Below are 57,671 nucleotides of genomic sequence, written 5' to 3'. Positions count from 1 at the left end.
CTCAGCGCCTACGGGGCATACAGCCAGTATCGCCAGCAGTTTAACGGCAACTGGTCGACGATGGACTATAAGAGCAAGAATCGCTACTACAGCGCCACGCTGAGTCGTCTGCTCTCCCACACCCGACAGCAAAAAACCACCGCCGACCTGCGGATCGCCAAAAGTACCTCGCATTATTACTTTGGCGGCAGTGAGCTACAGGTGATGCGCAAGCAGACACCCGCCTGGGAGTTCACCCTCAACCACCAGCACTACTTTAACAAAAAGATTGTTGATGCCAGCATCGGCATCCAGCGCAGCCTGCCGTGGCTCAGCTCAACGCCAACGCCGGAGGAAAAGGCCGGGTTATACAGCCCGCTGTCGCGGATCGTGCATGGTAATCTGCAGGCGCTAATGAAATTTGACGCCACCGGCAACAAATTTACCTGGGCTCCCCGCTTGAGCGCCCAGTTCAGCCCGGACAAACTCGCTTCCGATAATAAATTCAATATTGGCAGTCGCTGGAGCGTGCGCGGTTTTGACGGTGAAAACAGCCTGTCCGGCAATCAGGGATGGTACTGGCGCAACGATTTTATCTGGGATCTCCCTACCTCTGAGCGGCAATTCTATCTGGGCGCGGATGTGGGTCGCCTTATTGGCGCCGATATGTATCAAAAAGGCAAAGTCCTTTCCGGCGCCGTCAGCGGCCTGCGCGGCGAGCTATGGTCAACACAATACGATCTGTTTATTAGCACCCCGCTCAGTAAACCGGATACGTTTCATAGCGACGCCCTGAATATGGGCTTTTCATTACAGTGGAGGTATTAATTCAATCATTATTGACCCTTTCAGCTACGTTGTTTATTAATCTTAATTTAAAGGAATAAATGAAATGTTTAAGTTTAAAGCTTCTTATGTCGCGCTGGCGGCAGTATTAACCTCGTCGGTGGTTTATGCCGACCCGACCAGCTATACGCATTCGTCCGGCGCCACGGTTATTGATATTGAAAAGCCGAACGCCGCAGGTGTCTCCCATAACCTGTACCGCGACTTCAACGTTGGCACCAATGGCACCATCCTCAATAACAGCGGCGATGATGTCAGCCACAGCACCTTTGGCAATATCGCCCGTAACAATAATCTGACCGCCGGCAGCGCCTCGGTGATTTTGAACGAGGTCACCTCCAAAAACGCCAGTAGCCTGAAGGGCTTTATCGAAGTTAACGGTCAGAAAGCGGACGTGGTGATCGCCAACCCGAACGGCATTACCTGCTCCGGCTGTAGCTTTGTCAATACCAACAAGGCCATCCTGACCACCGGTAAAGTCAACATGACCAGTGACGGCGCCATCGGCAGCTATACCGTAACGGGCGGCACCCTCACCATCGGCGAAAATGGCATGAACGCCGCTAACGGCTACGCGGTTCTGCTCGCCGATGCGATTAAGATTAACGGTAAAGTACAGGCCAATAATGCCCTGGTCAGCGCAGGTCGCTTCACCATGGATAACAGCTCTGGCGCGATAACCTCTGCAGGTAAACAAGCGACGCTTATCGAAATGACGATCAACCCGCAGTACAGCATCGACGTCAGCAGCCTTGGCGGCATCACCGCCAACAGCATCAGCATGGTCGGCAATAACATCGGCTTTGGCGTACGTAACCAGGGCTCCATTGTCGCTAACAGCACGCTGCAGCTCACCAGCAACGGTAACCTGCTAAACAAAGGGACAATAACGGGCAAAGGTTTGCTGAGCCAGGTTTCCACCGCCACGGGTATCACCAATAACGGCAGCATCGCTGGCGCCTATTATTTAATGCTTTCCAGCGGCGACTATATCGTTAACACCGGCTCTCTTTCCGGCGGCCAGCTGATTGCCTCCGCCAACGGCAATATCACCAACGGCGACTCAGGCACGATGACCGGCACCAGCGGGTTAAGCCTGACCAGCGGCGGGAAAATCCGCAATGAGGCCAAAGCGTCCCTGCTGTCGAATAACCAGATTACCGCCACGGCAATCGGTGATTTCCTCAATGAAGGCAAAATCAGCGCCAAAAACACCAACCTCACCTTTGTCGGCGACAGCTTTAAAAACACCGGCAACATTAACTCTACTGGCCAAACCACCGTTCAGTCCCTTAAGCAGGACGGCAGCGCCAATACGGGCGAAATCTATAACCTCGGCAATATCACCGGCGAAAATATCAATCTGCAGACCAACGGTACGCTGGCGCAAAGCACCAGCGGTCGCATGGAAGCCACCAATGCCATTACCGCCCACAGCTACTGGCTGAATCAAAATGGTTATATGAAGGCGGCCGATATCACCACCGATCATGGCGTGGTAAGCAACAATGGCACTATCAATGCAAAGAATATTTCAATCACGACCTACTCAGATATCACCAACGAAGGGCAGATCAGCAGCACCGGCGACCTGACCTTAAATACCAAAAATAAAGGCGCGATCTACAACTATTCCACCCTCAGCGCGGGCGGCAATATGACGTTAACCGCCACCAAAGTGGTCAATGGTGGTAAAAGTTGCGGCATACTGGGCCTGGCGAAATGCGGCGTCGGGACCTTAACCGCCGATAAACTGGTACTCAACTCATCGCAGAAATATGTTAGCGACATGGGTGGGAAACAGTATTTCAAGAGCACCGAAGTCAACACCGTGAAATAAGACAAACCACGATGCGCGCAGCCTCGCGCATCGTTTTTCGCACCGCTTAGGGTTCGAAGGGCCGACGCTGGAACTGATCGTGGCCACACTTCGGACAGCGCGGCAGCACGTCCGGGGTATACACTGCCAGGTGATAGTGGCACTTCTCGCAGACCAGATTGCCCAGGCCGACCACCTCACCGCTGTGGTACACGCCGTGGTGATTCAGATCCTGAAAGACTTCGCGCCACTCGAGCTGCGTTTTGTCGGTGATATCAGCCAGTTCCTGCCACAGGCTCTCTTTGATCACCCGCATAAACACGCTGTCGCTCTCGTCTTCATGACTCTCTTCGTAGCTGCGGGCAAACTCCTCGAGATCGCGTTTTACTGCCGCAATCACCGACTCGATCTCGCTCTGCGTGAGATCGCCGGCGCGGGCGATTTTTTCCCGCGCCTGTGTCACCAGCGCGTCGATATCGCGCTCTCCATGGCGGAGCCGTTCGCTGAGCGAGGAGACCAGTTCACGGTAATATTGAGCAACCTTGTTCATCATTTCGCCTCCGGTGTGGTTAACGTCTTCTGATAATAGACCTTATTCCTCTCCCGCTGTGTCTGACAAGCCACAGAGTCGCGAAATAATCAGCGCGGCTTTTGCCGATGTTAATGTGCGAAAGGCTGTTTTGACGGGGGCGTTTGGGCTATGCTATGCCGATCTGAAATAACACATCCATTGGCTACATTTTGTAGCTGTATTGAAAACAGGACCACTGGCTGCCATGCAAGAGCAATACCGCCCGGAAGAGATAGAATCGAAAGTCCAGCTTCACTGGGACGAAAATCGTACATTTGAAGTAACTGAAGACGAGAGCAAAGAGAAGTATTACTGCCTGTCGATGCTTCCTTATCCTTCTGGTCGACTACACATGGGTCACGTGCGTAACTACACCATCGGCGACGTGATTGCCCGCTACCAGCGTATGCTGGGCAAAAACGTCCTGCAGCCGATTGGCTGGGATGCGTTTGGTCTGCCGGCGGAAGGCGCGGCAGTGAAAAACAACACCGCGCCAGCGCCGTGGACCTACGACAACATCGCCTACATGAAAAACCAGCTCAAAATGCTGGGTTTTGGCTATGACTGGAGCCGCGAGCTGGCGACCTGCACCCCGGAATACTACCGCTGGGAGCAGAAATTCTTCACCGAGCTGTACAAAAAAGGGCTGGTATACAAGAAAACCTCCGCGGTGAACTGGTGTCCGAACGACCAGACCGTACTGGCCAACGAACAGGTTATCGACGGCTGCTGCTGGCGCTGCGATACCAAAGTCGAGCGTAAAGAGATCCCGCAGTGGTTTATTAAAATCACCGCCTACGCCGATGAACTGCTGAACGATCTGGATAAACTGGATCACTGGCCAGACACCGTGAAGACCATGCAGCGCAACTGGATCGGCCGTTCCGAAGGGGTGGAAATCTCCTTTGACGTCAACAACTACGCCGATAAGCTGACCGTCTACACCACCCGTCCGGACACCTTCATGGGCTGCACCTACCTGGCCGTCGCGGCGGGTCACCCGCTGGCGCAGCAGGCTGCAGCGAACAATCCGGCGCTGGCTGCCTTTATCGACGAATGCCGTAATACCAAAGTGGCCGAAGCCGACATGGCGACGATGGAGAAAAAAGGCGTCGATACCGGCTTTAAAGCCATTCACCCGCTGACCGGCGAAGAAATTCCCGTCTGGGCGGCAAACTTCGTGCTGATGGAATACGGCACCGGCGCGGTCATGGCCGTTCCGGGTCACGACCAGCGTGACTATGAGTTCGCCAGCAAGTACGGTCTGAACATCAAGCCGGTTATCCTCGCCGCTGACGGCAGCGAGCCGGATCTCTCCGCGCAGGCGCTGACCGAGAAAGGCGTCCTGTTTAACTCCGGCGAGTTCAGCGGCCTCGATTATGAAGCCGGCTTCAACGCCATTGCCGACAAACTGGCAGCCATGGGCGTAGGCGAGCGTAAAATTAACTACCGTCTGCGTGACTGGGGTGTGTCCCGTCAACGCTACTGGGGTGCGCCGATCCCTATGGTGACCCTGGAAGATGGCACCGTGCTGCCGACCCCGGAAGATCAACTGCCGGTGATCCTGCCGGAAGATGTGGTCATGGACGGCATCACCAGCCCGATCAAAGCCGATCCTGAATGGGCGAAGACCACCGTTAACGGTCAGCCGGCGCTGCGTGAAACCGACACCTTTGACACCTTTATGGAATCCTCCTGGTACTATGCGCGCTACACCTGCCCGCAGTATCAGGAAGGGATGCTGGATTCGAAAGCGGCCAACTACTGGCTGCCGGTAGATATCTACATCGGCGGTATCGAACACGCCATCATGCACCTGCTCTACTTCCGCTTCTTCCACAAGCTGATGCGCGACGCGGGCATGGTCAACTCCGATGAGCCGGCGAAGCAGCTGCTGTGCCAGGGTATGGTGCTGGCTGACGCCTTCTACTATGTAGGCGAAAACGGCGAACGTAACTGGGTTTCCCCGGTTGACGCCATCGTTGAGCGCGACGAAAAAGGCCGCATCGTGAAAGCGAAAGACGCGGCAGGCCATGAGCTGGTGTACACCGGCATGAGCAAGATGTCCAAGTCGAAAAACAACGGCATCGACCCGCAGGTGATGGTTGAGCGTTATGGCGCGGATACCGTGCGTCTGTTCATGATGTTTGCGTCCCCGGCGGATATGACCCTCGAGTGGCAGGAATCTGGCGTTGAAGGGGCTAACCGCTTCCTGAAACGCGTCTGGAAACTGGTCTACGAGCACACCACCAAAGGGGACGTTGCGGCACTGAACGTGGCGGCGCTGAGTGAAGATCAGAAAGCGCTGCGTCGCGATATTCACAAAACGATCGCCAAAGTGACCGATGACATCGGCCGTCGTCAGACCTTCAACACCGCCATCGCGGCGATCATGGAGCTGATGAACAAGCTGGCGAAAGCGCCGCAGGAAGACGAACAGGATCGTGCCCTGATGCAGGAAGCGCTGCTGGCGGTGGTGCGTATGCTGAACCCGTTCACCCCGCACGCCAGCTTCACCCTGTGGCGCGAGCTGAACGGCGAAGGCGATATCGACAACGCGCCGTGGCCGGTGGCGGATGAAAGCGCGATGGTGGAAGACAGCACCCTCGTCGTCGTCCAGGTCAATGGCAAAGTTCGTGGTAAAATTACCGTTGCGGTAGATGCAACTGAAGAGCAGGTCCGCGAGCGCGCCGGCCAGGAGCATCTGGTCGCGAAATATCTCGACGGTAAAACCGTGCGTAAAGTGATTTACGTTCCGGGTAAACTGCTCAATCTGGTCGTTGGCTAAGCGCGGGAGGAAGCGTGCGATATCTGGTAACAATGTTGTTATCCCTGGCGGTGCTTGTCACCGCCGGCTGTGGCTGGCATCTGCGTAGCACTACGAAGGTGCCCACCACCATGAAAACCATGATTCTTCAGTCGAGCGATCCGAACGGACCGTTAAGTCGCGCGGTACGTAATCAGCTGCGTCTTAATGGCGTGGACCTGATCGACGCCAGCACGCTGCGTAAAGATGTTCCTTCTCTGCGCCTCGATGGTTCGTCGATTCAGAAAGATACCGCCTCGGTGTTCCAGGATGGTCGTACCGCGGAATATCAGATGGTCATGACCGTTCATGCCAGCGTCCTGATCCCGGGTCACGATATCTATCCGATTACCACCAAGGTCTATCGTTCGTTCTTCGATAACCCGCAGGCGGCGTTAGCGAAAGACGCCGAGCAGGATATGATTATCCAGGAAATGTACGACAAAGCGGCGGAACAGCTGATTCGTAAGCTGCCGAGCGTGCAGGTTGCAGATGTTGAAGCAACCCAGCAGGAAGAGAAACCGGTCGCCGGCAGCACGGCACCGGCTTCCTCGGGTAACCGCGTCTCCACCACTCTGGGTCAATGATGATTCGGTTGTACCCGGAACAGCTCCGCGCGCAGCTCACTGAAGGGCTGCGCGCGGCCTATCTGCTGCTTGGCAACGATCCACTGCTGTTGCAGGAAAGCCAGGACGCCATTCGCGAAGCCGCTGCCGCCCAGGGCTTTACCGAGCACCACACCTTCACCATCGATAACAGTACCGACTGGCAGACGATTTTCGCGTTAAGCCAGGCGTTGAGTCTGTTCTCCAGCCGGCAAACGCTGCTGCTAATCCTGCCGGAAAACGGCCCTAACGCGGCGATCAACGAACAGCTGGCGACCCTGATCGGCCTGCTGCACGACGACCTGCTGCTGATAGTTCGCGGGAATAAGCTGACCAAAGCCCAGGAGAATGCCGCGTGGCTTACCGCCCTGGCGCAGCGGGCCGTCCAGGTCAGTTGCCAGACGCCGGAATACGCGCAGCTGCCGCGCTGGCTGGCCGCCCGGGCCAAACAGCATCAGCTGCAGCTCGACGACGCGGCCAGTCAGCTGCTGTGCTACTGTTACGAAGGTAATCTGCTGGCGCTGGCGCAGGCGCTGGAGCGTCTGGCGCTGCTCTGGCCGGACGGTAAGCTGACCCTGCCCCGGGTTGAGCAGGCGGTAAACGATGCCGCCCACTTTACCCCTTACCATTGGGTCGATGCGCTACTGGCAGGCAAAAGCAAGCGCGTGCTACATGTTCTGCAACAGCTCCGCCTTGAAGGCTGCGAGCCGGCGATCCTGCTGCGTACGCTACAGCGGGAGCTGCTGCTGCTGGTCACGCTCAAACGCCAGTCGACGCACACGACGCTGCGCTCGCTGTTTGATAAACATCGGGTCTGGCAAAACCGCCGTCAGTTGCTCAGCGATGCCCTCGCCCGACTGAGCGGGGAACAGCTGCGCCAGGCGGTGACCCTCCTGACCCGCGCGGAACTGACCTTTAAACAGGATTACGGGCACGACGTCTGGCCCGAACTGGAAAGTCTTTCGTTGTTGCTCTGCCACAAAGCCCTGGCGGACGTTTTTATTGATGGTTGATATGACTCAGTTACAGGCAATCTATGGCGGCACCTTCGATCCGGTGCATTATGGTCACCTCAAGCCGGTCGAGATCCTGGCGAATCAGATTGGCCTGAGCAAGGTCATCATCATGCCTAACAACGTCCCGCCGCACCGTCCCCAGCCGGAAGCCACCAGCGCCCAGCGCGTGCATATGCTTAAGCTGGCGATTGCCGATAAACCGCTGTTCACGCTCGACGAACGCGAGTTGCAGCGTGACGCCCCCTCCTGGACAGCAGACACGCTGCAGGCATGGCGGCAGGAGCAGGGGGCAGAAAAACCGCTGGCGTTTATCATCGGCCAGGATTCGTTGCTCACCTTCCCCACCTGGCACCGCTATGAAACCATCCTTGATAACGTTCATCTGATCGTCTGCCGCCGTCCGGGTTACCCGCTGACCATGGCGCACGACGCGGATCAGCAGTGGCTGGACCGTCACTTAACCCACGACGTAGAGCGCCTGCATAACCGCCCCGCCGGGGCCATCTACCTGGCGGAAACGCCGTGGTTCGATATCTCGGCGACGATTATCCGCCAGCGCCTCGAGCGCGGGGAATCCTGCGCCGAGATGCTGCCGGCCACCGTGCTGGACTACATCCGCGAGCAGGGACTCTATTGCTGACCCCGGACTGGGCCTGATGCTAAAAAAGCGCTATCGTAGCGCCACGTCTCCACCGCCTGTCTGAGCATCATCATGAAATTATGGTTAGTTCGCCACGGCGAAACCGAAGCCAACGTTGCCGGGTTATACAGCGGCCACGCCCCCACTCCTCTGACGCCGCGCGGCGTCGCCCAGGCGCGAGCGCTCGGCGAACGGCTGCGGGCAGTACCTTTCGACAAAGTCATCTGTAGCGAGCTGGCGAGAACCGCGAGGACGGCCGATCTGCTGCTTGGCGATCGCCATATCCCGCGTGAGTGCCATGCCGCGCTCAATGAAATGTTTTTCGGCGACTGGGAGATGCGTCATCATCGCGACCTTCAGCGAGAGGATGCGGAAAACTATGCCGCGTGGTGTGCTGACTGGCAGCACGCGGCCCCCACCAATGGCGAAAGCTTTCAGAATTTTGCCCGCCGCGTCAGCGAATTCACCACAACGCTGGCCGACTGCCGCCATCTTGACCACCTGCTGATTGTCGGCCATCAGGGCGTCCTGAGCCTGCTGACGGCCCTGCTGTTGCAGATGCCCGCGGCGGCGATGTGGCATTTCCCGATTGCCCATGGCGCCTGGAGCCTCCTCGATATGCGCGACGATTTCACCACCCTGCGCGTATTAAATAGCCAGGCCGTCTGGCAGCCGCAAGAAGAATTCCCGCCAGACCATTGACAGGCCAGAGCAGGCTGCTATTCTCCGCTGCCGGGCAGCATCCGCCACAGCATGTTTGCAGAAATTGTTTTACAAAAATGGCGATGCAATCCGCGGCGAGGGATGGGATGATACCCCGCCACGAACGCCTGCCGACAGACATTTCACCCGACTTTTTCATCAGTTCAGGTATACTGTCAGGCTCTTTATCATTATCAATCTTCATGCACCCAGGGGGAACACTTGCAGGGTAAAGCACTCCAGGATTTTGTTATCGACAAAATTGATGACCTGAAAGGTCAGGACATCGTCGCCATTGATGTACATGGCAAATCCAGCATCACCGATTGCATGATTATCTGCACCGGCACCTCTACCCGTCACGTGATGTCCATCGCCGACCACGTGGTTCAGGAATCCCGCGCCGCCGGCATGCTGCCGCTGGGCGTTGAAGGGGAAGCCGCCGCCGACTGGATCGTCGTCGACCTCGGCGACGTGATGGTTCACGTCATGCAGGAAGAGAGCCGTCGTCTGTACGAGCTGGAAAAACTCTGGAGTTAATGCGTGAAGTTGCAGCTGGTGGCCGTTGGCACCAAAATGCCGGACTGGGTACAGACCGGCTTTAGCGAGTATCTGCGCCGTTTTCCCAAAGATATGCCGTTTGAACTGGTGGAGATCCCCGCCGGTAAACGCGGCAAGAACGCCGATATCAAGCGCATCCTCGAAAAAGAGGGCGAGATGATGTTGGCCGCTGCCGGTAAGAACCGTATCGTGACCCTGGATATTCCGGGAAAACCATGGGATACGCCGCAGCTGGCGCGCGAACTGGAACGCTGGAAACAGGACGGGCGCGACGTCAGTTTGCTGGTAGGCGGCCCGGAAGGCCTCTCTCCAGCCTGTAAAGCAGCGGCGGAACAGAGTTGGTCGCTCTCCACCCTCACCTTACCTCACCCGCTGGTGCGCGTACTGGTGGCCGAGAGTCTGTATCGGGCGTGGAGCATTACCACCAACCACCCGTACCACCGTGAGTAATGATGATCAGGGTAGACTAAGCAGCGAATGAAATTACAGAATTCTTTCCGCGACTATACGGCTGAATCCTCGCTGTTCGTGCGCCGGGCGCTGGTCGCTTTTTTGGGGATTTTGCTGCTTACCGGCGTTCTGGTCGCCAACCTGTACAATGTGCAAATCGTTCGCTTCAATGACTATCAGACGCGTTCGAACGAAAACCGCATCAAGCTGGTACCGATCCCGCCGAGCCGCGGCATTATTTACGATCGCAACGGCACCCCGCTGGCGCTTAACCGCACCATTTATCAGCTGGAGATGATGCCGGAGAAAGTCGATAACGTGCAGCAGACGCTGGATGCGCTGCGTGACGTCGTCGATTTAACCGACGATGATATCGCCGGCTTCAAAAAGGAGCGCGCACGCTCCCATCGCTTTACCTCGATTCCGGTAAAGGTCAACCTCAGTGAAGTGCAGGTTGCCCGCTTTGCCGTCAACCAGTACCGCTTTCCCGGCGTGGAAGTCAAAGGCTACAAGCGTCGTTATTATCCCTATAACTCGGCGCTGACGCACGTCATTGGCTACGTCTCAAAAATTAACGATAAAGACGTCGACCGCCTCGACAAAGAAGGCAAGCTGGCTAACTACGCCTCGACCCACGACATCGGTAAGCTGGGTATTGAGCGTTATTATGAGGATGTCCTGCACGGTCAGACCGGCTACGAAGAGGTTGAAGTGAACAACCGCGGCCGCGTCATTCGACAACTGAAAGAGGTGCCGCCGCAGGCCGGACGCGATATCTACCTCACTCTCGATCTCAAGCTGCAGCAGTATATCGAAACCCTGCTGGCCGGTAGCCGTGCCGCCGTGGTGGTCACCGATCCGCGTACCGGCGCCGTTCTGGCGCTGGTATCTACGCCAAGCTATGACCCGAACCTGTTCGTCGACGGCATCTCCAGTAAAGATTACTCCGGCCTGCTCAACGATCCGAACACGCCGCTGGTCAACCGCGCGACGCAGGGGGTCTACCCGCCGGCGTCAACGGTAAAACCGTACGTCGCCGTCTCGGCGCTGAGCGCCGGGGTGATCACCCGCAATACCAGCCTGTTCGACCCAGGCTGGTGGCAGCTGCCTGGCTCCGATAAACGCTATCGTGACTGGAAAAAATGGGGCCACGGCCACCTGAACGTCACCAAAGCGCTGGAGGAGTCTGCGGATACCTATTTCTATCAGGTCGCCTATGACATGGGCATCGATCGCCTCTCTGAGTGGATGAGCAAGTTTGGCTACGGCCACTACACCGGTATCGACCTTTCTGAAGAGCGCTCGGGCAACATGCCAACCCGCGAATGGAAGCTCAAGCGCTTCAAGAAACCCTGGTACCAGGGGGACACCATTCCGGTGGGCATCGGTCAGGGGTACTGGACTGCCACCCCCATCCAGATGAACAAGGCGCTGATGATCCTGATTAACGACGGGGTGGTGAAAGTGCCGCACCTGCTGCAAAGCACCGTGGAAGACGGCAAGCCCGTTCCGTGGGTTCAGCCGCATGAGCCGCCGGTGGGCGACATCCATTCCGGCTACTGGGAAATCGCCAAAGACGGCATGTTCGGCGTGGCCAACCGCGGCAACGGCACCGCGCACAAATATTTCGCCAGCGCGCCGTATAAGATCGCGGCCAAGTCCGGTACCGCCCAGGTGTTCGGCCTGAAGGCCAACGAAACCTATAACGCGCACCGCATCTCTGAACGTCTGCGCGACCATAAACTGATGACGGCGTTTGCGCCTTATAACAACCCTCAGGTTGCCGTGGCGATGATCCTGGAAAACGGCGGCGCCGGCCCGGCGGTCGGCACCATTATGCGACAAATCCTTGATCACATTATGCTGGGCGATAACAACACCACGCTGCCAAGCGAAAACCCGGCGGTCACCGCAGGGGAGGATCAATAATGACGGACAATCCGAACAAAAAATCGCTGTGGGATAAAATCCATCTTGACCCCACCATGCTGCTGATCCTGCTGGCGCTACTGACCTACAGCGCGCTGGTTATCTGGAGCGCCAGCGGTCAGGACGTCGGCATGATGGAACGTAAAATCGGCCAGATCGCCATGGGCGTGGTGATCATGATCGTCATGGCGCAGATCCCACCGCGGGTCTATGAAGGCTGGGCGCCCTATCTTTATATTTTCTGTATTATTCTGCTGGTGGCCGTTGATGCTTTCGGCGCTATCTCCAAAGGGGCGCAGCGCTGGCTGGATCTCGGTATCGTCCGCTTTCAGCCGTCGGAGATAGCGAAAATCGCCGTGCCGCTGATGGTCGCGCGCTTTATTAACCGCGACGTCTGTCCGCCGTCGCTGAAGAACACCGCGATTGCGCTGGTGCTGATCTTCCTGCCGACCCTGCTGGTGGCAGCGCAGCCCGACCTCGGCACCTCGATTCTGATCGCTCTCTCCGGGCTGTTTGTGCTGTTCCTTTCCGGTCTAAGCTGGCGTCTTATCGGGATCGCCGTGGTGCTGGTCGCCGCCTTTATACCGATCCTGTGGTTCTTCCTGATGCATGACTATCAGCGCCAGCGCGTGATGATGCTCCTCGACCCGGAAACCGACCCGCTGGGCGCCGGCTATCACATTATTCAGTCTAAAATTGCCATTGGCTCCGGCGGTCTGCGCGGCAAAGGCTGGCTGCACGGCACGCAGTCGCAGCTCGAGTTCCTGCCGGAACGCCACACCGACTTTATCTTCGCCGTGCTGGCCGAAGAGCTGGGGCTGATTGGTGTGCTGATCCTGCTGGCGCTCTATATTCTGCTGATCATGCGCGGGCTGTGGATCGCCGCCCAGGCGCAAACCACCTTTGGCCGGGTCATGGCCGGTGGTTTAATGTTGATTTTATTCGTTTATGTCTTCGTAAATATTGGTATGGTGAGTGGTATTTTACCGGTGGTGGGCGTACCGTTGCCGCTGGTGAGCTACGGGGGCTCCGCCCTGATCGTATTGATGGCCGGGTTTGGTATCGTGATGTCGATCCATACCCACAGAAAAATGTTGTCGAAAAGCGTTTAAAGGGGTTTGCAATGCGTAAGCAATGGCTGGGGATCTGCATAGCAGCGGGGCTGCTGGCGGCATGTTCGAGTGATGACGTGCAACAAAAAACGGTCAGTACTCCACAGCCGGCCGTCTGTAATGGCCCGACGGTTGAGATCAGCGGCGCCGATCCGCAGTATGAAACGCCGAACGCCACGGCGAATCAGGATTATGAGCGCGACGGTAAAAGCTATAAAATCGTTCAGGATCCGGCCAACTTTACGCAGGCTGGTTTTGCGGCGATCTATGACGCGGAACCTAACAGTAACCTGACCGCCAGCGGCGAAACCTTCGATCCGACCCAGTTGACCGCGGCGCACCCCACGCTGCCAATCCCGAGCTATGCGCGGATCACCAACCTCGCTAACGGCCGCATGATCGTCGTGCGGATTAACGATCGCGGCCCGTATGGTAACGATCGCGTTATCTCGCTCTCCCGTGCGTCTGCTGACCGTCTGAACACCTCGAACAACACCAAGGTGCGTATCGACCCCATCATCGTTGCGCCTGACGGTTCGCTTTCCGGTCCGGGAATGGCCTGCACCACCGTCGCCAAACAGACGTACGCCCTGCCCGCCCGACCGAATCTGGACGGCGGTGACGCCACAGGTATGAACCAGCCTGCGCCTGCCGACGTTCGCCCGATCAGCAACAGCACGCTGAAGCCGGAAGACAGCGTCGGCGCGCCGGTGAACAGCGGCGGTTTCCTCGGCGCCCCGACGCCGCTGAACAGCGGCGTGCTGGAGAGTAGCGAGCCGGCAGCCACGACCGCCGCCACTGCGGCCCCTGCTGCTGCCGTCGCGACGCAAACGGCTCCCGTCACCGCGCCAGGCTCCATCCAGGGTAGCGTAGCGGCGACAGCGGCCACTGCCGCGACCGCCAGCGCCGTTGCCGCCTCCTCTACCGCCACCTCCAGCGCCAGCGGTAATTTTGTCGTCCAGGTTGGCGCAGTGAGCGACCAGGCGCGGGCGCAGCAGTATCAGCAGCGCCTGAGCCAGCAGTTCTCGGTGCCAGGCCGGGTCACGCAAAACGGCGCGGTATGGCGTATTCAGCTGGGCCCGTTTGCTGATAAGGCGCAGGCCAGCGCCGTTCAGCAGCGCCTGCAAAGCGAAGCGCAGCTGCAGTCCTTTATTACTCGCGCCAACTAAACGCCGCGGGCAGCCCGTTCACCTTGCGCATGTAAAAGTCATTAACAAACTCATGCGCAATGTCGGATGCTGGCCCGCAGAGCATTTGCTATAGTAAGGCACTTTTTTTAACTCCATCACGGATGCCGTTGTTCTGACCATGAAGACCTCTTTCACCGCTCGTTTACTCATCACGGCGCTCTCCGTTGCAGCGCTCTCCTCCGCTGCCCGCGCCGATGACCTGAATATCAAAACGATGATCCCAGGCGCCCCGCAGATTGACGCCGAATCCTGGGTGCTTATTGATTACAACTCCGGCAAAGTGCTGGCGGAAAATAACGCCGACTCCCGTCGCGACCCGGCCAGTCTGACCAAAATGATGACCAGCTATGTCATCGGTCAGGCGATGAAAGCGGGTAAATTCAAAGAGTCCGATCTGGTCACTGTCGGCAACGATGCCTGGGCCACCGGCAACCCGGTTTTCAAAGGCTCTTCTCTGATGTTCCTCAAGCCGGGGATGCAGGTTCCGGTTTCGCAGCTGATCCGGGGTATCAACCTGCAGTCGGGTAACGATGCCTGCGTGGCCATGGCCGACTATGTTGCCGGTAGCCAGGACGCCTTCGTCAGCCTGATGAACAACTATGTTAACGCCCTGGGCCTGAAAAACACCCATTTCCAGACCGTTCACGGCCTCGATGCTGACGGACAGTACAGTTCCGCGCGCGACATGGCGCTGATTGGCCAGGCGCTGATCCGCGATGTGCCGAACGAGTACTCTATCTATCGTGAGAAAGAGTTCACTTTCAACGGCATCCGCCAGCTGAACCGTAACGGCCTGCTGTGGGATAACAGCCTGAACGTCGACGGCATCAAAACGGGTCATACCGACAAAGCGGGCTACAACCTCGTCGCCTCTGCCACCGAAGGCCAGATGCGTCTTATCTCGGCGGTGATGGGCGGACGTACTTTCAAAGGTCGTGAGTCGGAAAGCAAAAAACTGCTGACCTGGGGCTTCCGCTTCTTTGAAACCGTCAACCCGATCAAAGCCGGCAAAGAGTTTGCTTCCGAACCGGCCTGGTTCGGTGACAGCGATCGCGCCTCGCTGGGGGTGGATAAAGATGTCTACCTGACCATCCCGCGTGGCCGGATGAAAGATCTGAAAGCCAGCTATGTGCTGAATAACACTGAACTGCACGCCCCGCTGCAGAAAAACCAGGTGGTCGGCACCATCAACTTCCAGTTGGATGGTAAAACTATCGATCAGCGCCCGCTGGTGGTGCTGCAGGAAATCCCGGAAGGGAATTTCTTTGGCAAAATTATTGATTACATTAAGTTAATGTTCCACCACTGGTTTGGTTAAAAATCGAACACTTGAAAGTGTGATTTCCATCCCCATATACTATTTATCCAAGTAACCTGATAACTCCCGCCCTTGGTGGGAGTTATTATTTTGTCGTAACACCGGAGCTGACATGAAAACCAAACTTAACGAACTGCTGGAATTCCCTACCCCCTTTACTTACAAAGTAATGGGACAGGCGTTGCCGGAGCTGGTTGATCAGGTGGTGGAAGTGGTACAGCGCCATGCGCCTGGTGATTACTCGCCGTCAGTAAAACCGAGCAGCAAAGGTAACTACCACTCGGTTTCCATCACCATCAACGCCACCCACATTGAGCAAGTGGAAACGCTGTACGAAGAGTTAGGCAATATCGATATCGTACGGATGGTGCTGTAACCTTTTCCCCAACCCGGCCGCCGTGCCGGGTCCTTTCATCCCCTTCCGCCCTGCTGTGATATACTCCCCGCCCTGAGTCCTCTCTTCCCGGCGGAGATGTTGTTTTGCAGCACAATAAAATTCTTATCCGGCAGCTTGGCCTGCAACCATACGAACCCATCTCGCAGGCGATGCATGAATTCACCGACGCCCGCGATGAAGACACCCTCGACGAGATCTGGCTGGTGGAACATCACCCGGTCTTCACTCAGGGCCAGGCAGGCAAAGCGGAACACGTGCTGGTGCCCGGCGATATTCCGGTGATCCAGAGCGATCGCGGCGGCCAGGTGACCTATCACGGTCCAGGACAGCAGGTAATGTATGTTCTGTTGAACCTTAAACGCCGCAAGCTGGGTGTGCGCGAGCTGGTGACGCTGCTGGAGCAAACGGTCGTTAATACCCTGGCCGAGTATGGCATCGAATCGCATCCCCGCGCCGATGCCCCAGGGGTCTACGTCGGCGATCGCAAAATCTGCTCACTGGGACTGCGGATCCGCAAAGGGTGCTCTTTCCACGGTCTGGCGCTCAATATCGCGATGGATCTCGCGCCATTTCTGCGCATCAATCCCTGCGGCTATGCCGGCATGGAGATGACGCAAATGCGCCAGTGGCAGCCAGAGGTGACGCCAGAGACGGTCGCCCCGCGGCTGGTCGCCAATCTGCTGGCGCTGCTGAACCATCCCCCGCACGAATATCTCCCCCAGCAGTAAACGGTAGATCAGCGCCCCGCAGGCAGCGGGGCGCTAAACGATTAACACATTATTTTTGCAATCAATTGTCACGTACGGGAGGCGGTGGGCCGCTATACTTGCCCTATCATTCCCAACCGGACTCATCGCGTGCCAGAGAATACGTCTCCGTCAGAATCCCCTGAACGACAGGATGAACGTTATGACCGCCAGATGTTTCGCATCCTGCGCAATATTGACCTCAACCTGTTAACCATCTTCGAAGCCGTTTACGTCCATAAAGGCATCGTCAACGCCGCTAAGATACTGAATATCACGCCATCGGCTATTAGCCAGTCGATTAACAAACTGCGGGCGCTTTTTCCTGACCCGCTGTTTATCCGCAAGGGGCAAGGTGTGATGCCCACCGCGTATGCTACCCATCTTCATCAGTACATCAGCCGGGGTATGGAGGCTTTCCTCAGTGCGCTGGATATCGCTGGTAGCCCCCACCAGCAGCGGGTGATCACTATCGCCACCACGCCAGGCATGGGGGCGCTACTGATACCCATCGTGGCCAGTGCGCTAAAACCGGCCTTTCCGCAGATCCTGTTGCACAACATCGCCATCACCGACGCCGCGCGGCAGCTCGACCAGCGCCAGGTGGATCTGTTAATTGACACTCATCTGCACAGCGGCCAGGCGATAAGCCATCATGTGCTGTACCAGGATCGGGTACGGATGTACTGCCGTGCTGAGCACCCTGCGCTGCACGGCCCACAGGATGAAGCCCATCTCGCTCAGTATGAATTTGCGCTGCTGCTTCCGGAAGGCCAGCGCTACCCCACCCTTCACCGCCGCCTGCAGGAAGAGATGGGCGAACGACGCTGCGGATTCAGCACCTTTAACCTGCTGACCCAGGCAGCCATGATCGCCGAGAGCGACATGCTGGGGCTGACCACCGAGCGCCTGTTCGCCATGGTATCCCGGCTCTGGCCACTGCAAACCCTGGATTTTCACTCCCTGCAGGACGAAAAAATTAATGTTGCGCTGCACTACAATAAGCAAAGCGGGAAGGAGCCATTGCTGAAAGAAATTATCGAGACGGTAATCCAGGCGTTTAAGGCGTAGCGCACGGAAAGGAAAAGGATAAAACAACAACTATTTTACAATTTGCGAGGCAGGCAGGCTGCTTTCTGCCCCTTTTCAATGGTATACTGCCTGCTCTTGATTCAAAAATAGTTGATAATTGCAACATTTCATTGAATTAATTCGCTTTCCTTCGTGACTCGCAACTGGAACACGCACGCTATGAGTAAACCCATTGTGATGGAACGCGGTGTTAAGTACCGCGACGCCGATAAAATGGCCCTTATCCCGGTGAAAAACGTGGCAACTGAGCGTGAAGCTCTGCTCAGAAAACCGGAATGGATGAAAATCAAACTTCCGGCAGATTCGTCCCGTATCCAGGGTATCAAAGCAGCGATGCGTAAGAACGGCCTGCACTCCGTGTGTGAAGAAGCCTCCTGCCCGAACCTTGCAGAATGCTTCAACCACGGTACCGCGACCTTTATGATCCTCGGCGCGATCTGTACTCGTCGCTGCCCGTTCTGCGATGTCGCGCACGGGCGCCCGGTTGCACCAGATGCGAACGAACCACAGAAGCTGGCGCAAACCATCGCTGATATGGGTCTGCGCTACGTCGTGGTCACTTCAGTGGACCGTGACGACCTGCGTGATGGCGGCGCACAGCATTTTGCCGACTGCATCAGCGCCATTCGCGAGAAAAACCCGTCGATTAAGATCGAAACGCTGGTTCCGGATTTCCGCGGCCGCATGGATCGCGCGCTTGATATTCTGACGGTAACCCCGCCGGATGTCTTCAACCATAACCTCGAAAACGTACCTCGTCTCTATCGTCAGGTGCGTCCGGGCGCGGATTACAACTGGTCGCTGAAGCTGCTGGAGCGTTTTAAAGAAGCGCATCCGGAGATCCCGACGAAATCTGGCCTGATGGTCGGTCTGGGCGAAACCAACGACGAGATCATTGAAGTGATGCGCGACCTGCGTCGCCATGGCGTCACCATGCTGACGTTAGGCCAGTATCTGCAGCCGAGCCGTCACCACCTGCCAGTACAGCGCTACGTCAGCCCGGAAGAGTTCGAAGAGATGAAAGCGGAAGCGATGGCGATGGGCTTCACCCACGCCGCCTGCGGTCCCTTCGTTCGCTCTTCCTATCATGCCGACCTGCAGGCTAAAGGAATGGAAGTGAAGTAACTGCCGCTTCTGCCGCTGCGCGCCTTTTCGCCGCAGCGGCCCCTCTCCGCTTCCTCTGCTTCCTCTGCTTCGCGTTTTCGTAACAGTTCGTTGCATCTTTTCTGCGCGGCATCGCCAAAAACGACAAAGGCCGCAACGATATTCGTCGCGGCCTCTTCGCCGTTCCGCCAACATCCCTCCGGGGGGACGCATCGGATCAATTACTCTTTATGAGAGATCTTCTGCGCCGGCGCTTCTTCTTCCACGGTGGCTTTCTTCGCGCTATCGTCATCCTCGTTCATGGCCTTTTTAAAGCCCTTGATAGCCGAACCCAGGTCGCCGCCCAGCGTACGTAATTTCTTGGTACCAAACACTAAGATAATCAGTGCTGCGACTACCAGCAGTTTGGTAATACTAATCTCACCCATAGCTAACCTTCTTCTCTATACAAGCTGCGAATACGCCATCATACACGCATTTATCCGTCATATTGTAATCCACCTGTGCGTGGGCTGCGTGATTCGGCCCAGAGCCTTCCCCCTGAAGGAGTTAGCGCAGGGGTGTCCGTCCTGACGTGCACAGCGAATTATTAGGATAAACAATACGGGTATTTGACGCGCGGACACAATAGCAATCTGTAACAAGGTGAATCAAGCCCTGTTTAAAAAAACATCACAATAATTGCGGTGGCGCAAATCGTCGGTTCTGCAGTACCGGCAAACGCTTGCGAACCCGCGCAAGGTGCTCTGCGGAGACATCGGCAAAGATCAGCTGCGGTTCGCTCCCGGCCCCCGCCAGCGTCGTTCCCAGCGGGTCTACAATGCGGCTCTGACCAATATTCCGCGTCCCGCATTCGCCTGCCGCCACGATATAGCAGGTCGTATCGAGCGCGCGCGCCGCCAACAGCGTCGCCCAGTGGTGCTCTTTCTGTGGCCCTCTCACCCATGCGGTGGGCAGTACCAGCAGCTCAGCTCCGTTCAGCGCCAGCGATAGGGCCAGTTCCGGAAAGCGAAGATCGTAGCAGGTCATCAGGCCAACGCGTAACCCCGCCACTTCAATTACCGGCGGGATCTGCTGGCCTGGATCCACCCGCCGCGACTCCTGCATTGCGAAGGCGTCGTATAAATGCAGTTTGTGATAATGGGCTATTACTTCGCCATCCCGCAAGACCACCAGCGTATTGGTCGCACGGCCTTCTGCCGACGGCACATGCAGCGTCAGGACCGTGGTCAAACGGTTACGCCCGCTCTCAGCCAGCAGCAGCTGCAAAAACGCCCCATCCAGCGGCTGAGCCGATTTCACTGACATATCCGGGTCGTTGTCATCTCGCGCCAGTAACGCCTCTGGCAGCACCAGCAGCGCCGCCCCTTCACGCGCAGCCTGTTGCATCATCGTCACACAGGTCTGCGCATTCGTCCGCCATACTGGCGTGACGGCAAATTGTCCTGCCGCTACCCGCATGTTTTTCTCCGGTCAGGTTATGAATAGCCAATCGCGCCCGTCGCGCGCTACACTTGAGGTTCTCTTATATCAAATAGCAGGAAACAACCGTGTTTCAACTTCTTTGCGCCGTTTTTATTGGCGGTGGCACCGGCAGCGTATTGCGCTGGTGGCTCGGCATGAAGCTCAACCCTGTGCATCATGCTATCCCGATTGGGACATTGACGGCCAACCTGGTAGGCGCCTTTGTGATTGGTGCCGGGCTGGCGTGGTTTAACCGTCTGACGGATATTGACCCGATGTGGAAGCTCCTGATCACCACAGGGTTCTGCGGCGGGTTGACCACCTTCTCCACCTTCTCGGCGGAAGTGGTCTTTCTCCTGCAGCAGGGGCGGGTGAGCTGGGCACTCCTCAACGTGATGGTGAATTTGCTGGGTTCGTTTGCCATGACGGCCGTCGCCTTCTGGCTTTTCTCGCAGGCCGCCAGCCGTTAACGATCTGAAAAACAGGCAAAAAAAAACCCGCGTTAAGCGGGTTTTTATATTCTACTGACGTGTTGGTTAGATAGCCATTACGTTTGCAGCAGAAGGGCCTTTGGCACCGTTAGTGATTTCGAACTCTACACGCTGACCTTCAGCCAGAGTTTTGAAACCGTTGGACTGGATTGCAGAGAAGTGTACGAATACATCTTTGCTGCCATCTTCCGGAGTAATGAAACCGAATCCTTTGGACTCATTAAACCACTTAACGTTACCTTTAATCTTAGACATCAAAATTACCTTTATATGAAAAATCGACACTAATGCTGTGTCGAGTATCAGTACACCAATTGTGGTACCTTTTGTCCAGTGCAACTTTGCTAAAAAGTGATAAAAGTCGCTATCTTTTTTAGTGGGTAACGCTTTAGTCCTTGTTTTTCCACAAGACACACCGCTTATCTCATTTATTGCTAAGACTTAGCGAATTAAAACTGTATACGAGCCCAGGCGAAGTAAACGTTACCGTTATTGTAGGTGCCGGGAATATAGGTCATCTGGAAAGTCGCCGGACCGTAACCTATTGACGCCAATGGTAAGATCACCGGAATGGGGATGTAGTCCCAGTTATCGCGCGCCGTCACGCCAAGGGTATAGCCGAGTCCAAGGTGGAAGTTCTGGTCGGTCAGCGGGCGCCAGGTTTTCTCCCAGCCGTAGCCGCCGATAGGCTCCCATTTATTGAAAGAATCTTTAAACGCCATCAGGTACAGACCGTGCCAGTTTCCTTTCTCATCCCAGCGCGAGACGCCAAAACCCGCGCCCCAGGGGCGTTCGTTATACTTATCCGTCTTTTCCTTATCATAGGCAAACCGCGCGTGCCAGGTAATGGCTGGAACGTACAAGTCATAGTGCTCCGGCTCATTCCAGGTCTGCGCGACGTTATTACTTAAGGTCTGGTAACCTTCGCTGAGGGTCGATGAAAACGACGCGCTGGCGTTTACGGATACCAACAACCATCCAAAAAAACCAAGAGAAAACAGAGAAAAACGACGTAACATCAACACTTTTCCATTACCACTTTCATTTAAAAGCCGCCTAAAATAGCAAAGATAGTCTCAATACAGGTTGAACGAAATAAGGCAAACTCCTGATTTTTGCCCGGTGACCATCAGAACCTTTTAACTATCCATCTGGTGATTATATCCAGGCGAGACGGGTGACGCGTAGTTCTTATCGCTTTATTGATTTGCATCAGCGAGTTTTGTCCGTTTTTTCGGCACATTCGCACATTAAAATTTGGCATGACGCTTTTTATCTACATATTCTTTGGGCTTAGGGGTAATAAATGCTGACGTTTGTTGAGATCCTGATCGGGATTGTGGTCATTGTGGGCGTCGCCCGCTATATCATTAAGGGCTACTCGGCCACCGGGGTGCTGTTCGTCGGGGGCTTAATCTTATTGATCGTCAGCGCCCTGCTGGGGCATAAAGTCTTGCCGGGCAATACCGACAGCACCGGTTATTCTGCCACCGATATTATTGAATACATTAAGATTCTACTCATGAGCCGCGGTGGCGATCTGGGTATGATGATTATGATGCTGTGCGGCTTCGCCACCTACATGACCCATATTGGCGCCAATGATATGGTGGTGAAATTAGCATCAAAGCCGCTGCGCTATATTAATTCGCCCTATCTGCTGATGATTGCCGCCTACTTTGTCGCCTGCCTGATGTCGCTGGCGGTCTCCTCTGCGACCGGCCTTGGCGTGCTGCTGATGGCGACGCTGTTCCCGGTGATGGTGAACGTCGGTATCAGTCGCGGGGCGGCGGCAGCCATCTGCGCTTCACCGGCGGCCATTATCCTCTCGCCTACCTCTGGCGATGTTGTACTGGCGGCTAAAGCCGCAGAAATGCCGCTGATCGACTTTGCCTTCAAGACCACGCTGCCCATCTCCATCGCGGCCATTATCTGCATGGCAATCGCCCATTTCTTCTGGCAGCGTTACCTGGATAAAAAAGAGAACATTTCCCACGAAATGCTGGATGTCAACGACATCACCACCACCGCCCCGGCGCTGTACGCCATTCTGCCGTTTACCCCGATCATCGGCGTGCTGATCTTTGATGGTAAATGGGGACCGGAACTGCACATTATCACCATCCTCGTCGGCTGCATGCTGCTGGCGGCGATCCTTGAGTTCCTGCGCGGGTTTAACACCAAAAACGTCTTCAGCGGGCTGGAAGTCGCCTACCGCGGGATGGCTGACGCCTTCGCCGGCGTAGTGATGCTGCTGGTCGCCGCCGGCGTCTTCGCCCAGGGGCTAAGCACCATCGGCTTTATCAATGGGCTGATCTCCATCGCCACCTCCTTCGGCTCGGCCAGTATTATTCTGATGCTGGTGCTGGTGATCCTGACCATGCTGGCGGCAATGACCACCGGCTCCGGTAATGCCCCGTTCTACGCTTTTGTTGAGATGATCCCCAAGCTGGCGCACTCTTCCGGCATCAATCCGGCTTATCTGTCGATTCCGATGCTGCAGGCCTCTAACCTCGGCCGCACGATATCGCCGGTCTCCGGGGTGGTGGTCGCCGTTGCCGGGATGGCAAAAATTTCGCCGTTCGAAGTGGTCAAACGTACCTCCGTGCCGGTGATGGTTGGCCTGCTGGTGGTGATTATCGCCACTGAGATTCTGGTGCCCGGCAGCGCAGTCCACTAATGGTCTAACCACGCGAAAAGGCGCCAGCGGGCGCCTTTTTTATGCTTTAATAACTCCCCGTTATCTTTTGCCATCCACAATCAGGAATAAACATGTTCAGGAAGGATTTCGCCGCGCTTGCCCTTGTGCTCACCGCCACTCAGGCCGGCGCTGAACCGCTCACCGCGACGCGATACGCTGATTTTGACCGCTACGTTCTTGCCCTCTCCTGGCAAACCGGATTCTGTCAGAGCATGCTTGACCGCAACCGTAGCGAACCGGAAGAGTGTCGCCTGCAGCAGGACACCGCGAACAAAGCCGACTTTCTGACCGTGCACGGCCTGTGGCCCGGGCTGCCAAAGTCGATTGCCGCGCGCGGGGTGGATGAACGACGCTGGATGCGCTACGGCTGCGCCACGCGCCCGGTGCCCAACATGCCGGAAGTGAAAGCGAACCGCAAATGCCAGGCGGCGGAAACCGGGCTGTCGCTGGAGATGGCCAATAAGCTCAATAACGTGATGCCGGGCTCGGGCGGCACCTCCTGCCTGGAGCGCTACGAATACGCCAAACATGGCGTCTGCTTCGGCTTTGATCCCGATAGCTATTTTGGCACCATGGTGCGCCTGAATGGGGAAATTAAGCATAGCCCGGTAGGCGATTTCCTCGCGAAGCATTATGGTCAAACCGTCAGCCGCGCCGACTTCGATGCCGCGGTGGCCCGCGCCTGGGGTCCGCAAAGCGTGAAGGCGTTTAAATTAACCTGTAACGGTAATCCGGCCTATCTGACCGAGATGCAAATCTCCCTCAACGCCGCCACCATCAACGCCCCGCTGGCCACGTCCGCCTTTCTGCCGCAACCCCATCCGGGCAACTGTGGAACCCAGTTTATCCTGGACAAGGTCGGTCAGTAGCGCAAAGCGACGTGCTGAGCAGAAAACGCCGCCCGCCGGGGGGCGTTGCACGCTGAATGTGCGTTTCATCACTTCAAACTACCGGCAACTCTCAGTATGATGGTAGGACCTTAACCCTTGCCCTTTTCGGCGAGGGTTTTCTTTTACGGACAGGTTCCTGGATAACATGGAGTATGCAATGACCAGACCCGCAATCATCATTAACGAACTGGATGCCGAACGTATCGACAGGCTGCTGGAGCAGCCGGCTTTCGCCAACTTACCGGTTGCCGATGCCCTGAATGACGAGCTCGACCGCGCGCAAATGCTGGCGCCGGAAGCGATGCCGCATGACGTCGTCACCATGAACAGTAAGGTAAAATTCCGCGATTTAACCAGCGGCGAAGAGCGCGTGCGGACGCTGGTGTTTCCGTCTCAGGTGACTGACAGCGCCAGCCAGCTCTCCGTCCTCGCGCCGGTGGGCGCCGCGCTGCTGGGTCTGAAAGTCGGCAGCACCATTCACTGGGAGCTGCCGGGCGGTGCATCGACACACCTGGAAGTGCTGGAGCTCTTGTACCAGCCGGAAGCCGCTGGCGAATTCCACCGCTAATCCCTGCTGCCTGAGGCGTTTCGCGCTTTATTCAGAGGATGTCCATACATCCTCTTTCTGCTGTTCCTTCCTCGCTAACCTTTTTTTACGCTTTGCACCTGCCTGACTGACAGTTTTGCGACCTGAATGACACTATATCCGCATATAATATGTTGATATAGACGCAAATGAACAAGGAGGATTGCATATGTATAAGACTATCATTATGCCCGTTGATGTCTTTGAGATGGCGCTGAGCGATAAAGCCGTCCGGCATGCGGAGTTTCTGGCCCAGCAGGACGGGGTGATCCATCTGCTCCACGTATTACCCGGCTCTGCGAGCTTCACCATGAGCCGCTTTACCGCCGATCTGCGGCGGTTTGAAGAACACCTGCAGCATGAGGCGGAAACTCGTCTGCAGACGATGGTCAGCCATTTCAGCATTGACCCCTCACGTATCAAGCTGCATGTCCGTTTCGGCAGCGTGCGCGATATGGTCAACGAGCTGGCCAGCGAAATTAACGCCGATGTCGTGGTGATTGGCTCGCGCAACCCGTCCATCAGTACCCACCTGCTCGGATCCAATGCCTCAAGCGTGATCCGCCATGCCCATATCCCGGTGATGGTCGTCAGGTAAATATGACGAAATAGAAAAAAAGAGGCTACCCCAGGGTAGCCTCTTTGTTATGCAGGTCTATTGTCTGACTTGTTATGCGGTTTTCGTACGGATCAGGTAGTCGAAGGCGCTCAGCGACGCTTTTGCCCCTTCCCCTGCCGCGATAATAATCTGCTTGTACGGCACGGTGGTGCAGTCGCCAGCGGCGAATACGCCTTTGACATTGGTTTCGCACTTCGCATCGATGATGATCTCACCCATGCGGTTGCGCTCAACGGCGCCTTCCAGCCAGGTGGTGTTAGGCAGCAGGCCAATCTGGACGAAGATCCCCGCCAGCGCGACATGATGCTCATCACCGCTCACCCGGTCACGATATTGCAGGCCGGTGACTTTGCTGCCATCGCCTTTCACTTCCGTGGTCTGCGCATTAAGAATGATGTCGACATTCTTCAGGCTGCGGACTTTATCCTGCAACACCTGGTCGGCCTTCATCTCTGGAGCAAACTCCAGCAGGGTCACATGCTCTACGACGCCCGCCAGGTCGATAGCGGCTTCTACCCCGGAGTTCCCGCCGCCAATTACCGCTACGCGTTTGCCCTTAAACAGCGGACCGTCGCAGTGCGGGCAGTAGGTCACGCCTTTGGTGCGATACTGATCTTCGCCCGGTACGTTCATATTGCGCCATTTCGCCCCGGTGGCAATGATGACGCTACGCGCCTTCAGCACCGCGCCAGAGGCGGTTTCAATCTGATGCAGGCCGCCCTCTGTCGCCGCTGGCGTCAGTTTGGTCGCGCTCTGGGAGTCGATCACATCGACGTTATAGTCGCTGACGTGCGCTTTCAGCGCGCCGGCCAGTTTCTGGCCTTCGGTTTTCGGCACCGAAATATAGTTTTCGATATCCACGGTATCCAGCACCTGACCGCCGAAGCGCTCGCCCATCAGGCCGGTACGAATACCTTTACGCGCAGAATATACCGCCGCGGCCGCACCGGACGGGCCGGAGCCGACAATCAGCACATCGTAAGCGTCACGTTGGTTCAGCTCTTCCGCTGCGCGTTTTTCCGCACCGGTATCCACTTTGGCGACAATTTCCGTCAGCGTCATTCGCCCCTGACCAAACTCCTGACCATTCAGATACACCGCAGGAACGCCCATGACGTTGCGATCGGTAATTTCATTCTGGAAGGTCCCACCGTCAATCGCCGTGTGCTTGATGCGCGGGTTGAGCACCGACATCAGGTTCAGGGCCTGCACCACATCCGGGCAGTTATGACAGGAGAGTGAATAATAAGTCTCGAACTCGAAATCGCCATCAATATCGCGGATCTGCTCCAGCAGCGACTGGGCCTCTTTCGACGGATGACCGCCGGTCCACAGCAGCGCCAGCACCAGCGAGGTAAACTCGTGGCCCAGCGGAGAGCCTGCAAAGCGTGGGCCCTGGTCGGAACCTGGGTTAGTAATCAGGAATGATGGCTTACGTACCGCGAGCGTGTTGTCTTCTTTAAAGGTGACTTTGTCTGACAGTTCAGCGATTTCAGCCAACAGTTCCTTGATTTCTGCCGATTTAGCGCTGTCATCCAGCGTGGCAATCAGCTCAACAGGCTTGGTCAGCTTCTCAAGGTAGGCCTTGAGCTGGGTTTTCATGTTGGTGTCGAGCATTGTTATCTCCTGGGCTTAAAACATCATCATGCAAGCGGCCTTGTCCAGGCGGCCTGAATGCGCTTGCATCATGGTGTTGGAATAAAATGGGCGCCAAAGCGCCCATTGATTGCCGGGTGGCACGCCGTTTACCCGGCCTACAATCTTGTAGGCCCGTGCAAGCGTAGCGCCGCCGGGCACAAACAGACTTAAATCTTACCGACCAGGTCCAGAGACGGAGCCAGTGTCGCTTCGCCTTCTTTCCATTTAGCCGGGCAGACTTCGCCTGGGTGAGAAGCAACGTACTGCGCCGCTTTGATTTTACGCAGCAGGTCAGACGCATCACGGCCGATACCTTCAGCGGTAACTTCGATCGCCTGGATGATACCCTGCGGGTCAACCACGAAGGTGGCACGGTCAGCCAGACCTTCATCTTCACGCATGTTGTCGAAGTTACGGGTCAGGGCGCCAGTCGGGTCGCCGATCATCGCGTATTTGATTTTCGCGATGGTTTCAGAGCTGCTGTGCCACGCTTTGTGGGTGAAGTGGGTATCGGTAGACACAGAGTAAACGTCTACGCCCAGCTTCTGCAGTTCTTCGTAATGGTCAGCCACGTCGCCCAGTTCGGTCGGGCAGACGAAAGTGAAGTCAGCCGGATAGAAGAAGAAGACGCTCCAGCGGCCTTCGGTGTCTTTCTCGGTGACTTCGATGAATTCACCATTTTTGAATGCCTGGTTTTTGAACGGTTTGATTTTGGTGTTAATTAAGGACATCTATACTTCCTCCGTGTTTTCGTTGAGGTCTAAGTTAACGAATTTTTCCTGACCCGACCAATGCGTTTACATTATCGAATCAATAAGCGTTATCTAACAACCGGAACAAGACAACTCTGTGAACCTGTCGACGCGTTCAGCGCTGATCGCTGTTTTTCGCATCATTTGCCGCGACAAAAGTAAAAAGGCCACCCTTTCAGGCGGCCCCGTTACCTGAAATACCCGAAGGTAGGTTCAGCGCCAGTCAGACTGGCTATGTGTTGCGCTCTACATTACCTTAATGTAACAGCATCCAGGATTACATCACCCACGCCAGCAAAGGGCAATCCGTCATTCTGCTGATCTTGCCTATGACTGTGATAGGTTCGACAATCGTTTTGCCCTTTCCTGCTGATTTTACAAGGAATATTCATGTTAAAGCGTCTTCTCTTGCTCTGCCTTTTTCCGTTATGTAGCCAGGCGGAGGAGCTCCCCGCTCCGGTAAAAGCGATTGAAAAACAGGGCATTACCATTATAAAACCCTTTGAGGCGCCAGGGGGAATGAAAGGCTGGCTGGGCAAATACCAGGACATGGGGGTCGCCATCTACCTCACGCCGGACGGTAAACACGCGATCTCCGGCTATATGTATGACGAGAACGGCAACAACCTCAGCGAGCAGCTGTTTCAGAAAGAGCTCTACACACCGGCAGGACAGGAGATGTGGAAGAAGATGGCCAGCGCCCACTGGCTGCAGGATGGCAATAAGGACGCCCCCATCGTGTTGTATGTCTTTGCCGATCCCTTCTGCCCCTACTGTAAACAGTTCTGGCAGCAGTCCCGCCCCTGGGTGGAAGCCGGTAAAGTGCAGATCCGCACCCTGCTGGTGGGGGTGATCAAGCCCGAAAGCCCGGCCACCGCCGCCGCGATTCTGGCCACCAAGGATCCGGCGAAGACCTGGCATGATTATGAGCAATCGAATGGAAAAATGGCCCTGACGATCCCGCAGGCTATTCCGCCGGAGAAAATGAAAGTGCTCAACGTTAATCAGCAACTGATGGACGAACTGGGGGCCAACGTCACGCCAGCCATTTACTATATGAATAAGGATAATATGCTGCAGCAGGTGGTCGGCCTGCCGGATAAAGAAAAACTGCAGATCATGATGGGCGAACAAGAATAATCCCATTGCATAATGGCGCCAGATAACAACGACCGCTGGCGCCCCTGTCGACGATAAGATATATTAAGCAGAACTTAACGTTATAGTCCGGTAATTAAATTCACACCGCAAATATTAAGCCAATCAACATTCTCACTAAGAATATTTTCACCCGCGCTGATAATACACAGGACTGCATTAATGGCAAATCTTTACGATCTGAAAAAGTTCGATTTGAATTTATTGGTTATTTTTGAATGTATCTATCAACATTTGAGCATTAGCAAAGCAGCCGCCATGTTATTTATCACCCCGTCAGCGGTGAGCCAGTCGTTGCAGCGTTTGCGCCAGCAGTTAAACGATCCGTTATTTGTTCGCGTTGGGAAAGGGATGACGCCCACTACCGCCTGTGTCAATCTTCATTATCATTTGCAACAAAATCTCGAACAGCTGGAAAAAACCATCAATCTCAATAATCGCTCCGAACTGCGTAAACGTATCGTGATATATGGCCCTCCGCTGTTCTGTTCAGTGAATAGCCATTTTATGATTAATGAGCTCTGTCATCAGGCCAATTTGCAGATTGAACACCATAACCTGACCACCACGGAATCGGCTGAGGAGCTGCTGGCGTATCGCCAGGCGGACCTGGTGTTCACCCGAATGCCTATTACCAACCGCGCCACGATCTGTCAGCCCTATCAGACGGTGCAGACGCTGGCGGTTTGCCGGGCGGACCATCCGCGGCGAGATCAACTCACGTCGATTGAAGCGCTGGCACAGGAATTTTTCACCCACTATATCACCAACGATCCTGTCATTCAGCGCGTCCAGCAAAGCAGCACGCCATGGTTAAATCCGGGTAATATTGCCTTTCGCAGCGACTCTTTTATGACCATTCTTAACATGATCAATAAAACCGACTTAATTGGCTTCATCCCCTCCTATTTATATGATTTTATTTCCCCGGCCATGCCACTTCACGCTCTCGATATAGAGGCACTTTTTCCAGAGATCACGATATACATTAACTACCATCAATCATCTACACAAAATCATTTTCTATCTGAATTAATCTCCATTCTAATGAATGACAGAGATATATCACGCCCACAACTTAATAATAGTGAGTAACTGCCCACCTGTTTTCACACTGTTTGAATGCAGATCGACCATTAATTTCGCAGCGCTCATCGTTTATACTGAACAAACGGGAAGCTCTACTATTAAAGGATTAATGGTCATGTCGTTTATTAAATATCCCTTACCGGAATCGGTGCTGCAGGCAACTGAGCAGCGCATCCAGTGGGTGCTGGATAATTTTTCACGCGTTTGCGTCTCTTTCTCGGGTGGAAAAGACTCCACCGTCATGCTGCATTTAACCGCCCAGGCGGCGCGGTTACAGGGTAAAAAAATCAGTGTGTTGTTTATTGACTGGGAAGCGCAGTTCTCCTGCACCATCGCCCACTGCGAAAAACTGCGTGCGCTGTATGCGGATGTTGTCGAAACCTTTTACTGGGTCGCCCTGCCGCTCACCACCCAAAACGCGCTGACGCAGTATAAACCGCAATGGCAATGCTGGGAGCCCGGGGCCGACTGGGTCCGTCAGCCGCCGCCCTGGGCGATTACCCACCCGGGCTATTTTTCATTTTATCAACCGGGGATGAGCTTTGAGTCCTTTGTCAGCCACTTCGCCGAGTGGTTTTCACAGCGGCGCCCCGCCGCCGTGCTGGTGGGCATTCGCGCCGACGAGTCACTGAATCGCTTTATGGCCATCTCTTCGCAGCGTAAACAGCGCTTCGCCGATGATAAACCCTGGACCACCTCGGCGCCGGGCGGCCACGCCTGGTACATCTACCCGCTCTATGACTGGAAAACGGCCGACATCTGGACCTGGTTTGCCAAAAGCGGGCAGTCTTATAACCCTCTGTACGATCTGATGTATCAGGCCGGGGTGCCGCTGCGCTATATGCGCATCTGCGAACCGTTCGGTCCGGAGCAGCGCCAGGGACTGTGGCTCTACCATGTGCTGGAGCCCGAGCGCTGGGCCGCAATGTGTCAGCGGGTGAGCGGCGCGCACAGCGGCGGGGTCTATGCCGGGCATGATAATCAATTTTACGGCCACCGAAAAATCGACAAGCCCGACCACCTTACATGGAAAAGCTATGCGCTGTTCCTGCTCGACAGCATGCCGGAAACCACTGCCGAGCACTACCGCAACAAAATCGCCGTCTACCTGCGTTGGTATCAGAAAAAAGGCATGGAAGATATTCCGGACACCCAGCCTGCGGACATTGGCACCAAAGATATCCCGTCCTGGCGGCGGGTCTGCAAAGTGCTGCTCAATAACGACTACTGGTGCCGTCAGCTTTCGTTTAGCCCGACCAAAAGCAGCCACTATCAGCGCTACCGTAAACGCATGGAAAAACATCGCCAACAATGGGGGATATTATGCAACAACAACTGACGCAGGCGCTGGACGCTTATCTGCAAACGCTGGATGACGAGGCGCGCATCGAGGCAATCAATGCGTTTCGTCAGGTGCTCCACCAGCGCAGTCCCTTCCGCTCCCAGCCCGTTGACTGCGTGCTGTGGGTAAAACAGGAGCAGGTCATCCCCAACGACTACAATCCGAATAACGTGGCGCCACCGGAAAAACGCCTGCTGCAAACGTCGCTGGAAGCCGACGGCTTTACCCAGCCGGTCGTCGTCATCCAGCAAAGCCCGCAGGCGTATACGATTGTCGACGGTTTTCACCGTCATGAGCTGGCCTGCAGCAAAGCGGTGCTGAAAAAAACGCTGAAAGGTTATCTGCCAGTGACCTGCCTGACGAGTGAAGCCGCCTCGCGTGACGGGCTGATGGCAGCGACCATACGCCATAACCGGGCGCGCGGGCGCCACCAAATCCACGCCATGTCAGAGATTGTCCGCGAACTGACCCAGCTTGGCTGGACGCCACAGAAAATCGGCAAAGAGCTGGGGATGGATGCCGATGAGGTATTGCGCCTGAAGCAAATTAGCGGCCTCACGGAGATGTTCGCTGGCCGCCAGTTCTCCCAGGCGTGGACGATTAAGTGACTACAGCTGGCACAAACGCGTCGCCGCAGCCAACAGAGTCGCCGGCTGTTTGGCAAAGCATAAGCGGATCAGCTTGTGCGGGAACGGATCGGCGCAGAAGACGGAGAGCGGGATCGCCGCCACCCCGACTTCGGTCGTCAGCCAGCGGCAGAAGCTGACGTCGTCAAGATCGGAAATGGCGCTGTAGTCCGCCAGCAGGAAATAGGTCCCTTCACAGGGCAGAAGTTCCAGCCGGCTTGGGCGCAGCGCTTCAATAAACAGATCGCGGCGTTCCCGATAAAACGCCGGCAGCTCACGATAGTGCTCAGGCGCTTCGCGCAGCATGTCGGCGATCGCCAACTGCGCCGGAGTATTCACCGAGAAGGTCAGATACTGATGCACCTTGCGCAGTTCGGCGCTGATGGCCGCCGGGGCTACGCAGTAGCCGACCTTCCAGCCGGTCATATGAAACGTTTTGCCAAACGAGGAGACCGCCACCGCCCGCTCGCGAAGCTGGGGATGCGCCAGCACGCTGGCGTGGCCGCCCTCGGCAAAGCAGATGTGCTCATAGACCTCATCGCTGAGGACATAGATCTCGCGTTCGGCAATCGCCTGCCACAGGGCAGCAAAATCTTCGCGCTGCCAGACGGTGGCTGATGGATTGTGCGGGGTATTGAGGATCACCAGACGGGTTTTATCGCTCAGCGCCGCAGCAAACTGCTGCCAGTCGACGCGAAAATGCGGCGGCTGCAGCGCAATACGGCGTAATTCGCCGCCGGCCAGCGCCACCGCGGGGGCATAGCTGTCATAGCTGGGATCGAAACAGATCACTTCGTCGCCGCGGCGCACCAGAGCGGTGATCGCCGCGTACAGGGCCTCCGTCGCGCCGGCGGTGACCGTAATATCGCTATTGACGTCGGGCAGGTAACCATACAGCTCCGCTGTCTTCCCGGCGATTGCCTCGCGCAGCGCCGGCACGCCGGTCATCGGGGCGTACTGATTCGCCCCCTGCGCCACATGGTACGCCAGACGCTCCTGAAGATAGCGCGGGCCGTCGAAATCGGGAAAGCCCTGTGACAGGTTGATGGCCTGATGCTGCTGGGCCAGGGCGCTCATCTGGGTAAAAATCGTGGTGCCGAGCGCAGGAAGTTTACTCTCTGGAATCAAAGGGTTATTGCTCATTCTTTTTATACCGATTGTAATGCTGTTGTTGAAGCCACTATAACACGATGTTAATATTTGGCAATCAAGACGCTTAGACGTCTAAATGCTAATGTTATTCCGCGCCACGCCACTCTGGAGAAACCATGATCCGCGCCATCGTGACCGACATAGAAGGCACCACCAGCGATATCCGCTTCGTGCATAACGTGCTGTTCCCCTACGCCCGCGAACGACTGGCCGGCTTTGTGACCGCTCAGCAGTACGCTGAGCCCGTCAAAACCATTCTCGACAACCTGCGCCGCGAGACAGACGCCCCGGCCGCCAGCACCGCCGACCTTATCACTACCCTCTTCGCCTTTATGGACGAAGACCGTAAATCCACGGCGCTAAAGGCGCTGCAGGGGATCATCTGGCGTGACGGCTATCTCAACGGCGACTTTACCGGCCATCTCTATCCGGACGTACTGCCGGCGCTGGAGAAATGGAAAGCGCAGGCCATTGATCTGTATGTATATTCCTCAGGCTCCGTCGCCGCGCAGAAATTGTTATTTGGCTACAGCGATGAAGGTGATATTACTCATCTGTTCACGGGCTATTTCGATACCCTGGTAGGCGCCAAACGCGAGGTGCAGTCCTACCGTAACATTGCTGAACACCTGGGCCATGCCCCTGGCACCATCCTGTTCCTGTCGGATATCCATCAGGAGCTCGACGCCGCCGAGGCTGCAGGTTTGCGAACGATCCAGCTGGTACGCGGCGACCGCGACCCGGCGAGCCACCATCCTCAGGTTCAGCGTTTTGACGACATTCATCCGGAGCAGATCCCAGCATGAGCGCATTAACTCTTTTTTCCGTGACCGATCCGCAAACACCGCTCTGGCACAGCACCGACGCCAAAGCGATTCAGGATCAACTGAACGCCAAAGGCGTCCGCTTCGAGCGCTGGCAGGCCGACCGCGACCTCGGCGCAAATCCCAGCCCGGAAACGGTCATTGCCGCCTATCAGCATGCGATTGATAAACTGGTCGCCGAAAAGGGCTACCAGAGCTGGGACGTCATCAGCCTGCGCGCCGATAACCCGCAAAAAGAGGCGCTGCGGGAAAAATTCCTCAACGAGCACACCCATGGCGAAGACGAGGTGCGGTTTTTTGTCGAGGGCGCCGGCCTGTTCTGCCTGCATATTGGCGACGAGGTGTTCCAGGTACTGTGCGAAAAGAACGATCTGATTTCGGTTCCCGCCCACACCCCGCACTGGTTTGATATGGGTTCAGAACCGAACTTCACCGCCATTCGCATTTTTGATAACCCGGAAGGCTGGATCGCCCAGTTTACCGGTGACGATATCGCCAGCGCCTACCCGCGGCTGGCGTAACGTCAAACTGTCGTCAGTCTTAAACCGCCAGGCGCGGGCTTTGCCGGAGGCGGCGCATACCGCGCCTCCTCCGGACTACCCGCCCCGCCGCCGGCGAGCGCCAACGCCTAAACCTCAATAAACCTCGGCGGATCAAAGGCGGTGATCGGCGGCAGTGCCTCACGCCACGGGGCGATCTCCACCCAACAGCTCTGGGCGCTACAGCCCTGCCCCAGGCGCGAACTGCCGCGATCCTCGGTTAACACGTTGGGATTACCGTGCTTATCGAGCGTTCCTTTTTCATTGGGATCCAGCGGGTCATACCAGGCGCCGGTGGACATCTGTACCACGCCGGGCAAAATCTGCTCGCTCAGGTGCACGCCCGCCAGAATCGCCCCGCGGTCGTTATAGACCTTCACCACGCTGCCTTCGCGGATGTCTCTTGCCTGCGCATCGCTCGGATGCATCCACAGCGGCTCGCGTCCCTGAATTTTCGTCGCCCGGCTGACGCTGCCGTGGTCGTACTGACTGTGCAGGCGGGCACGCGGCTGGCTGGAGAGCAGATGAAGCGGCCACCGCGCCGCCTCCTGCCGCTGCCGGGCGGCCTCCTGTTCATCCCACCACGGATGGCCAGGGCATTCACGATAGCCAAACCCGGCGACGGTGGCGGAAAAGAGTTCAATCTTGCCGGAGGGCGTGGAGAGCGGATAGCGCTGCGGATCGGCGCGAAAATCGGCGAGAAAGATCTGCGGCCGCTCCGGCGCGCTGTACTCCAGCACCCCTTGCTGCCAGAAGTCCTCGAACGAAGGCAGCGCAATACCCTCCTCCTGCGCCCGCGGTCTTGACTCCTCATAGAGATGACGCAGCCACTGCCCGGCGTCCCGCCCCTCGCTGAACTGTTCTCCGAAGCCCAGCCGATCGGCCAGATCGTGGAAAATGGCGTAATCGTCACGCGCTTCGCCCACCGGCGGGATCTGCGCGCTCATGGCGATCATAAACCCGTCGTGACCGCCGCTGCCGATATCCTCTCGCTCCAGCGAGGTGGTGGCTGGCAGGACGATATCGGAGAATTTAGCCTGCGCGGTCCAGTACTGCTCATGCACCACCACCGTCTCCGGACGGCGCCAGGCCTCGCACAGTCGGTTGATATCCTGATGATGATGAAACGCATTGCCTCCCGCCCAGTAAACCAGACGGATGTCGGGATAGCGCAGCTGCTGACCGTCGAACTCATAGGCTTCTCCCGGGTGCAGCAGCATATCGGACAGCCGCGCCACCGGGATAACGCTATCCACCGCATTCTCCCCGGCGGGTAAGCGTGGGCCGGAAAACGCTTTTCGCACCGCGCCCGCCAGGTTAGTGCAGGCGTAGCCAAACCCGAGGCCGCCGCCCGGCGTGCCGATCTGTCCCAGCAGCGCGGTCAGGGCCACCGTCGCCCAGTAGGCTTGCTCTCCCTGACGGGCGCGCTGGATAGACCAGGAGATATTCACCATCGTCCGGTGGCGGGCCATCTCCCGCGCCAGGTCGGCGATGCGCTGGGCGTCCAGGCCGGTAATCGCCGCCGCCCACGCCGGGGTTTTCGCTACGCCGTCGTGCTCGCCCAACAGATAAGCGCGATAGGGGGCAAACCCGACGGTATGGCTGGCAACAAACGCCTGGTCGTAGAGAGACTCAGCGATCAGTACATAGCTCAGCGCCAGCAGCAGTGCGGTATCGGTGCCTGGCCGAATGGCCAGCCACTCGGCGTCGGGCACCGCGCTAAGGTCATTGCGCACCGGACTGATATTGATAAATCGGGTGCCGTTGGCCTGCATCTTATCCAGCCAGTACGGCAGCATATGGTCGTTGGCGCCGCCGCCGTTGACCTGGGCATTGCGCAGCGGCAGACCGCCAATCGCGACAAACAGCTGGCACTCCCGCGCCAGCTCGGAAAAATGGGTATGCTGACGGTGCAGCGGGCTCAACGGCCCGAGAATATGCGGCAGAATGCGCTCGCCCGCGGCGCTGCTATAGGTATTGGTGCTGGCGGTGTACCCGCCAAATCCCTTGAGAAACCGGTGCAGCTGGCTCTGCGCATGGTGAAAGCGTCCAGCGCTGGCCCAGCCATAGGAGCCGCCGTAAATCGCCTCATTGCCGCAGCGCGCCTTGACCGAGCGCAGCTCGCGAGCCAGCAGGTCGAGCGCCACCTCCCAACTGACTTCAACAAAGGGCTCCTTGCCTCGCCCTTCTCGTGACGCTGGGCCCTGCTGAAGATAGCCGGCGCGCACCGCCGGACGGCGAATGCGCGTTTGGCTGGTCACCGCGTCGGGGAGCGACTGACCAATGCGTGACGGATTTTTATCCCAGGGCACCGGATTAACCGCCACGATATCGCCCTCGCGGCTCTCCACCTGCCACGTTCCCCAGTGCATCACCGTATAATTATGCTGTTTCTTCATAGCACTCGCGTTCTTCTCAGCCAAAAAACTCGTTAAAATAAATCGAGGAAATGACGGAAATATCCCCGTCCCAGCCAGACATTACGCTGCTAAAAAAAGTATTAGCCCGCGCAATCACCTGCATTCCCCTGCAAGGGCCGTATTTCTCCACGCCATTACTATAAACAGAAAGCCGTCTTTATCCGTTAAATAAACACGGAATAAGTCAAAAATAAAACCACAAAATAAAAAGGTGTATTTTGCATCATGAAATATTTTCAGGTTCCCGATGGCAAAATAACATTTTTCTCTGGCGTTTCTGCGATATAACATTCCCGGCATAACTTAGACTTATTTTGTATTTGAGGTGGCGAGGTGCTTCTTGTCATGCTACCGGTCCGCAACCACCTTCATCACAGGATCATAATAACAATGTCGCAGAAGAGAAAATTATTGCCTGCCGCGCTGGGACTGCTTTCCCTTGCCTCGCTGAGCGTCACTGCCGCAGACGCCCTCTCCTTACAGGGAAAAACCATTGGCGTTGCCGTTGTCGGCACTCAGCATTTCTGGGATCGCGAGGCCTTTAAGGGTGCGACAGAGGAAGTGGAGAAACTGGGGGGCAAAGTCATTGGCGTTGATGGCGGTCGCGATAATCAGGTGCATGCCAATAATCACGATATTTTACTGTCACGCAAGGTGGACGCGGTAATTAGTATTCTCGGCGACAGCGCCGTCGAACCAAAATTTAAAGCATTGCGTGATGCTGGTATCCCGGTATTTACCGTGGATCATGTTTCTCAATATTCGGTCAACAATACCACCTCCGATAACTACACCTTAGGCTCGACCATCGGCCGCTACATGGCGGATGAATTAGGCGGCAAAGGCAACGTCGCCGTATTTAACGCGTTCTCCAGCGCGCTGCGTATTTGCGGAATTCGCTACGATCAGTGGAAATATGTCCTTAAGGATTATCCGGATATTCATATTATCCAGCCTGAGCTCGCGGAACAGTTCGCCAACTCGCCGGAAGACGCGCGGAAGAAAACCCTCGAATTACTCAGCCAGTATCCGAAAGGCAAACTGGACGCCATCCATGTCGCCTGCTGGGATCAACCGGCCATCGGTATCGTCCAGGCACTGGAAGAGACCGGCCGTGATAAGGACGTGAAAGTGACGGCCATCGACGCCGGTCCGGAGACGCTGGAGATCATGGCAGAGCCCGGCAGTCCGTTTGTGGCTAACGTCGCGCAGCAGCCGCATCTGATTGGCCAGACCTCCGCCGACAACGTGGCCCGCTACTTTGCCGGTCAGAAACTGCCGGTGCAAACCTTTATCCCGGTGATACCGGTGAAAGGTCCGCAGGAGGCGAAAGCGGTGTATAAACAGTTGGGATACGGCGAACTGCAGTGATAAATCAACACCCTGGCGGGGAGCGCCCCGCCGCGGGTCTGGTCATGGACCAGATCGGCAAACGTTTTGCCAGCGTTACGGCGCTTAATTCAGTCACCCTGCGCCTCAATCCGGGGGAAATTCATGGCCTGATTGGCGAGAACGGCGCCGGTAAATCGACGCTGATTAAAATCCTCGCCGGCGTCTATCAGGCTGACAGCGGCAGCGCGACCCTCGACGGTCACCCGCTGCCCCTCGGCAATCCGGCAGCCATTGAAGCCGCCGGCATTCGCGTCATTCACCAGGAGCTTAACCTGATCCCGCACTTTACCGTCGCGGAATCGGTGTTTCTCGGCCAGGAGTATCGCACCCGCTGGGGGGCGCTGGATCGCCGACGGATGAAGGCCGCCACGGCGCAATTTTTCCAGCAAAACTGGCAGCTGGCGATCGACCCCGAACGGCTGGTGCGCGACCTGAGCCTTGCCGAGCGCAAGCTGGTACAAATTGCCCGCGCGCTGATCGACGGCGCAGCGCGGCTGGTGGTGTTCGACGAACCCACCGCCCCCCTGGAGGCGCAGGAGGCCAGTCTGGTCTCCTCCGCTATCCTGCGCCTGCGCGACCAGGGCATTGCCATTCTGTATATTTCCCACTACCTCAATGAGATAGCCACCCTCTGCGACCGCGGCACCGTGCTGCGTAACGGGGAAGTGGTCGGTTACCCGGACCGCGACCTGCTGCAGAATACCGAGGCGCTGATCGCCATGATGGTCGGCCGGGAAATCGACCAGCTGTATACCCCGCGCCAGCGCCCGGCGGCAGACAACGGGGCGACCCCGCTGCTCTCGGTGCGCCAGCTGAGCGACGGGCGGCAACTGCAGGATCTCTCTTTTGATATTCAGCCGGGCGAAATCGTCGGCGTCGCCGGCCTGCTGGGCGCCGGACGCGATGTGCTGGTCGACTTACTCTACGGCTTACGCCCGGCAGAACGCGGTACGATCCATCTCGACGGCCAGCCGCGGCGCATTCGTACACCGAAGCAGGCGATCCGCGCCGGCATGGCGCTGGTGCCACGCGACCGCCGCCATCAGGGGCTGATCCTGCCCTTCACCACCGCCGACAATATTAATCTCGCCTCACTGCCGGAGACCGCTACCTTTGGCTGGGAGCGGCGGGGTATCGCCGAGCAGAAAGCGCGCGACTGGATAGAACAGCTGGCGATCCGCCCGGGACGCCCGGCGCTGCCGGTACGCTACATGAGCGGCGGCAACCAGCAAAAAGCGATCCTCGCCCGCTGGCTCGGCACCGATGCCCGGCTGTTTATTCTCGATGAACCCACCCTTGGGGTCGATATCGGCGCCCGTCGCGATATTTATCAACGGACGCGCCAGCTGGCCGATAAAGGACGGGCGGTGCTGGTCTCCTCCAGCGACGCCCCCGAACTGCTCGGACTATGCGACCGGATCCTGGTCCTCTGGCGCGGCGCGCTGGCGGCCAATCTGCCCACCCGCGGGCTAACGCTGGACGCCCTGCTGGTGGCGATCAACGGCGGACAGGAGCCTTCACTATGAGTACCGCTATCCAGCGTCGCGGCCGTCCGGGCCTGGCGACGCTGATTGAAAAATTTCCCCTGATCCTGTTTCTGGCGCTGCTGGTATGGCTGAGCGTACAGTCTCCCTACTTTCTCAGCTGGCAAAATATCAGCCTGATGCTGGTCCAGAGCGTTCCGCTGGCGATCCTCTGTTTCGGCCTGGTCTGCGTTATCGCCGTGGGCGGGGATGACGTGGTCTCCGGCGGCATCGACCTCTCCCTGCCGGCGACGGCGGTGCTCGGCGTCGCGCTGCTCAGCCTCGGTCTGGCCGAATGGCACACGCCGTACCTCCTGCTGCTGGCGCTGCTGGCGGCGGTTTGCCTGCTCTGCGGGGCGATCAACGGCTTCCTGGTGCTGGCGGCCGGCCTGCCGCCGCTGCTGGCCACCCTCTCGACCTCCGTGGCGTTTACCGGCCTGACAGATCTGTTGACCGGCCAGCGGCGCATCGCGGTCAGCGATCCGCTGATGGTCGCCTTTCGCGATAACAGTGTGCTGGGCCTGCCCTGGCCGCTGATCTATCTGCTGGGGGTGTTTATCCTGTTCCAGTTCCTGCTCCACCACTCCCGCTTCGGCCAGCATGTGCAGGCGGTGGGCGGCAATCGCGATATGGCGCAGATGAGCGGCCTGAACGTGCGCCGCTTGACCCTTCTGGTCTGGCTGTTAGCGGGCATTGCCGCCGGGCTGGCTATTCTGCCGCTGCTCAGCCAGGGCTCCGGCAGTTCCAGCGGGACGGCCACGCCGCTGCTGCTGGAAACCGTGCTCGCGACCTTTATCGGCGCCGCCTTCTCGCGCCGTCGGGTGGTCACCATCTGGGGGGCGCTGCTGGGGGCGATCCTGGTTAACGCCCTCTCTAACGGGCTCGGCCTGCTGGGGGTCAATATCTTCTGGATGGGCGCCATTAAAGGCGGCCTGATCCTGGTGGTGCTGGCGGCATCGGCGGTCAGACACAAAGGAGGCGAGGCATGAGCCAAATCACCCTGAAAACCCCTGCCCCGGCAGAACCGACGGCCAGCAGCCCGCTGGCCTGGCTGTCGCGAGCCGGATTTGGCGTCATCACCCTGCTGGCCATCGCCCTGTTTGGCTGGGCGAATCCGGTATTTTTAACCGTGGATAACTGGGCCAACCTGCTGCAGGGCAGCGCGATCCTGCTGATTGTGGCGATGGCGATGACCCTGATCGTCAGCGCCGGGGCGATTGACCTGTCGGTGGGCGTTGCGCTCGATTTCGGCGCCGCCTTCGCCCTCGTCGCCCTGAAAACCTGGCATCTGCCGTGGCAGGCTGCGGTAGGCTGCGCCCTGCTTGGCGGCGTGCTGATTGGCCTGCTCAATGCCTTTCTGATCCTCATCTGCCGGATCCGCCCCTTCCTCGCCACGCTCGGCACCTGGTTTATCGCCAGCAGCGCCGAGCGCATCTATACCGACGGCGGCGGCGCGATAGCTTATCGGCGGATGGCGCCGGAATATCACGATCTGGCAGTGGGCAACCTTGGTGGGATCCCCACGCCGGTGGTGATTGTGCTGGCGCTGTGGCTGGTGGCCTGGCTGGTCACCGAGCGCACGCTGTGGGGCAAATATGTCCGCGCCATCGGCCAGAACAGCGAAGCGGCGCGTATCGCCGGGATCCGCGATCGCCTGACCATGCTCGGCGTGCTGGTGGCCGCCTCGGCGCTCTGCGCCATCGGCGGGGTGATCCTCTCCGCCAACCTGCGGCAGTTTACTCCCCTGGCCGGGCAGTCTTACCTGATGGACGCCATTGCGGCGGTATTTATCGGCACCGCCTTTAACCGTCTGGGTCGGGTCAGCATCCTTGGCACCCTCGGCGGCGTGCTGTTCCTTGCCATTATTGATAATGGCCTGAACCTGATGGGGCTCAATTATCTGGTGAAGGACGCGCTGGTCGGCGTGATTCTGGTGGTGGCCCTCGCCCTTTCTTTCTGGCAGGCGCGCCTGCGCCAAACGCATCGCTAAACGGGAGAACGATGGCAACCTTTGACGCCGTGTTTGTCGGCCTGACTATTCTGGATATCGCCGGGCGCCCGGTGGTGGCGATCCCGCCGCGCGGCGGCGTCGCCTTTATTGAGCAAATTCGCCTCAACCCCGCCGGCACCGCCGCCGGGGCCAATATTAACGCCGCGAAGCTGGGGATCCGCACCGCAGCGGTGGCCTGCCTGGGTGAAGATGAAAAGGCCGACTTTATCCTCGCCAGCTATGCCCGGCTGGGCATCGACTGCTCGCTTATCCAGCGCACCGCGCTGAAAGAGACCTCGGCGACGATCCTGCCGATTCGCCCCAACGGCGAGCGTCCGGCCCTGCATTGCCGGGGCGCATCCGACGCCCTGTTCGTCAGTGAAACGGAATTTGACGCCGTCCTCGACTGTCGTTTCCTGCATCACGGCGGGACCGGACTGCTGGCGGCAATGGACCAGGGACAGAGCGCGCGGCTGTTGCAGGCGGCTAAAGCACGCGGAGTCACCACCAGCTTTGACCTTATCGCCCCGAATGAAGACACCCTCGAACTACTGCGGCCCCTGTTGCCGTCGGTGGATTATTTCATGCCTTCGCTGGAGGAAGCCGCCTTTCTCTCCGGCGAGACGCAGCCGGAGGCCATCGGCCGCTTCTTCCTGACACTCGGCGTGGGCACCTGCATTCTGAAAGACGGCGAGAACGGCTCCTGGCTTATCCGTCGCGATGGCGCGCTGGAGCATATTGCGCCGTGGCCGGTCGAGGCGGTGGATACCACCGGCTGCGGCGACAGCTACTGCGGCGGGTTTATTGCCGCGCTGGCGCGCGGACTCAGCGTGAAAGCAGCGTGTGACGTCGCCTCGGCGGTGGCCGCGCTGGTGGCGACCGGGATGGGATCGGATGCCGGGGTAGTGGACTGGGAACAGACCCAGGCTTTTATGGCGGCCCATCGCCCCTGACGATGGACCCGCGCCGCCGCAGCGGCGCAAGCGGCTTAACGCCACTGGTACAGCAGCGGCTCCCCGGCGACATAGCGCTGAAGATCGGCGGCAATCATCGCCGTGTGTTTGGCGATACTCTCCCGGGTGGCTCCGGCGATATGCGGCGTGATAATCACGTTATCGAACTCGATGACAAAAGGATGATCGCGCCACAGCGGTTCGCGGTGATAGACATCCAGCGCCGCGCCGCCCAGCGGGCCGTGGCGCAGGGCATCAATCAGCGCTGCCTCGTCGACCACCGCCGCGCGAGAGGTATTGATCAGCAGCGCGCCGGGCTTCATGCTGTTTAACAGCGCCGCATTCACCAGCCCGTCACTGTGCGGCCCGCTGCTCAGATGCAGGCTGACGATATCCGCCTCGCGGAACAGCGCCTCCAGGGTCGTTTTCTGTAACCCTGGCTCATTGATATCCTCTGCGGCGACGAACGGATCCACCACCAACACCGCCATGCCGAACGCCCGGGCGATACGCGCCACCCGGCGGCCAATGTTGCCATAGCCCACCAGCCCCAGCGTTTTATTGCGCAGTTCACTGCCTTTAAACACTTCATAGGGGCTTTCCGGGCTCACGTCCCAGACCACATCCCGCCGCAGACCCTGCTGGGTGGCGGCGGCGGCATTGTCAGCCTGCGTGAATCCCCCCCGCTTCAGCGCCGCATGGGATTGCGGAATATGGCGCGCCAGGCTGAGCATCAGGCCAAGCGTCAGCTCCGCGGCGGCATCGGCATTGCGCCCCGGGGTGTAGAGCACCCGGATGCCGCGCGCCTGCGCAGCCTGGGTATCAATATTCACCGGATTCGCGCGGGTACAGGCGATCACCTGCAGGCGCGGACAGGCGGCCATTACCGCGTCTGTCACCTCATCATAGCTGGTCACCAGCACCTCGGCGTCATGGGCCAGCTCAATCAGCTGACCGGCGCTAAGTTTCGGTTTGCCCAGCGCCCATCCCTCCACCAGCAGCTCGCCCAGCTGGTGGAAGGCGCTAAGGTCGCCAGCATGCTCGGCGGTAAAAACGATTTTCATGGTTGTACGTCCTGAGAAAGAGGTTGAAGGGCGGCCTGTCTGGCCTGCCATACCGGCAGCATCTGCTCACGCAGCAGGCGGTAAACGGGATACAGCGCCGCGTAGCGGGCATGCGCCTGAGGGCGCGGCTGATAGCGGGTCTGCGCCAGCGGAGGCGTCTCGGCCAGCGCCGCGACGCTGCGGGCCGCCAGAATCGCCGCGCCGCGCGCGCTCAGTTCGTTAAAGGCGCTGGAGACCACCGTACGCCCGGTACAGTCGGCGATAATCTGCAGCCAGGTCGCCGAGGCTGCGCCGCCGCCGGTCAGATACAGCTCGCCGCCCTGCGGATAACCCTGTAGCGCATCGACAATGGCGAAGGCCAGGCCTTCAAACACCGCGCGCTGCAGTTCGGCGCGGGTGGTGTGCGGGCTAATGCCGAAAAAGCCGGCCCGCGCGTCCGGGCTGTAAAACGGCGCACGTTCGCCATTGAGGTACGGCTGCCAGAAGACGCCGCCGCTGCCTGGCTCCACCTCCGCGATCGCCTGCTCCAGCCGATCCAGATCGGCGTCCAGCGAAATATGCTGCTGCAGCCAGTCAATGTTTGGCGTACCGGCCTGCATCGGAAACAGCGAGATCACCTGCCCGGCTTCGGTATGGGTGACAAAGCGCGTCGCCTCGTTCACCGTCTGCGGGCCGCGGCAGACGATCCCGGTGCAGCAGGTAGTGCCGAGGATCGTGTAGATATCCCCTTCGTTGACCGCGCCGCAGCCCAGCGCGGCGCTACAGACATCCAGCGCCCCGGCGGCCACCGGCGTCGCGGCGGGCAGCCCGGTCAGCGCCGCCACCGCATCGCTCAGCGTGCCGGCCGGAGCATCCGGGGCCAGCAGCGGGGGAAACAGCGGCAGCAGTTCGTTCAGCCCCATCTCGTTCATCACCACCGAGGACCAGCTGCCGGTCTGCTGATTGAGTAACGAGCTGCTGGCGTCCGTCAACTCCAGCGCCGCCACGCCGGTCAGGCGAAAGCGGATCCAGTCCTTGGCGAAAAACAGATAGCGCGCGGCCGCCAGCCGCGCCGGCTGATAGTGTTTCAGCCAGTACAGCTGCAGGCTGGTATTGCAGGGCTGCAGGTGGGTGCCGGTATCGGCGAAATAGCGGTGGTCGAAGCCGGGTCGGCGCAGCAGGTCGCTCATCAGCTCGTGGCTGCGGGTATCGCTCCACAGGATCCCCGGGCCCACCGGTTCGCCCTGCTCATCGCTGAGCCAGACCCCCTCCCCTTGCCCGGCGAGGCCGATGGCCCGCAGCCGCCCCGCCTGTAGCGCCGGGTGGCGGGCAATCTGGCGCAGAATAGCCAGCACCGAATGCCACAGCTGGGTCATATCCTGTTCCGCGTAGCCATTGGCCGACAGGCGGGGTGAGGTGTTTTCCGCGGCGCTGGCGCAGGCGGTGAAATGCTGATCAAACAGCACCGCTTTCACCCGCGAGGTGCCGATATCGATCCCAAGATAAAAATCCATACCTGCTCCGGCTCAGGGCTCGTAGCGGCGGCGCATCAGCTCGCACTCGAACAGGAACTCCAGCCCCTCCAGTTGACGGCGGGCCTCCTGAATATCTTTCCCCCAGCAGGTCAGGCCGTGGCCGCGCAGCAGAAAGCCGTAGCGCAGCGGGCGCGTTTGCGCATAATCGGCAATCCGCGCCGCCAGGGCGTCAATATCCTGGTCATTATCAAAGATGGCGACCGGAACGGTATCGAAATGGCTGTGCTGCCCGCTAAGGGTTTTCTGCATTTCATACCCCTGCAGCGCCAGCGTGTCGCTTTTTTCGATGCGCGACAGCACGGTGGCGTTGACGGTATGCACATGCAGCACCACGTTGGCTTCCGGGAACAGGCGATACACCAGGGTGTGCAGGCCGGTCTCGGCCGACGGCTTCCGTCCGGAAGGCGCCTGGTTGGTGGCGATCTCAACCTGCAGAAAATCCTCGGTCGTCAGGCTGCCTTTGTCGCGGCCCGACTCGCTTAGCCAGCACCAGGTGTCATCCTGACGCACCGACATATTGCCACCGGTCGCCGGCGCCCAGCCTTTCGCGCCGATCCAATGACAGGTGGTGACCAGTTGCGCGAGTCTTTCTTGCCACATAGCAGTTCCTTAGGTTAGCGATGATTTATTTAGCCGTCTAAATGGCTATTTATCCGATACTAACACCGCTAACCGGAGGGGACAATATTTCAGGAAACACACACAAGACAAATGGTTATACCATAAAAGCATATTAAATAACCTTTATTCACAGTGATTTAACCAACCGTTTTCAGTACACCGCTATTCTCCACTACTCGCTGGCCAAAAACTGGCGGATCGCCCTGGCTGAAATTCTCCTCCTGCGCCAGGGATGCGCTCGCCGCCCTCCTCTGCCCTGGACTGGTGCAAAACATGGCAGGATGCCCACTAAAATGGCATCTCATCGTCTTTACCCCATCATTACTGTGCACTGTGCACATCCTGTGATATTCCCCGTGCTCGGTTTTTCCTGGCACATCTCTTGCTACTTCCGGCTATCACCGCCCATCTACCAGCCAGAGGTTCCAGGATGTCAAACAGCAATGATTTTCCCCTCGTCGAAGCGCCCGCCGCCGGACGCAAAGGCGTATTTTCCATCGCCATGGTGTTGTTCAGCTTTACCTTTTTCACCGGCACGATGTTTGCCGGCGGCAAACTCGGCGTCTCCTTTTCCATCGTCAATCTGCTGTGGATAGCCGTCATCGGCAACGCCTTGCTGGCCCTCTATGCCGCGTCGCTGGGCTGGATCGCCGCGCGCAGCGGCCTGAATACGGTGCTGATGGGCCGGTTCTGCTTCGGGGAGATCGGCAGCAAGCTGGCCGACTTTATTCTTGGCTTTGCCGAACTGGGCTGGTACGCCTGGGGCACCGCCACGGTCGCTATCTCGCTGGTGAAGATCCTCGCCCTGCCCGAGGCGCTGACCCAGCCGTTGATGGTGCTGTTTGGTATTTTGTTCTGCGTCACCGCGCTGGTGGGCTACAAGGGACTGGACGCGCTGTCGCGCCTGTCGGTGCCATTGATGTTTGTGCTGCTGATGGTCTCCATGTATCTGGCGCTGCACCACGCCGGCGGCTGGCAGGCGATGACCCATATTGCCCCGAGCGACACCATGACCTGGTCGGCGGCCATCACCATGGTCTTCGGGACCTTCGCCAGCGGCGCCACCCAGGCGACGAACTGGACCCGGCTGGCTAACTCCAGCCGGACCGCCATTCTCGCCAGCATGGGCAGCTTCCTCATCGGCAACGGGCTGATGATCGTCGCCGGCGCCTGGTGCGCCATCGTTTATCAACAGGCCGATATTGTGGAAGTTCTGATCCTGCAAGGGCTGTCGGTCGCCGCGGTGATCATGCTGTGTCTCAACCTGCTGACCATTCAGGGGCCCACCATCTATAACGTCTCCGCCGCCGCCTGCCATCTGCTGCGCAGCGAACGTCGCCGGACGCTGACCCTCGCCGCCGCCGGGGTGGGCATTGTGCTCGCTATTGGCGGTATGTATGAAATGCTGATCCCCTTCCTTGTGCTGCTGGGCAGTATTATTCCGCCCATTGGCGGGGTGATCCTCGCCGACTACTGGTTCGCCCGCGGCGGGCGCTATCCCCTGCTGCAGAACGCCCGCCTGCCGCGTTTTAACTGGCTGGGGCTCGGCGCCTACGCCGCCGGCGCGGTGGTGGCTTATCTGTCACCGTGGATCGCGCCGCTGGTGGGGATCACCGTCTCCGCGCTGGTCTATATCGTCCTGAGCCTGCTAAGCAAACGCCAGCCTGCCGCCGTCGCGGAGCAGGAGCCATGAGTCTGACGGTCAGCGAACTGCTGGCCCTTGAGGGACTCTCCGCCCTGCGTCTGCGGGCGGGAAAGCAAGGGCTGCAGCGGGCCGTACGCTGGTACTACGTGGCGGAAAATGAACATATCGCCGAGTGGATCATGGGCGGCGAGCTGGTCTTTATTACCGGCATCAACCATCCCCGTGATGAAGCCAACCTGATCCAGTTGCTGATGGAGGGAAAACAGCGCGGCATCGCCGGGATGGTGATTCTCACCGGCGAGGCCTATATCCACGCCATTCCCGCCACGCTGATCGCCCTTGCCGACGAGCTGGGCATTCCGCTGATTGAGCAGCCCTACCTGCTGAAGATGGTAATTGTCACCGAGCGCATCGGCACCGCGCTGGTCCGCAGTGAAAACGCCCTGCAGTCACAGCGCGACATTCTGATGCAGCTGGTCACCGGCGACTATCCGGATCTGCAGATGCTCCATCAGCGCGCCCTCCATCAGCAGCTCGATTTTACCCGTCCGCTGCGGCTGGCGGCGCTGCGTCTGGAGGGGTTGTCCCGCCTGTTTCGCCAGTTCCCGCCCGAGCAGGCCGAAGCCTGGCTGCTGCAGGCCCACCGCTGCGTGCGTCAGCAGCTGCAGCAGCAGCTCAACCAGCAGGGCAACCCCTTCCCGCTGCTGGAGCGCAGCAATATGTTTCTTTTCCTGCTGCCGGATGAGGAGGGGGAAGGCTTTCAGCAGAAAAAATGGCTGCAGCAGTGGCTGCAGGCGCTGGCGGACGGAGAGGAGGGTTTGTCGCTGCTCTGCGGCCTCTCCGCACCGGTCAGGCAGCTGCAGGGTTACCCGCGGGCGCTGTCGCAGGCGCGCCAGGCGCTGGATCTGTGCGATACCCTGCGGCCGACCCAGCGTATCAGCGACTATCAGCAGTTGGGGTTTATCAAATTGCTGTCCGCGGTCAGCGACCCGGCGCTGCTCAACGATTTTATGCACGACACTCTGGGCTGCCTGATCGAGCCGGGCCGCAAAGCGCCATGGCTGCTGCTGGAGACCCTCGAGACGCTGCTGCAGGAGAACGGCAACGTGGTGCGGGCCGCCGACCGGCTGGGCCTGCATCGCAACACATTGCATCAGCGCATCCAGCGTATTGAAAAACTGACCGGCTACCCGGTCAGCCACCCCCAGTTTCATCTCAACGCCTCGGTCGCGCTGGTGATCTGGCGTTTATCGCAAAACCATTTACAGGACCCACCATGAAAATTATTAACGCTCGCCTGCGCCGCCAGGAGGCGCTGTTTACTCTTGACCTGCAGGACGGGATGATTCACCGCATCACGGCCCAGGCCGCGATGCAGAGTGCCGACGACGGGGATATCGACGCCCAGGGCCGGCTGGCGATCCCGCCCTTCGTCGAGCCGCATATCCATCTTGACGCCACCCTCACCGCGGGCGAGCCGGAGTGGAACCGCAGCGGTACCCTGTTTGAAGGCATCACCCGCTGGAGCCAGCGCAAAGCGAGTATTACCCCGGAGGACACCCGCCAGCGGGCGCTGAAAACCATCGGCATGCTGCGCGACTTCGGCGTCCAGCACGTCCGGACCCATGTGGATGTCACCGATCCGTCGCTGGCGGCCCTGAAGGCGCTGCTGGCGGTGAAACAAGAGGCCGCCGATCTTATCGATCTGCAGATTGTCGCCTTCCCGCAGGAGGGAATCGAATCGTACCCCGACGGCCGCGGACTCATGACCCGCGCCATCGAGATGGGCGCCGACGTGGTGGGCGGCATTCCGCACTATGAGAACACCCGCGACAAAGGGGTCAGCTCGGTGATGTTTTTGATGGACCTCGCCCAGCGTTACGGCCGCCTGGTGGATGTCCACTGCGATGAAATCGACGATCCGCAATCGCGTTTCCTTGAAGTACTGGCGGAGGAGGCGCGGGTGCGCGGCATGGGGGCGCAGGTCACCGCCAGCCACACCTGCGCGATGGGCTCTTACGATAACGCCTACTGCTCGAAGCTGTTTCGCCTGCTGAAAGCCTCGGGCATCAACTTTATCTCCTGCCCGACCGAAAGCATTCATCTGCAGGGCCGGTTTGACAGCTGGCCGAAACGGCGCGGCGTCACCCGGGTGGCGGAGCTGGATCGCGCCGGCATCAACGTCTGCTTTGCCCAGGACTCGATTCAGGATCCGTGGTACCCGCTGGGGAACGGCAATATCCTGCGCATTCTGGATGCCGGGCTGCACATCTGCCATATGCTCGGCTATGACGATCTGCAGCGCTGCCTCGACTTCGTCACCGACAACAGCGCCCGGGCGCTGTGTCTGGGCGATAACTACGGCCTCGCCGAAGGCCGCCCGGCGAACCTGCTGATCCTCGATGCGGAAAACGACTACGAGGCCGTCCGTCGTCAGGCACGGGTGCTGACCTCCATTCGCCACGGCAAGGTGATTTTGCAGCGTGAGGTGGAGCACATCCGCTACCCGGCATAAGGCGCAAGGCGCTGCGCGTCGGCGCCTTTCTGTGATACCTTTTCAGGCAGTGTGCGTGACCGACGCCCGCCCGGGCGTCGGCTTCCTGGAAAACAGACGGCGCGAAACGACGATGAGCGATAAAAAATGGATTAAGGCCGAGGACGTGGCCAGACTGGCCGGCGTCTCGCGCTCGGCGGTCTCCCGCACCTTCACCCCCGGCGCCTCGGTGTCGGAGAAGACCCGGCAGAAGGTGCTGAGCGCCGCGGAAGCCCTGGGCTATCAGGTGAATATCATCGCCCGGACGATGATCACTGGCAGCAGTAATTTTATCGGCATCGTCACCGCCGGTTTCGACAACCCGTTTCGCAGCAAACTGCTGGCGCCGCTGGTCCATCAACTGGCGCTCAATGGCTTTATGCCGCTGCTGATGAACGCTGACGATCCGCAGCAGCTCGCCCCCTCGCTTAAACAACTGCTGAGCTATCACGTCGCCGGGGTGATCATCACCTCCGGCGCGCCGCCGCTGTCGCTGGCGGAAGAGTATCTGGCGCGCAAGATCCCCGTCACCCTGATCAACCGCCATGCGGACCTCGCCGGCTGCGATCGGGTGTGCAGCGATAATGCCCAGGGGGCGAAGCTGGTGGCGGATCTGTTTAGTCGTCGAGGCTGGCAGCAGGTTGGCTTTATTGGTGAAAATCGCGAGAACTTCAGCACCCGCCAGCGCTATGAGGCTTTCATCGCCCGGACGTCGGGTATGGCGGTGATCAGCCGCTTCTGCGACGGCGGCGGCTATCAGGCCGGCTACCAGGCCGCCAGAGAATTGGTTGCTGAAAACCCCGGAGTGCAGGCGCTGTTCTGCGCCACCGATATGCTGGCGCTGGGCGCCCTGGATGGCCTGCGGGACGCCCCCGCCCCGCTGCCGGCCATCGTCGGTTTTGACGATATCCCGCAGGCGGACTGGCAGCCCTATCAGCTCACCACCGTCCAGCAGAATACCGCCCTGCTGGCGCACCACGCGGTGGATCTGTTGATGACGCGGATCGCCCGCTTCAGCCTGCCCTCACGCCATCGCGAAGTGCCGGTGAAACTAATTATTCGTCATAGTGCGAAATGAAAAAATCATTTTATGCTGGAGCGATCACAGAATCTTCTGCGAAACCCGGCCACACTCATTCGGCCCTTCGGGGCTGTTTTTTTCACGCAAAATGCACACGTGTGCAAAATAGGGAGTCACTATGCAATCTCAGGAATCAGAAGCGCTACAGGCCCGCTACCGTCTGGCCTGCGAGCTGGCGAAAGCGGGGGCTGAGCTGGCGTTTGAATACTATCAACAGCGCGAGGCGCTGACCGTCGACCATAAAGGCAATGACCTGCAGGATGTGGTCAGCGTGGCCGACAAACGGGTGGAGGCCTTTGTCAAACAGCGCATTCAGAGCGCGTTTCCGCAAGATGGCTTTCTCGGCGAAGAGAGCGGCACCCGCCTGCCCGACGCCCGGATCCTGTGGGTGGTCGACCCCATCGATGGCACCAGCTGTTTCCTCAACGGCCTGCACACCTGGTGCCTGTCGCTGGCGATCGTCGCCGACGGCGAACCGGTCATCGGCGTGGTCTACGACCCCAACCATCGCGAGCTGTTTCACGCCCTGCGGGGCCATGGCGCCTGGCTCAACGACGCCCCGATCCGTCCACACCCCGCGACGACGGTCAAAGAGGGCGTGATGGGCGTCGGCACCTCGCATCGCGTCACCCCGGCGGACTTTCTGCCGTTTCTGCAGGCGCTGCTCAGCGACGGCGGCATGTTTATCCGCAACGGTTCCGGGGCGTTGATGAGCGCCTGGGCGGCGGCGGGCCGGTTGATTGGCTACTACGAGCCGCACATGAACCCGTGGGACGCTCTGCCGGGGCTGGTGCTGATGCGCGAAGCGGGCGGCGCCAGCAACGATTTTCTGGCGCAGGAGGGGATCCAGCGCGGCAATCCGCTGCTGCTGGCCAGCCAGACGCTCTACCCGCAGCTGAAAAAGATGATCCCACAACCCTTACATTAACCCTTACGGGTCAGGCTATCTCTGATTATGTACTCTACACAGTAACGATAACTTCACTCACGGACGAACCACATCAATCAGTCAGGCCTCCGACCTGCGGAGAACCACCTATGTCTGGAATTATCGCTTTTTTCCGGGCGTCGCCGCCGAAAGCGGGCGCCGCGTTTGATGAACAGCGTTTTCGCCGGGTGCGCTGGCAAACCTTTATCGCCATGACCCTGGCCTACGTCACCTTTTACGTCTGCCGGTTATCCTTCACCGTCGCCAAAAGCGCGCTGGTGGAGCTGGGGATCACCCCGACGGAGCTGGGCATGATCGGCTCAACCCTGTTCTTCAGCTACGCCATCGGCAAGCTGGTCAACGGCTTTATCGCCGATCACGCCAACGTGGTGCGCTATATGAGCCTCGGTTTATTGCTCAGCGCCGGGATGAACCTGATGATGGGGATGACCACCAACGCCCTGCTGCTGGCCATCTTCTGGGGGATCAACGGCTGGGCCCAGTCGATGGGCGTCGGCCCCTGCGCGGTCTCGCTGGCGCGCTGGTACGGCGTTAAGGAGCGCGGCACCTTCTATGGCATCTGGTCGACGGCGCATAATATCGGCGAGGCGGTGACCTATATGGTGATCGCCGCAGTGATCGCCGGATTTGGCTGGCAGATGGGCTACCTGTCCACCGCCGCGCTCGGCGCCGCCGGGGTGGTGCTGCTGGTGCTGTTCATGCACGATTCGCCGCAGAGCAGTGGCTTCCCGTCCATCAACGTCATCCGCGATGAACCGCAGGAGGAGGCCGAAGCCCGCGGCTCAGTGTTTAAAAACCAGCTGCTGGCGCTGCGCAACCCGGCGCTGTGGACCCTCGCCCTCGCCTCCGCCTTTATGTACATCGACCGCTACGCCGTCAACTCGTGGGGGATCTTCTTTCTCGAGCAGGATAAAGCCTATTCCACGCTGGAGGCGTCCGGGATTATCGGCGTCAACGCCATCGCCGGCATCGCCGGGACCATCATCGCCGGCATGCTCTCCGACCGCTTTTTTCCACGCAACCGCAGCGTGATGGCCGGGTTTATCAGCCTGCTGAACACCGCCGGCTTCGCCCTGATGCTCTGGTCGCCGCACAATTATTACACTGATATTCTGGCGATGATTATCTTCGGGGCCACCATTGGCGCCCTGACCTGCTTCCTCGGCGGGCTGATCGCCGTCGATATCTCCTCGCGCAAAGCCGCCGGGGCCGCGCTCGGCACCATCGGCATCGCCAGCTACGCCGGCGCCGGCCTGGGCGAGTTTCTCACCGGGATCATTATTGATAAAACGGCTATCCTTGAGAACGGCAAAACGCTGTATGATTTCAGCACGTTGGCGCTGTTCTGGGTGGGTACCGGTCTGGGTTCCGCGCTACTCTGTTTTACCACTGCCGCCATCGTCGCCCGGCGCCATGCCGTCGAACGGCAGACCTCGTTCTCCTCATAACCGATTAACGCATAAGGAAGAAGATATGATGCCTGCAAGACATCAGGGGCTGTTACGCCTGTTTATCGCCTGCGCGCTGCCGCTGCTGGCGCTGCAATCTGCCGCCGCCGCGGACTGGCAGCTGGAGAAAGTGGTCGAGCTCAGCCGCCACGGTATTCGTCCGCCGACGGCCGGCAACCGGGAAGCCATCGAGGCCGCCACCGGCCGACCGTGGACCGAGTGGACCACCCATGACGGCGAGCTCACCGGCCATGGCTATGCCGCCGTGGTTAACAAAGGACGTGAGGAAGGCCAGCACTATCGCCAGCTCGGCCTGCTGCAGGCGGGATGCCCGACGGCGGAGTCGATTTACGTGCGCGCCAGCCCGCTGCAGCGGACGCGGGCGACCGCCCAGGCGCTGGTGGATGGCGCCTTCCCCGGCTGCGGCGTCGCTATCCATTATGTCAGCGGGGATGCCGATCCCCTGTTTCAGACCGACAAGTTCGCCGCCACGCAAACCGACCCCGCCCGCCAGCTGGCGGCGGTGAAAGAGAAGGCCGGGGATCTGGCGCAGCGTCGGCAGGCGCTGGCGCCGGCCATCCAGCTATTGCAACAGGCGGTTTGTCAGGCCGATAAACCCTGCCCGATCTTCGACACCCCCTGGCAGGTGGAGCAGAGCAAAAGCGGGAAAACCACTATTAGCGGACTGAGCGTGATGGCCAATATGGTGGAGACGCTGCGTCTCGGCTGGAGTGAAAACCTGCCTCTCAGCCAGCTGGCGTGGGGCAAGATCACCCAGGCCAGGCAGATCACCGCCCTGCTGCCGCTGTTAACGGAAAACTACGATCTAAGTAACGACGTGCTGTATACCGCGCAAAAACGCGGGTCGGTGCTGCTCAACGCCATGCTCGACGGCGTCAAACCGGAGGCGAATCCGAACGTACGCTGGCTGCTGCTGGTGGCCCATGACACCAATATCGCCATGGTGCGCACGCTGATGAACTTTAGCTGGCAGCTGCCGGGCTACAGCCGGGGAAATATCCCGCCGGGCAGTAGCCTGGTGCTGGAGCGCTGGCGCAACGCGAAGAGCGGGGAACGCTATCTGCGGGTCTATTTCCAGGCGCAAGGCCTCGACGACCTGCGTCGTCTGCAGACGCCGGACGCGCAGCACCCGATGCTGCGTCAGGAGTGGCGTCAGCCGGGCTGCCGTCAGACCGACGTCGGTACGCTGTGTCCCTTCCAGGCGGCTATTACCGCCCTCGGTCAGCGTATCGACCGGTCATCCGCCCCGGCGGTAGCCATGGTCCTGCCGTAGCAATGCAGCGCTTGCCCGGGCCCGGGAAAGCCATTTTTTCCAGGCCCGGCACGGTGTCGGCTATCCATTGTCCGGCGCAAACGCCCCGGCGGCGACCTGCGCCGGGGTGACCACCCCGCTGTCCAGCACCCAGCCGCTCACCAGCCCAGCAGGCGTGACGTCGAACGCCGGATTGTAAACGGCAGCCCCCGTCGGCGCCCACTGTACCGCGCCGAAGCTGCCCGCCACCCCGGTCACTTCCGCCGCCGCGCGCTGCTCAATGGGGATCGCCGCGCCGTTCGGGCAATGGCGGTCGAGGGTGGTCTGCGGGGCAGCGACGTAAAACGGGATCTGGTGATAATGGGCCAAAACCGCCAGGGAATAGGTGCCGATTTTATTCGCCACGTCGCCGTTGGCAGCGATACGGTCGGCGCCGACCCACACCGCATCCACCTGCCCCTGCGCCATCAGGCTGGCGGCCATTGAATCGGTGATCAACTGATACGGCACGCCCAGCTCGCCCAGCTCCCAGGCGGTTAAACGTCCGCCCTGCAGCAGCGGCCGGGTTTCATCGACCCACACGCTGGCCACCTTTCCCTGCCGGTGCGCCAGCGCGATAACCCCCAGGGCGGTCCCTACCCCGGCGGTCGCCAGGCCACCGGTGTTGCAGTGGGTCAGCAGTCGACTGCCGGGCTTCACCAGCGCACTGCCCGCCTCAGCGATGCGGTCGCACAGCTGTTTATCTTCTTCGACCAGACGCAAAGCTTCCGCTTCCAGCGCCTGCGGGTAATCTTCCCGGGCCAGCGCCTGCTTCATGCGATCCAGATTATTCATCAGGTTGACCGCCGTCGGCCGCGCCGCGCGCAGCGTCTCCAGCGCCTGCTGGAGTACATCCCGGTTCAGGCCGCGCTGGGCCAGCAGAGCCAGCAGCAGGCTGGCGGACAGGCCAATCAGCGGCGCGCCGCGCACCCGCAGGGCATGAATATGGTCCACCAGCAGCGCAACGTTATCCGCCGCCAGCCAGCGTTTCTCCTGCGGCAAGGCCTGCTGGTCGAGAATAAAAAGCTGATTTTCACTCACCCGCAGGCTGGTGGTCTGTAATGTCTGCATGTCGTTAAATCCCTGTTGCGTTGTTGTATCACATTGTGTCAGGATGGAATCCAGAAGTATAGACGTCTGAACGGCTTAATCAGAATTCGAGGATCGAGGCAATGTCGCAATACCATACCTTCACCGCCCACGATGCCGTGGCTTACGCGCAGCAGTTCGCCGGCATCGACAACCCATCGGAGCTGGTCAGCGCGCAGGAAGTGGGCGATGGCAACCTCAATCTGGTGTTTAAAGTGTTCGATCGCCAGGGCGTCAGCCGGGCGATCGTCAAACAGGCCCTGCCCTACGTGCGCTGTGTCGGCGAATCCTGGCCCCTGACCCTCGACCGCGCCCGTCTGGAAGCGCAGACCCTGGTCGCCCACTATCAGCACAGCCCGCAGCACACGGTAAAAATCCATCACTTTGATCCCGAGCTGGCGGTGATGGTGATGGAAGATCTTTCCGACCACCGCATCTGGCGCGGGGAGCTTATCGCTAACGTTTACTACCCGCAGGCGGCCCGCCAGCTTGGCGACTATCTGGCGCAGGTGCTGTTCCACACCAGCGATTTCTATCTCCATCCCCACGAGAAAAAAGCGCAGGTGGCGCAGTTTAGTAACCCGGCGATGTGCGAGATCACCGAGGATCTGTTCTTTAACGACCCGTATCAGATCCACGAGCGTAATAACTACCCGGCGGAGCTGGAGGCCGATGTTGCCGTCCTGCGCGACGACGCCCAGCTAAAGCTGGCGGTGGCGGCGCTGAAGCATCGTTTCTTTGCCCATGCGGAAGCGCTGCTGCACGGCGATATCCACAGCGGGTCGATCTTCGTTGCCGAAGGCAGCCTGAAGGCCATCGACGCCGAGTTCGGCTATTTCGGCCCCATTGGCTTCGATATCGGCACCGCCATCGGCAACTTGCTGCTTAACTACTGCGGCCTGCCGGGCCAGCTCGGCATTCGCGACGCCGCCGCCGCACGCGAGCAGCGACTGAACGATATCCACCAGCTGTGGACCACCTTCGCCGAACGCTTCCAGGCGCTGGCGGCGGAGAAAACCCGCGACGCGGCCCTGGCTTACCCCGGCTACGCTTCCGCCTTTCTGAAGAAAGTCTGGGCCGACGCGGTTGGCTTCTGCGGCAGCGAACTGATCCGCCGCAGCGTCGGGCTGTCGCACGTCGCGGATATCGACACTATCCAGGACGACGCCATGCGCCATGAATGCCTGCGCCACGCCATTACCCTCGGCAAAGCGCTGATTGTGCTGGCCGAGCGTATCGACAGCGTCGACGAGCTGCTGGCGCGGGTACGCCAGTACAGCTGAGTGCGCCTGTTTTCCCTCACCCCGGCCCTCTCCCATAGGGAGAGGGAGCACACCCTAAAAAAGGCCATTGTCATTGCCTTTTTGCGTTTACCTTGCCCTC

Annotated in this window: 54 protein-coding genes (1 of these 54 only partly in view); 41 read left to right on the top strand and 13 right to left on the bottom strand. The window is 58.8% G+C overall.

Annotation, left to right across the window (positions count from 1 at the left end):
* A protein-coding gene (locus tag AS136_RS04075; protein ID WP_023322233.1) for a ShlB/FhaC/HecB family hemolysin secretion/activation protein crosses the window boundary here: on the top strand, window positions 1-807 show its 3' end. It extends 864 nt beyond the left edge of the window; only the last 807 of its 1,671 coding nucleotides appear in the window; its start codon lies beyond the left edge, outside the window; its stop codon occupies window positions 805-807.
* 64 nt (window positions 808-871) lie between these two features.
* Complete coding sequence (locus AS136_RS04070; RefSeq protein ID WP_023322232.1) at window positions 872-2,665, top strand: filamentous hemagglutinin N-terminal domain-containing protein; 1,794 nt, start codon at window positions 872-874, stop codon at window positions 2,663-2,665.
* Between the two features lie 46 nt (window positions 2,666-2,711).
* Here the strand turns inward: AS136_RS04070 and AS136_RS04065 are convergent, their stop codons facing one another.
* The gene (locus tag AS136_RS04065) at window positions 2,712-3,194 is read right to left on the bottom strand and encodes a zinc ribbon-containing protein (protein WP_032691348.1); all 483 of its coding nucleotides are present in this window, start codon (window positions 3,192-3,194) and stop codon (window positions 2,712-2,714) included.
* Between the two features lie 226 nt (window positions 3,195-3,420).
* Here AS136_RS04065 and leuS point away from each other — a divergent pair, with 226 nt between their 5' ends.
* The 15 genes from leuS (at window position 3,421) to lipA (ending at window position 18,904) form a co-directional block, all read left to right on the top strand.
* Window positions 3,421-6,003: a leucine--tRNA ligase gene (gene leuS / locus AS136_RS04060; RefSeq protein WP_012542455.1), complete on the top strand. Its 2,583-nt coding sequence runs from the start codon at window positions 3,421-3,423 to the stop codon at window positions 6,001-6,003.
* 14 nt (window positions 6,004-6,017) lie between these two features.
* On the top strand, window positions 6,018-6,608 hold the full coding sequence (gene lptE / locus AS136_RS04055; protein WP_008805640.1) for an LPS assembly lipoprotein LptE: 591 nt from the start codon (window positions 6,018-6,020) through the stop codon (window positions 6,606-6,608).
* The gene (gene holA, locus AS136_RS04050; protein ID WP_032732691.1) at window positions 6,608-7,639 is read left to right on the top strand and encodes a DNA polymerase III subunit delta; all 1,032 of its coding nucleotides are present in this window, start codon (window positions 6,608-6,610) and stop codon (window positions 7,637-7,639) included. Before lptE ends, holA begins: the two co-directional genes overlap by 1 nt.
* Window positions 7,632-8,282: a nicotinate-nucleotide adenylyltransferase gene (nadD, locus tag AS136_RS04045; protein WP_063266670.1), complete on the top strand. Its 651-nt coding sequence runs from the start codon at window positions 7,632-7,634 to the stop codon at window positions 8,280-8,282. The genes holA and nadD overlap by 8 nt, the downstream gene beginning before the upstream one ends.
* Window positions 8,283-8,354: 72 nt before the next feature.
* Window positions 8,355-8,984, top strand: a complete 630-nt coding sequence (locus AS136_RS04040) for an adenosylcobalamin/alpha-ribazole phosphatase (protein ID WP_012542458.1) — start codon at window positions 8,355-8,357, stop codon at window positions 8,982-8,984.
* A 222-nt stretch (window positions 8,985-9,206) separates the two neighbouring features.
* Complete coding sequence (gene rsfS / locus AS136_RS04035) at window positions 9,207-9,524, top strand: ribosome silencing factor (RefSeq protein WP_002894623.1); 318 nt, start codon at window positions 9,207-9,209, stop codon at window positions 9,522-9,524.
* Window positions 9,525-9,527: 3 nt separating this feature from the next.
* Window positions 9,528-9,995 carry a 23S rRNA (pseudouridine(1915)-N(3))-methyltransferase RlmH gene (gene rlmH / locus AS136_RS04030; RefSeq protein WP_002894620.1) on the top strand — a complete coding sequence of 156 codons (468 nt, stop codon included), beginning with the start codon at window positions 9,528-9,530 and terminating at the stop codon, window positions 9,993-9,995.
* Window positions 9,996-10,022: 27 nt separating this feature from the next.
* Window positions 10,023-11,924: a peptidoglycan DD-transpeptidase MrdA gene (gene mrdA / locus AS136_RS04025; protein ID WP_008805636.1), complete on the top strand. Its 1,902-nt coding sequence runs from the start codon at window positions 10,023-10,025 to the stop codon at window positions 11,922-11,924.
* Window positions 11,924-13,036 carry a peptidoglycan glycosyltransferase MrdB gene (mrdB, locus tag AS136_RS04020; RefSeq protein WP_008805635.1) on the top strand — a complete coding sequence of 371 codons (1,113 nt, stop codon included), beginning with the start codon at window positions 11,924-11,926 and terminating at the stop codon, window positions 13,034-13,036. The genes mrdA and mrdB overlap by 1 nt, the downstream gene beginning before the upstream one ends.
* Before the next feature lie 11 nt (window positions 13,037-13,047).
* Window positions 13,048-14,205, top strand: coding sequence for an endolytic peptidoglycan transglycosylase RlpA (rlpA, locus tag AS136_RS04015; protein WP_008805634.1), 1,158 nt, complete (start codon window positions 13,048-13,050; stop codon window positions 14,203-14,205).
* A 139-nt stretch (window positions 14,206-14,344) separates the two neighbouring features.
* The gene (dacA, locus tag AS136_RS04010) at window positions 14,345-15,544 is read left to right on the top strand and encodes a D-alanyl-D-alanine carboxypeptidase DacA (RefSeq protein WP_008805633.1); all 1,200 of its coding nucleotides are present in this window, start codon (window positions 14,345-14,347) and stop codon (window positions 15,542-15,544) included.
* Window positions 15,545-15,656: 112 nt separating this feature from the next.
* Window positions 15,657-15,920 carry a DUF493 family protein YbeD gene (gene ybeD, locus AS136_RS04005; RefSeq protein ID WP_002894474.1) on the top strand — a complete coding sequence of 88 codons (264 nt, stop codon included), beginning with the start codon at window positions 15,657-15,659 and terminating at the stop codon, window positions 15,918-15,920.
* A gap of 104 nt (window positions 15,921-16,024) precedes the next feature.
* Window positions 16,025-16,669 (top strand): lipoyl(octanoyl) transferase LipB, encoded by a 645-nt coding sequence (lipB, locus tag AS136_RS04000; RefSeq protein WP_012542459.1) that lies wholly within the window; start codon window positions 16,025-16,027, stop codon window positions 16,667-16,669.
* Window positions 16,670-16,798: 129 nt separating this feature from the next.
* Window positions 16,799-17,758, top strand: a complete 960-nt coding sequence (locus AS136_RS03995) for a YbeF family transcriptional regulator (protein ID WP_012968702.1) — start codon at window positions 16,799-16,801, stop codon at window positions 17,756-17,758.
* 180 nt (window positions 17,759-17,938) lie between these two features.
* Window positions 17,939-18,904, top strand: coding sequence for a lipoyl synthase (lipA, locus tag AS136_RS03990; protein ID WP_002894467.1), 966 nt, complete (start codon window positions 17,939-17,941; stop codon window positions 18,902-18,904).
* Window positions 18,905-19,104: 200 nt separating this feature from the next.
* Here lipA and tatE read toward each other — a convergent pair whose 3' ends face one another.
* Both tatE and AS136_RS03980 read right to left on the bottom strand, forming a co-directional pair.
* Window positions 19,105-19,311, bottom strand: a complete 207-nt coding sequence (gene tatE / locus AS136_RS03985; RefSeq protein WP_008805630.1) for a twin-arginine translocase subunit TatE — start codon at window positions 19,309-19,311, stop codon at window positions 19,105-19,107.
* A gap of 244 nt (window positions 19,312-19,555) precedes the next feature.
* A complete protein-coding gene (locus AS136_RS03980) occupies window positions 19,556-20,344 on the bottom strand; it encodes a deaminated glutathione amidase (RefSeq protein ID WP_023322230.1) in 789 nt (262 codons plus the stop codon).
* 89 nt (window positions 20,345-20,433) lie between these two features.
* Between AS136_RS03980 and crcB the strand changes: the two genes are divergently transcribed.
* Window positions 20,434-20,817, top strand: a complete 384-nt coding sequence (gene crcB, locus AS136_RS03975; protein ID WP_008805628.1) for a fluoride efflux transporter CrcB — start codon at window positions 20,434-20,436, stop codon at window positions 20,815-20,817.
* 66 nt (window positions 20,818-20,883) lie between these two features.
* Here crcB and cspE read toward each other — a convergent pair whose 3' ends face one another.
* Both cspE and pagP read right to left on the bottom strand, forming a co-directional pair.
* The gene (gene cspE, locus AS136_RS03970) at window positions 20,884-21,093 is read right to left on the bottom strand and encodes a transcription antiterminator/RNA stability regulator CspE (protein ID WP_012542460.1); all 210 of its coding nucleotides are present in this window, start codon (window positions 21,091-21,093) and stop codon (window positions 20,884-20,886) included.
* A gap of 194 nt (window positions 21,094-21,287) precedes the next feature.
* Window positions 21,288-21,809 carry a lipid IV(A) palmitoyltransferase PagP gene (gene pagP, locus AS136_RS03965; protein WP_306047527.1) on the bottom strand — a complete coding sequence of 174 codons (522 nt, stop codon included), beginning with the start codon at window positions 21,807-21,809 and terminating at the stop codon, window positions 21,288-21,290.
* 335 nt (window positions 21,810-22,144) lie between these two features.
* On the opposite strand from pagP, the gene dcuC reads away from it, so the two are divergent.
* The 4 genes from dcuC to uspG all read left to right on the top strand — a co-directional run bounded on the left by dcuC (window position 22,145) and on the right by uspG (window position 25,613).
* Complete coding sequence (gene dcuC, locus AS136_RS03960) at window positions 22,145-23,518, top strand: anaerobic C4-dicarboxylate transporter DcuC (RefSeq protein ID WP_008805625.1); 1,374 nt, start codon at window positions 22,145-22,147, stop codon at window positions 23,516-23,518.
* 92 nt (window positions 23,519-23,610) lie between these two features.
* Window positions 23,611-24,408 (top strand): ribonuclease I, encoded by a 798-nt coding sequence (gene rna, locus AS136_RS03955; RefSeq protein WP_008805624.1) that lies wholly within the window; start codon window positions 23,611-23,613, stop codon window positions 24,406-24,408.
* A 178-nt stretch (window positions 24,409-24,586) separates the two neighbouring features.
* On the top strand, window positions 24,587-24,997 hold the full coding sequence (gene rnk / locus AS136_RS03950) for a nucleoside diphosphate kinase regulator (protein WP_008805623.1): 411 nt from the start codon (window positions 24,587-24,589) through the stop codon (window positions 24,995-24,997).
* Window positions 24,998-25,184: 187 nt separating this feature from the next.
* Window positions 25,185-25,613 carry a universal stress protein UspG gene (uspG, locus tag AS136_RS03945; RefSeq protein WP_002894401.1) on the top strand — a complete coding sequence of 143 codons (429 nt, stop codon included), beginning with the start codon at window positions 25,185-25,187 and terminating at the stop codon, window positions 25,611-25,613.
* 72 nt (window positions 25,614-25,685) lie between these two features.
* Here the strand turns inward: uspG and ahpF are convergent, their stop codons facing one another.
* Together ahpF and ahpC are read right to left on the bottom strand one after the other, a co-directional pair.
* Window positions 25,686-27,251: an alkyl hydroperoxide reductase subunit F gene (ahpF, locus tag AS136_RS03940; protein WP_008805622.1), complete on the bottom strand. Its 1,566-nt coding sequence runs from the start codon at window positions 27,249-27,251 to the stop codon at window positions 25,686-25,688.
* A gap of 188 nt (window positions 27,252-27,439) precedes the next feature.
* Entirely contained in the window at window positions 27,440-28,003 is a 564-nt protein-coding gene (ahpC, locus tag AS136_RS03935; protein WP_002894394.1) for an alkyl hydroperoxide reductase subunit C, read from the bottom strand.
* Window positions 28,004-28,414: 411 nt separating this feature from the next.
* Here ahpC and dsbG point away from each other — a divergent pair, with 411 nt between their 5' ends.
* The 4 genes from dsbG to AS136_RS03915 all read left to right on the top strand — a co-directional run bounded on the left by dsbG (window position 28,415) and on the right by AS136_RS03915 (window position 32,221).
* Window positions 28,415-29,164 carry a thiol:disulfide interchange protein DsbG gene (gene dsbG / locus AS136_RS03930; protein WP_023322228.1) on the top strand — a complete coding sequence of 250 codons (750 nt, stop codon included), beginning with the start codon at window positions 28,415-28,417 and terminating at the stop codon, window positions 29,162-29,164.
* A 180-nt stretch (window positions 29,165-29,344) separates the two neighbouring features.
* A complete protein-coding gene (gene citR / locus AS136_RS03925) occupies window positions 29,345-30,277 on the top strand; it encodes a DNA-binding transcriptional repressor CitR (protein WP_008805620.1) in 933 nt (310 codons plus the stop codon).
* Between the two features lie 109 nt (window positions 30,278-30,386).
* Window positions 30,387-31,610, top strand: a complete 1,224-nt coding sequence (locus AS136_RS03920; RefSeq protein WP_012542463.1) for a phosphoadenosine phosphosulfate reductase — start codon at window positions 30,387-30,389, stop codon at window positions 31,608-31,610.
* Entirely contained in the window at window positions 31,595-32,221 is a 627-nt protein-coding gene (locus tag AS136_RS03915) for an IbrB-like domain-containing protein (RefSeq protein ID WP_012542464.1), read from the top strand. Before AS136_RS03920 ends, AS136_RS03915 begins: the two co-directional genes overlap by 16 nt.
* Here AS136_RS03915 and AS136_RS03910 read toward each other — a convergent pair whose 3' ends face one another.
* On the bottom strand, window positions 32,222-33,367 hold the full coding sequence (locus tag AS136_RS03910) for a pyridoxal phosphate-dependent aminotransferase (protein WP_162542752.1): 1,146 nt from the start codon (window positions 33,365-33,367) through the stop codon (window positions 32,222-32,224).
* 140 nt (window positions 33,368-33,507) lie between these two features.
* On the opposite strand from AS136_RS03910, the gene mtnC reads away from it, so the two are divergent.
* Both mtnC and AS136_RS03900 read left to right on the top strand, forming a co-directional pair.
* The gene (mtnC, locus tag AS136_RS03905) at window positions 33,508-34,197 is read left to right on the top strand and encodes an acireductone synthase (protein WP_023322226.1); all 690 of its coding nucleotides are present in this window, start codon (window positions 33,508-33,510) and stop codon (window positions 34,195-34,197) included.
* Complete coding sequence (locus AS136_RS03900) at window positions 34,194-34,736, top strand: 1,2-dihydroxy-3-keto-5-methylthiopentene dioxygenase (protein WP_008805615.1); 543 nt, start codon at window positions 34,194-34,196, stop codon at window positions 34,734-34,736. Before mtnC ends, AS136_RS03900 begins: the two co-directional genes overlap by 4 nt.
* Window positions 34,737-34,843: 107 nt before the next feature.
* Here AS136_RS03900 and AS136_RS03895 read toward each other — a convergent pair whose 3' ends face one another.
* On the bottom strand, window positions 34,844-37,153 hold the full coding sequence (locus AS136_RS03895; RefSeq protein ID WP_023322225.1) for a molybdopterin-dependent oxidoreductase: 2,310 nt from the start codon (window positions 37,151-37,153) through the stop codon (window positions 34,844-34,846).
* Window positions 37,154-37,564: 411 nt separating this feature from the next.
* Between AS136_RS03895 and AS136_RS03890 the strand changes: the two genes are divergently transcribed.
* The 5 genes from AS136_RS03890 to AS136_RS03870 are packed head-to-tail and all read left to right on the top strand — an operon-like array spanning window position 37,565 to window position 43,032.
* Window positions 37,565-38,545, top strand: a complete 981-nt coding sequence (locus tag AS136_RS03890) for a sugar ABC transporter substrate-binding protein (RefSeq protein ID WP_008805613.1) — start codon at window positions 37,565-37,567, stop codon at window positions 38,543-38,545.
* A 44-nt stretch (window positions 38,546-38,589) separates the two neighbouring features.
* A complete protein-coding gene (locus tag AS136_RS03885; protein ID WP_073984431.1) occupies window positions 38,590-40,092 on the top strand; it encodes a sugar ABC transporter ATP-binding protein in 1,503 nt (500 codons plus the stop codon).
* Window positions 40,089-41,078, top strand: coding sequence for an ABC transporter permease (locus AS136_RS03880; RefSeq protein WP_008805611.1), 990 nt, complete (start codon window positions 40,089-40,091; stop codon window positions 41,076-41,078). Before AS136_RS03885 ends, AS136_RS03880 begins: the two co-directional genes overlap by 4 nt.
* A complete protein-coding gene (locus tag AS136_RS03875) occupies window positions 41,075-42,079 on the top strand; it encodes an ABC transporter permease (protein WP_022065711.1) in 1,005 nt (334 codons plus the stop codon). Before AS136_RS03880 ends, AS136_RS03875 begins: the two co-directional genes overlap by 4 nt.
* An 11-nt stretch (window positions 42,080-42,090) precedes the next feature.
* Window positions 42,091-43,032: a carbohydrate kinase family protein gene (locus tag AS136_RS03870; RefSeq protein ID WP_023297215.1), complete on the top strand. Its 942-nt coding sequence runs from the start codon at window positions 42,091-42,093 to the stop codon at window positions 43,030-43,032.
* A gap of 35 nt (window positions 43,033-43,067) precedes the next feature.
* Here AS136_RS03870 and AS136_RS03865 read toward each other — a convergent pair whose 3' ends face one another.
* From AS136_RS03865 to AS136_RS03855, 3 genes are read right to left on the bottom strand one after another with little or no spacing between them, the layout of a single operon-like run.
* The gene (locus AS136_RS03865) at window positions 43,068-44,096 is read right to left on the bottom strand and encodes a 2-hydroxyacid dehydrogenase (RefSeq protein WP_023322223.1); all 1,029 of its coding nucleotides are present in this window, start codon (window positions 44,094-44,096) and stop codon (window positions 43,068-43,070) included.
* Window positions 44,093-45,589 carry an FGGY-family carbohydrate kinase gene (locus tag AS136_RS03860; RefSeq protein ID WP_023322222.1) on the bottom strand — a complete coding sequence of 499 codons (1,497 nt, stop codon included), beginning with the start codon at window positions 45,587-45,589 and terminating at the stop codon, window positions 44,093-44,095. The genes AS136_RS03865 and AS136_RS03860 overlap by 4 nt, the downstream gene beginning before the upstream one ends.
* 12 nt (window positions 45,590-45,601) lie before the next feature.
* The gene (locus tag AS136_RS03855; RefSeq protein ID WP_023322221.1) at window positions 45,602-46,210 is read right to left on the bottom strand and encodes a methylthioribulose 1-phosphate dehydratase; all 609 of its coding nucleotides are present in this window, start codon (window positions 46,208-46,210) and stop codon (window positions 45,602-45,604) included.
* A 451-nt stretch (window positions 46,211-46,661) separates the two neighbouring features.
* Here AS136_RS03855 and codB point away from each other — a divergent pair, with 451 nt between their 5' ends.
* From codB to AS136_RS03820, 7 genes are all read left to right on the top strand, one after another.
* On the top strand, window positions 46,662-47,924 hold the full coding sequence (gene codB, locus AS136_RS03850; RefSeq protein WP_012542474.1) for a cytosine permease: 1,263 nt from the start codon (window positions 46,662-46,664) through the stop codon (window positions 47,922-47,924).
* Complete coding sequence (locus AS136_RS03845; RefSeq protein ID WP_023322219.1) at window positions 47,921-49,156, top strand: PucR family transcriptional regulator; 1,236 nt, start codon at window positions 47,921-47,923, stop codon at window positions 49,154-49,156. Before codB ends, AS136_RS03845 begins: the two co-directional genes overlap by 4 nt.
* Window positions 49,153-50,391: a cytosine deaminase gene (codA, locus tag AS136_RS03840; RefSeq protein ID WP_023322218.1), complete on the top strand. Its 1,239-nt coding sequence runs from the start codon at window positions 49,153-49,155 to the stop codon at window positions 50,389-50,391. Before AS136_RS03845 ends, codA begins: the two co-directional genes overlap by 4 nt.
* Window positions 50,392-50,536: 145 nt before the next feature.
* Window positions 50,537-51,487, top strand: coding sequence for a LacI family DNA-binding transcriptional regulator (locus tag AS136_RS03835; protein WP_162499995.1), 951 nt, complete (start codon window positions 50,537-50,539; stop codon window positions 51,485-51,487).
* Between the two features lie 121 nt (window positions 51,488-51,608).
* Window positions 51,609-52,418: an inositol monophosphatase family protein gene (locus AS136_RS03830; RefSeq protein ID WP_008805602.1), complete on the top strand. Its 810-nt coding sequence runs from the start codon at window positions 51,609-51,611 to the stop codon at window positions 52,416-52,418.
* Between the two features lie 110 nt (window positions 52,419-52,528).
* Entirely contained in the window at window positions 52,529-53,887 is a 1,359-nt protein-coding gene (locus AS136_RS03825) for an MFS transporter (protein ID WP_012968715.1), read from the top strand.
* Between the two features lie 25 nt (window positions 53,888-53,912).
* A complete protein-coding gene (locus AS136_RS03820) occupies window positions 53,913-55,181 on the top strand; it encodes a histidine phosphatase family protein (protein ID WP_008805600.1) in 1,269 nt (422 codons plus the stop codon).
* A gap of 60 nt (window positions 55,182-55,241) precedes the next feature.
* Here the strand turns inward: AS136_RS03820 and mtnA are convergent, their stop codons facing one another.
* Window positions 55,242-56,270 (bottom strand): S-methyl-5-thioribose-1-phosphate isomerase, encoded by a 1,029-nt coding sequence (gene mtnA, locus AS136_RS03815; protein WP_063266669.1) that lies wholly within the window; start codon window positions 56,268-56,270, stop codon window positions 55,242-55,244.
* A 101-nt stretch (window positions 56,271-56,371) separates the two neighbouring features.
* Here mtnA and mtnK point away from each other — a divergent pair, with 101 nt between their 5' ends.
* Window positions 56,372-57,571: an S-methyl-5-thioribose kinase gene (mtnK, locus tag AS136_RS03810; protein WP_016160472.1), complete on the top strand. Its 1,200-nt coding sequence runs from the start codon at window positions 56,372-56,374 to the stop codon at window positions 57,569-57,571.
* The last annotated feature ends 100 nt before the right edge of the window (window positions 57,572-57,671 follow it).

This window comes from Klebsiella sp. D5A, assembly GCF_001620885.1.
In the GTDB taxonomy this organism is placed as follows: domain Bacteria; phylum Pseudomonadota; class Gammaproteobacteria; order Enterobacterales; family Enterobacteriaceae; genus Klebsiella; species Klebsiella variicola.
The sequence above is the reverse complement of the archived record's forward strand: the minus strand, read 5'-3'. Positions and strand labels throughout refer to the sequence as shown.

Coding starts and splice junctions, on each gene's coding strand:
- AS136_RS03915 (WP_012542464.1), top strand. CDS start 31,595: ATGCAACAACAACTGACGCAGGCGCTGGACGCTTATCTGCAAACGCTG.
- AS136_RS03820 (WP_008805600.1), top strand. CDS start 53,913: ATGATGCCTGCAAGACATCAGGGGCTGTTACGCCTGTTTATCGCCTGC.
- AS136_RS03895 (WP_023322225.1), bottom strand. CDS start 37,153: ATGAAGAAACAGCATAATTATACGGTGATGCACTGGGGAACGTGGCAG.
- AS136_RS03870 (WP_023297215.1), top strand. CDS start 42,091: ATGGCAACCTTTGACGCCGTGTTTGTCGGCCTGACTATTCTGGATATC.
- AS136_RS03830 (WP_008805602.1), top strand. CDS start 51,609: ATGCAATCTCAGGAATCAGAAGCGCTACAGGCCCGCTACCGTCTGGCC.
- dsbG (WP_023322228.1), top strand. CDS start 28,415: ATGTTAAAGCGTCTTCTCTTGCTCTGCCTTTTTCCGTTATGTAGCCAG.
- mrdA (WP_008805636.1), top strand. CDS start 10,023: ATGAAATTACAGAATTCTTTCCGCGACTATACGGCTGAATCCTCGCTG.
- AS136_RS03880 (WP_008805611.1), top strand. CDS start 40,089: ATGAGTACCGCTATCCAGCGTCGCGGCCGTCCGGGCCTGGCGACGCTG.
- lipA (WP_002894467.1), top strand. CDS start 17,939: ATGAGTAAACCCATTGTGATGGAACGCGGTGTTAAGTACCGCGACGCC.
- AS136_RS03855 (WP_023322221.1), bottom strand. CDS start 46,210: ATGTGGCAAGAAAGACTCGCGCAACTGGTCACCACCTGTCATTGGATC.
- nadD (WP_063266670.1), top strand. CDS start 7,632: ATGGTTGATATGACTCAGTTACAGGCAATCTATGGCGGCACCTTCGAT.
- dacA (WP_008805633.1), top strand. CDS start 14,345: ATGAAGACCTCTTTCACCGCTCGTTTACTCATCACGGCGCTCTCCGTT.
- tatE (WP_008805630.1), bottom strand. CDS start 19,311: ATGGGTGAGATTAGTATTACCAAACTGCTGGTAGTCGCAGCACTGATT.
- rnk (WP_008805623.1), top strand. CDS start 24,587: ATGACCAGACCCGCAATCATCATTAACGAACTGGATGCCGAACGTATC.
- citR (WP_008805620.1), top strand. CDS start 29,345: ATGGCAAATCTTTACGATCTGAAAAAGTTCGATTTGAATTTATTGGTT.
- AS136_RS03865 (WP_023322223.1), bottom strand. CDS start 44,096: ATGAAAATCGTTTTTACCGCCGAGCATGCTGGCGACCTTAGCGCCTTC.
- dcuC (WP_008805625.1), top strand. CDS start 22,145: ATGCTGACGTTTGTTGAGATCCTGATCGGGATTGTGGTCATTGTGGGC.
- AS136_RS03845 (WP_023322219.1), top strand. CDS start 47,921: ATGAGTCTGACGGTCAGCGAACTGCTGGCCCTTGAGGGACTCTCCGCC.
- codA (WP_023322218.1), top strand. CDS start 49,153: ATGAAAATTATTAACGCTCGCCTGCGCCGCCAGGAGGCGCTGTTTACT.
- AS136_RS04065 (WP_032691348.1), bottom strand. CDS start 3,194: ATGAACAAGGTTGCTCAATATTACCGTGAACTGGTCTCCTCGCTCAGC.
- rna (WP_008805624.1), top strand. CDS start 23,611: ATGTTCAGGAAGGATTTCGCCGCGCTTGCCCTTGTGCTCACCGCCACT.
- AS136_RS03900 (WP_008805615.1), top strand. CDS start 34,194: ATGAGCGCATTAACTCTTTTTTCCGTGACCGATCCGCAAACACCGCTC.
- AS136_RS03890 (WP_008805613.1), top strand. CDS start 37,565: ATGTCGCAGAAGAGAAAATTATTGCCTGCCGCGCTGGGACTGCTTTCC.
- mtnA (WP_063266669.1), bottom strand. CDS start 56,270: ATGCAGACATTACAGACCACCAGCCTGCGGGTGAGTGAAAATCAGCTT.
- AS136_RS03875 (WP_022065711.1), top strand. CDS start 41,075: ATGAGCCAAATCACCCTGAAAACCCCTGCCCCGGCAGAACCGACGGCC.
- ahpC (WP_002894394.1), bottom strand. CDS start 28,003: ATGTCCTTAATTAACACCAAAATCAAACCGTTCAAAAACCAGGCATTC.
- mtnC (WP_023322226.1), top strand. CDS start 33,508: ATGATCCGCGCCATCGTGACCGACATAGAAGGCACCACCAGCGATATC.
- AS136_RS03920 (WP_012542463.1), top strand. CDS start 30,387: ATGTCGTTTATTAAATATCCCTTACCGGAATCGGTGCTGCAGGCAACT.
- mrdB (WP_008805635.1), top strand. CDS start 11,924: ATGACGGACAATCCGAACAAAAAATCGCTGTGGGATAAAATCCATCTT.
- mtnK (WP_016160472.1), top strand. CDS start 56,372: ATGTCGCAATACCATACCTTCACCGCCCACGATGCCGTGGCTTACGCG.
- AS136_RS03825 (WP_012968715.1), top strand. CDS start 52,529: ATGTCTGGAATTATCGCTTTTTTCCGGGCGTCGCCGCCGAAAGCGGGC.
- ahpF (WP_008805622.1), bottom strand. CDS start 27,251: ATGCTCGACACCAACATGAAAACCCAGCTCAAGGCCTACCTTGAGAAG.
- rlpA (WP_008805634.1), top strand. CDS start 13,048: ATGCGTAAGCAATGGCTGGGGATCTGCATAGCAGCGGGGCTGCTGGCG.
- AS136_RS03860 (WP_023322222.1), bottom strand. CDS start 45,589: ATGGATTTTTATCTTGGGATCGATATCGGCACCTCGCGGGTGAAAGCG.
- AS136_RS04040 (WP_012542458.1), top strand. CDS start 8,355: ATGAAATTATGGTTAGTTCGCCACGGCGAAACCGAAGCCAACGTTGCC.
- holA (WP_032732691.1), top strand. CDS start 6,608: ATGATTCGGTTGTACCCGGAACAGCTCCGCGCGCAGCTCACTGAAGGG.
- AS136_RS03980 (WP_023322230.1), bottom strand. CDS start 20,344: ATGCGGGTAGCGGCAGGACAATTTGCCGTCACGCCAGTATGGCGGACG.
- AS136_RS03885 (WP_073984431.1), top strand. CDS start 38,590: ATGGACCAGATCGGCAAACGTTTTGCCAGCGTTACGGCGCTTAATTCA.
- leuS (WP_012542455.1), top strand. CDS start 3,421: ATGCAAGAGCAATACCGCCCGGAAGAGATAGAATCGAAAGTCCAGCTT.
- uspG (WP_002894401.1), top strand. CDS start 25,185: ATGTATAAGACTATCATTATGCCCGTTGATGTCTTTGAGATGGCGCTG.
- AS136_RS04070 (WP_023322232.1), top strand. CDS start 872: ATGTTTAAGTTTAAAGCTTCTTATGTCGCGCTGGCGGCAGTATTAACC.
- codB (WP_012542474.1), top strand. CDS start 46,662: ATGTCAAACAGCAATGATTTTCCCCTCGTCGAAGCGCCCGCCGCCGGA.
- ybeD (WP_002894474.1), top strand. CDS start 15,657: ATGAAAACCAAACTTAACGAACTGCTGGAATTCCCTACCCCCTTTACT.
- cspE (WP_012542460.1), bottom strand. CDS start 21,093: ATGTCTAAGATTAAAGGTAACGTTAAGTGGTTTAATGAGTCCAAAGGA.